Origin of the sequence: Marinobacter sp. Hex_13, assembly GCF_001566815.1 — a bacterium.
In the GTDB taxonomy this organism is placed as follows: Bacteria; Pseudomonadota; Gammaproteobacteria; order Pseudomonadales; family Oleiphilaceae; genus Marinobacter; species Marinobacter salarius.
The window spans coordinates 1-55,886 of record NZ_LSMM01000032.1; the positions used below are offsets into that span (position 1 = coordinate 1).

The window sequence follows — 55,886 nt, forward strand, 5'->3', positions numbered from 1 at the left end:
ACTTGGCAAAAACGGGAACGCCCACAAGGTGAACCCGATAGCGGAGCGAGAAACCATGGAAAGTCTGACTGCAAAACCGTTCAGAGGGTCTGGCCGTTTACTGGGCCTGGCTGTAGCGATCACTGTTTTATTGACCGGCTGCGAGGCGCAAAGCGATGAAGCTGCAAGCATGCCGCCTCCGCCGGAGGTGGATGTGGCGGAAGTGGTCGTGGAACCGGTCACTCTCTGGGAATCATTCACAGGCCGTGTGGCATCGCCGGAAACGGTGGACTTGCGGCCTCGCGTCAGTGGCTACATCGACAAGGTGGCCTTTGAGGAAGGCGAACTGGTGCAGGCCGGCGAGCTGTTGTTCCAGATAGATCCACGTCCGTACGAAGCCCAAAAGCAGGCGGCGAGTGCCGAACTGGCGCTGGCCAACAGCCAGCTTGATCTGGCCAGAAGTGAAGCCGGCCGGGCCAAGACGCTGCTGGAAAGCCGGGCAATATCCCGTGAGGAATACGATCAGCGCAATACCGCGTTGATGAGCGCCCGGGCCCGTGTACAGGCTGCCCAGGCCGCGCTGGATACCGCCGAGCTGAACCTGCAGTACACTCGTGTAACTGCACCCGTCAGTGGCCGGACTGGCAGGGCCCTGGTGACCCAGGGCAACCTGGCGAACGCCGACCAGAGCCTGCTCACCACGGTAGTTTCGGTAGACCCGGTGCACGTGTATTTCGAGGCCGATGAGCAATCGGCGTTCAGTAGCCAGCAGCTGCTTGCCAATGGTCAGCCCAGGGATGTGCGCATTTCACTGGGTGGCGAGGATGGCCGTCAGTACCAGGGCAAGCTGGATTTCGTCGACAATCACCTGAATCCGGGGACCGGCACCCTGCAGTACCGTGCCGTGCTCAACAACCCGGACGGCCTGATTAAACCCGGCCAGTTTGCCCGTGTGGAAATGCCCGTGGCCGAGCTGGACCAGGCACTGCTGGTCAACCGCAAGGCGGTGCTGACCGATCAGGACCGTCGTTTCGTCTACGTGGTGGATGAACAGGATCGGGTTGCGCCCCGGCAGGTCACTACTGGCCGTCAGGTGGATGATCTCCAGGTGATCCGTGAAGGTCTCAACCATGGCGATCTTGTGATCATCAATGGTGTGCAGAAGGTGTTTGGCGCTGGTATGCAAGTCAAGCCGCAGCTGGTTGCCATGAAAGAATCCGACCAGGGAGAAGGCACCGTTGCCGTCGCCCAGGAGCTGGCGCAATGAATATCTCCCGATTCTTTGTCGACCGGCCGATATTTGCGGCGGTGCTGTCCATCATCATCTTTGCCATCGGGTTGATTTCGATTCCGAACCTGCCGGTCAGCGAGTACCCGGAAGTGGTGCCTCCGTCGGTGGTCGTGCGCACCGTCTACCCTGGCGCCAACCCCAAGGAAATTGCCGAAACCGTGGCCACACCGCTGGAAGAAGCCATCAGTGGTGTCGAAGACATGATGTACTTCAAGTCTGTGGCGGGCTCGGACGGCGTTCTTCAGATGACCGTCACCTTCCGGCCAGGCACCGACGCTGAGGAGGCCACCGTGCGGGTGCAAAACCGTGTCAGCCAGGCCCAGGCCCGGCTGCCGGAGGAGGTTCGGCGCCAGGGTGTGACCACCCAGAAGCAGTCGCCCACGTTCCTGATGGTGGTGCACCTGACATCACCGAACGGCACCTACGATACGCTCTACCTGCGTAATTACGCGCGGTTGCATGTGCGCGACCGACTGGCCCGGATTCAGGGCGTTGGCGACGCGCAGATATTCGGTGGCGGTGATTACGCCATGCGCGCCTGGCTGGACCCGGACCGTATTGCGGCCCGTGGCCTGACGGCGAGCGATGTCGTCCGCGCCATGCGTGAGCAGAACGTACAGGTGTCTGCCGGCCAGATTGGCGCGGAACCGGTGCCGGACAGCGACTTCCTGACACTGATCAACGCCCGTGGCCGACTTGAAACCGTGGAAGAGTTTGGTGACATCGTGCTCAAGCGCGGTGACAACGGCGAGATTCTGCGCCTGGAAGACGTGGCCCGGTTGGAAATGGGGGCCGGTGACTACACCCTGCGCTCGCAACTGGATGGCAAGGATGCGGTGGCCCTGGGTGTTTTCCAGGCGCCGGGCGCCAACGCCCTGGAGATCCGCGACGAAGTGATCGCCACTATGGATGAACTGTCTGCCCGCTTCCCGCAAGGGGTGGAGTATGAGGCGGTTTACGATACTACGATCTTCGTCAGCGATTCCATCAAGGCGGTCATTGCCACCCTTCTGGAGGCGGTGTTGCTGGTGGTACTGGTGGTCACGCTGTTCCTGCAGACGTGGCGGGCGTCGATTATCCCGTTGCTGGCGGTACCAGTGTCGGTCATTGGCACCTTCGGCGCGCTGTACCTGTTGGGCTACTCCATCAATACCCTGACGCTGTTCGGCCTGGTGCTCGCGATCGGTATCGTGGTGGACGACGCCATCGTGGTGGTGGAGAACGTCGAGCGTAACATCGAGGAAGGCCTGAAACCGCTGGCGGCGGCTCATCAGGCCATGAAGGAGGTCTCTGGCCCTATCATTGCGATCGGTCTGGTGCTGTGCGCCGTGTTCATTCCCATGGCGTTCCTCTCCGGGGTTACCGGCCAGTTCTACCGGCAGTTTGCGGTGACCATTGCCATTTCCACGGTAATTTCCACCATCAATTCGCTGACCCTGTCGCCGGCGCTGGCGGCGATGCTGCTGAAACCTCACAGCGCCCCCAAGGATCGGCTGCAGCGTGTGATCGACGCGTTGTTTGGTTGGCTGTTCCGGCCCTTTAACCGCTTCTTCAACGCCAGCGCCGAGAAGTATCAGGGTGGCGTGTCCAGCTCCCTGCGCCGGCGCGGTGCGGTGTTTGTGGTATACGCGCTGTTGCTGACGGGTACCGGGCTGATGTTCAAGGCGGTGCCGCCGGGCTTCATCCCCATCCAGGACAAGCTCTATCTGATGGCGGGCGTGAAACTGCCGGAAGGGGCCTCCCTGGAGCGTACCGATCAATTGCTACAGAAAGTCACCGACATCGCCATGGAAACCGAAGGTGTGGCCAACGCCGTGGCATTTCCCGGCCTGAACGCACTGCAGTTCACCAACACCTCCAACACCGGTGTGGTGTTCTTTCCCCTGAAACCGTTTGACGAGCGCAGCCTCAGTGCCGGGGAGATCAACGCCCAGATCAACCAGAGAATCAGTGGGCTGAAAGAAGGCTTTGCCTTCTCCTTCATGCCACCGCCGATCCTGGGCTTGGGTAATGGCTCCGGCTATCAGTTGTTCATCGAGGACCGTGGGAATCTCGGTTACGGGGCCCTGCAGAACGCGGTGAACCAGTTCCAGGGGGCCATCAGCCAGACACCGGGCATGGGGTATCCCATCACCAGTTACCAGGCCAATGTGCCGCAACTGGATGCGGAAGTGGACCGGCTCAAGGCCAAGGCCCAGGGCGTGCCCCTGACTGAAGTGTTCGACACCCTGCAGACCTACCTGGGGTCCACCTATGTCAACGACTTCAACCGGTTTGGCCGTACCTGGCAGGTCATCGCCCAGGCAGACGCCCCCTACCGCGACAGCGTGGAGGACATTGCCCGCCTGCGCACCCGTAACGACCAGGGCGAGATGGTGCCGATCGGCTCGATGGTGAACATTCGCCAGAGCTTCGGACCGGACCCGGTATTGCGTTATAACGGCTACCCCGCAGCGGATATCGCCGGGGAGGCGGACCCAAGGGTGCTGTCATCGGCCCAGGCCATGGATACGCTGACAGCGCTGGCGGACCAGGTGCTGCCAGCCGGAATGGCGTTTGAATGGACCGACCTGAGCTATCAGCAGGCCACCCAGGGTAATGCCGCGCTGGTGGTGTTCCCGCTTGCCATCCTGCTGGTGTTCCTGGTTTTGGCAGCGCTTTATGAGAGCTGGACCCTGCCGTTGGCGGTGATCCTCATCGTGCCCATGTGCATGCTCTCGGCATTGATCGGCGTGTGGTTTAGCGACGGGGACAACAATATCTTTGTCCAGGTGGGTCTGGTGGTGTTGATTGGCCTGGCCTGCAAGAACGCCATCCTGATCGTGGAATTTGCCCGCGAACTGGAGCTTCAGGGGCGGAGCATTGTGGAGGCGGCGCTGGAAGCCTGCCGGTTGCGGCTGCGGCCCATCATCATGACCTCCATCACCTTTACCGCTGCGGTTGTGCCCCTGGTGCTGGCCACCGGCGCGGGCGCCGAGGTGCGTGAGGCTCTGGGCACGGCCGTATTTGCCGGCATGATCGGGGTCACCCTGTTTGGCCTGTTCCTGACTCCGGTGTTCTACGTGGCGCTGCGCAAGCTTTCTGGAAGCCACCCGCTGAAGAGCCATCATACATCCACACTGTCTTCCGATGACGGCGATAGCGAAGACGCATTGCCAGGAGGTAGCCATGCTTAAAGTCATCACCATGACGGGGGCTCTGGCCCTGTTAACAGGATGCGCCGTGGGCCCAGATTACCAGGCCCCGACGACGCCGGAACCGAATGCGTTTTCGGAAGGGCGAACCATGGTTGCCGGTGGAACCGATCAGCAGCGTTTCTGGCAGGGATTTGATGATCCTTTGCTGGCACGCCTGATTGATGATGCCCTGGCCGCCAACCTCAGTCTGGAAGGCGCCGTCGCTCGCTATGAGCGCGCGGCCGCCCTGCTGTATGGCGCCGAGCGGGATCAATGGCCCAGCGTCACGGCCAGCGCCTCTGGCGCCGAACAGTATCTTGCGGATATTGAGCAATCTCCCCCCGGTGCCGGGCCAGAACGGGTGCAGCGTTACCAGGCTGGCGTTGCCGCCAGTTGGGAGCTGGATCTGTTCGGGCGCCTTCGCCGTGCGACGGAGGCCCAAAGGGCGGAACTGGAGGCAGCCGGTGCCGATCTCGGTGCCGTTCAGGTAGCCATCGCGGGCCAGTTGGCCAGCAGCTATTTTGAGCTGCGAGGCCTTCAGCAGCAGTATCAGGTTGCCCTGCAGAGTGTGGCTTTGCAGCAGCAGTCACTGGACATCGTGGAAGCCCGGGTAAAGGCCGGGCGTGGTACCGAGTTTGATCAGGTCCGTGCCCGTGCCCAACTGGAACGGACCCGGGCCGAATTGCCCACCCTGCAGGCGGGGATACGAGGGGCCATGCACCGCATTTCCGTGCTGACGGGCCAGCCGCCGATGGCGCTTGTCGATACGCTGTCACCTCGTGGAGCGCTGCCGGAAACCCTGCCGACGATTCCCGTGGATAGCCCGGGGGAAGTTCTGCGCCGCCGCCCGGATATCGCCGCTGCTGAGCGACGCCTGGCGGCCTCCACCGCCCGCATTGGGGTGGCCACCGCTGACTTGTTCCCTCGCTTTACCCTGAGCGGGCTAATCGGTTCCGTTGCCGGCGACACCAGCGATCTGTTCACCGGTCCGGCGGAAACCCGACGCGTTGCCCTGGGCATTGACTGGACTTTCCTGGACCACGACCGGGTCAAATCCCGTATCGAGGCGGCAGGAGCCGATAGCCGTGCGGCATTGGCCAGCTACCAGCAAACGGTGCTGGAGGCCCTGGAAGAGGCAGAAACGCGGCTGGTGCGTTATCAGCGAGCGCAACAGCGGGAAGAGCGGCTGGAACAGGCGATGAATAATGCCGAGCACGCCGTGGAACTGGCCCGGGCTCGCTATGAAGAAGGGTTTATCGGCTATTTCGAGGTGCTGACGGCGGAACAGGAGTTCACCGCCACCCGGGATGCGGCCGTGCGTAGCCGCACAGCGGTCACCCTGGCGATGGTGGATGTCTACCGCTCGCTGGTAGGTGCGCCGGGGTAAGTCTCCCGGCGATCCTGATTACTTCATCTCGAAGCCCTTGCCGCGCAGGAAATCCCGCATGTGGGGGCGCAACTTGGATGTAAACAGTGGTTTCAGCTGTTGCGACCAGTTGGTGTCCTTGGTGCCCCCGGTGCGGGCCTGGTAATAGGTGTTCATGGTGGTGTCGAATTCCGCCACCAGTTCCGGATCGCGTTCGCTTTGGTAATAATCCTCTTTGAGGATGGACGCCAGTGGCAGTCTCGGTTTCACCTCGGGTGCCTGGTCCGGATACCCCAGGCACATACCGAACACCGGATATACATGCTCCGGCAGACGTAGTAGCTCGCTCACCTCCGCTGGGTTGTTACGTATGCCCCCGATATAACACAGGCCCAGCCCCGCCGATTCTGCTGCGGTGGCAACGTTCTGGGCCACCAGGGCAGTATCGATGCTGGCCACCAGCAACTGCTCGGTCATCCCGCGGACTACCTCGGCACCTGCGCGTTCCGCGGCATCCGTGGCCCGTTTCATGTCTGCGCAGAACACCAGAAAATCTGAACTTTCCGCCACATAGCGTTGGCCGCCACTCAACTCCGCAAGGGCCTCTCGGTTGTTCGGATCGACCACATGGATAATGGAGTAAGCCTGCACATGACTGGACGTAGCGGCGCTCTGGCCAGCCCGGATCAGTTCCTCGAACAGCTCGCGGGGAATCCTGCGGTTCTGGAACTTGCGGATTGAACGGTGTGATTTAAGAAGCTCAATGGTGGGATTCATAGCGCCCTTCAGCATGACAACGGAAAGCGCTTATCCTGCCATTGGCAGGCGATGATGGCAAAAAGGGCCCCGCAATCATCATTACGGGGCCCTTTTAGAGGTCGAGCGTTTTTTTAGCCAGCGACTAGCGGCGACGGCGAAAGCCCAGGCCGAGCAGACCTAGCCCCATCAGCGCCAGCGTGCCCGGTTCAGGGACCTGTGCGGTTACTCTTACGTCGTCGAGGAAGTTGCCGACGGTGCCATCCGGGCTCACGGAAGTGAACTTGATGGTGGTTTCCAGAGCGCTGGCAATGAAGCTTCCTGAGAAGATGCTCCAACCACTCGTTACATGATCATTCAGCAGCGAATCGGCACTGTTTCCATTGGAAATCAGGGACAACATGAAGCTTTCAGAGTTGTTCTGGCGAGCGCGGTAAGCAAAGCTCAGGTCATAACGCTGGCCAATGGTGGTATCAATGGTCTGGTAGATGCCAAATGGGCCATCCATGTCCGGGTGGGCATTCAGCTCGGCAAACTGGCTGCCGTCATAAGCGTTCACGCTGTTGAAGCCACTCTCCCAGATTTCAATGTTGCTGCCGGTCCAGCCAGCGACCTGGTCAGATGTAAAAAACTGCCAGGTGCCCGTAGTCACGTTGGGGTTTTCGAAGCTGCCATTCTCGATCAGGTTAGCGGTTGCCGGAGCGGCGAATGCGAGGCCTGCGGCAAGGATGCCCAGTGTGGCGATACGGTTGATAATGCTCATGTGGCCTTTCCTTAATGGTCATCAGTGTTGATCTGCACTGATAAAGGCAACATGTGGGCCACTGTCAAAAATTCTCCTTGAATTCAGATGCCACGATGATTTTTGAGCGCAACCTTGAAGGCAGTGTGTAAAGAATTCTGACAGGCCGGCAGCTGTTGCTGGCGATCAGAAGTGCTTCACAATAGCGCCCCCGAGGTCTCTGATAGCGCCATTACGTTCATCAAAAGACGCACCGGTTTGCGTTATATAGATCGCGATCACCAGAGGCGGGCGATGGGGTGGCCATAGCACGGCAGTGATTGAACGGGAGCCGTGGCCGCCGGCTCCAGAGCGGTCTCCGATTGTCCAGTCCGGTGGTATCGCTGCCCGGAGCAAGTTGTCACTGACACGGTTGCCTTTGAGCCAGGTAACCAGAGTATCCCGGGAACCTTTGGATAGCGCCTCACCAAGTACCAATTTGCGGAGGTTCGCGACCATCGCCTTGGGACTTGTGGTATCTCGCAGGTCGCCCGGCGTGGCCTCATTGAGTGAGGTTTCCGTCCGGTCCAGCCGCGTAACGGTATCGCCCAGATCGCGTGCATACGCGGTAACGCCGTCGGGGCCATCAATGGCCCCCAGTACCAGATTGGCGGCGGTGTTGTCGCTGGTGGCCATGGTCGCTTCACACAGCTCCCGCAAACTCATACCTGCCTCTTCCCCTACACGTGTCTCAGTGACCGGTGAATAGGTCACCAGATCGTCCTTGCTGAAGATCACTCGCCGATCCAGATCAACAGTGCCGTTATCCACCTTTGCCAGCAACGCCGCACAGGCCAGGGTTTTGAAGGTGCTTGTGATGGGGAAACGGTCATCGCCGTGATAGTCCCAGGATTCTCCAGTCCCGGAATCATAGAGGGCGATGCCCACGCGTGCGTCCAGGCGCTGTTCCACGGTTTTCACCGCCTCAAGCAACGGGTTGGCGTGGACCAGAGAAAGCGTGGAGGTCATCAACCAAAGGGCGAGCATTAACAGGGCGGAACGCATCTAATCTCCCACTGAGTAAGACAGAATTCGCGACAGGTGGCTGTAGGGCAGGCCAGTTTCCTTATGCCAGTCGTTGAAGGCCTGCTGTGCCTGCATCAAGGCCTTTTTGCTGCCGGGGCTGGCATCCAGCCGTTCCTCCCGATGCAACCCGGCGGCCACATCCGACGACAGGATAAACCCATCCCAGCCTACCCGACGCAGGAAATATTGGGCGGTGTTGCCGCCGAGGCGGGCACCGTGGCGTTTGAACCACATCAGCAAGCCGACCTGATCGTGCGAAGGCCACTGGCTCAGGAAGGCTCCAAAGCCACCGTGCTCACGGGCGCCATCCACAATCATCCGGGCGTTGTCCGGCACCGTGCGAATTTTCTGCATGTTGCGCACAATGCGTTCATCCTGTGCCAGATCCTCCAGCACTTCTGGCGGAACCTGCTGCCAGTACAGCGGCACGAACCCCTTGAAGGCATCTTCAAATCCCGGCCACTTGTTCTCGATCACTCGCCACACGAAACCGGCCTTGAAGACGCAGCGTGTGACCTCGGACAGGTAGCGGTCGTCACCCATGGCTTCAAGCTCACCGGGCGCCGCAACCCGGGGCAATATGGCGCGTAGCTCGACTTCGCCGCCTTTGCGGGCGGCTGCCTGATTGTAAATTCTGGAGAAGGACATCGTAATTTCCGGAATCCGGTTGTCGGGTTGAAGGCGTGTGGTCCACTATAAGGTAAATGGGTTCAATGAAGGAGCCAAGCCATGCCACTTATCGGATGGGTTTTTGTCATAGTCGCGCTGGCCCTGGTGGTCGGCAGCCTCTTCGTGCTGCGGGACAGCGCCAACAGTATGAAGATCTCTGACGAAAAGATGAAAAAGATCCAGGAACGCAAGGCCGAGGTAGAAGCTGAGGAAAGTGCGGAGGACCGGGAGCAGTGGTAATTTGCTGTCCCCGTTAGACATTTCACGAAAATTCACATTGTCGATGAAACGGTAGCGCAAGAGCCCCGTATCTCTGATGAATTTCTCATTTCACGGCAGTTTGGCCATTGGCGAAACCGGTCGTGAACAGTGTTCATCCAGAAAAACGGGTTTCAGAATGACGGGATATTACGATTACACCCTGGTGGCCGCCTCCTTTGTGGTTGCGGTACTGGCATCGTACAGCGCGCTCTACTTCGGCGCACAGCTTGCTACGCTCGAACAGGCAAAAGCCAGGCTATGGCTGGCGCTCGGGGCTCTGACGATGGGAACCGGGGTCTGGGTCATGCATTTCGTAGGCATGCAGGCCTATGTGATGCCGATGGAAATGAGCTACGACCTCACCATTACCCTGATTTCCTGGGTTGCCGCTGTGGGTGCTTCGGGACTGGCCCTGCATATCATCGGCAAGGACCGCGCGGGCCCGCTGCAGATCGTTATCGGCAGCCTGTTCATGGGCGGCGGTATTACGTCCATGCATTACGTCGGCATGGCGGCCATGGAGATGGAGCCGGGGATGCGCTACGACCCGGTTCTGTTCAGTGCTTCCGTTGTCATTGCGGTCGGGGCCTCGGGTGTGGCCATGTTCATTTGCCGCCGCTTGCAGTCAGTACAAGGCCTCAAAGGAACCGCCCTCCAGCTCGGCGCCGCCCTGGCCATGGGCGTGGCTATCTGTGGAATGCACTACACGGGCATGGCTGCCATGATCTATCCTGAAAACGCCATGCCCGCTGCAGACAATCTGCTATCGGGTGATTGGCTGGGTGCCCCGCTGGCCCTGTTCAGTGGCGTATTGATCCTGGTCGCTCTTTTTGCCTCCGCCAATGACGTCAAGCAGCGCCGGAACGCTGAAATCCAGGCGCTGGAGGAATCCCGGCGTGTCGAGCGCAAAGCACTGTACGATTCGACCACAGGACTGCCCAACCGGGCCAGCCTGGCGAATCATCTGGTCAAGGAACTGGCAAGGAGTGAAACCGACAAACACGAGTTCGCTGTGCTCTACCTGGAGGTTGCCAACCATCGGGAGATTCCCGACAACCAAGCTGAAGACGCAATAGCCGCCCTGGCCAGAACCGTGAGGACAGCCTTCGATGAAGGAACCTACCTGGCACGCCATTCAACCAGTGCGTTCGTGTTGCTCGTGACAAACCCCGCAGACGACAAACACAAAGACCTGTATCAGCGCCTTCGGAATCTTCCGACGGAAACAGAAAGTGGCGTTACACTTGAACTTCGAGCCGGGCAGAGCGTGTTCCCCAACTCCGGGCGTAATAGCCGGATGCTGATGAAAAAAGCGATGGAAACCTCAGAGCTTCGAAAGCTGGGGCTCGCCAGCATGAACGAAGAGGTAAAATCGGCGGATTACTTCGAGGCGCGTTCAGCATTGCCGGAAACATGATGCTGGCGGGTCAACGACGCCAGTTCATTTTGCAGCGGATCCAGCAACCGGGCCCTGACGGTAGGATGCACTCGCGATTCCGGGTAGCAAATGACCAATCGAATGTGGGATATGTGTTCGTCCTTCGGGAAAACAATATTCTCAACGTACTGGCCTGATTGGCTGGCTTTCATCAGGTTGCGCTCAGGCTTTTGATCGGACCCAAGCCGGTCGCCCTCTGAGAAAAAATTAAGGCACCTGAAGACGTTGGCCGGCGCCTTGCGGGGGTTGAATCCCCATTGGGCCGGCAACGTTCGGCCCAGGCCGCCTGCCGCAATGGTCACAACCAGGTCGACTGTGATGTCACGCCGGGCGAGTTCACGTGCCACCTTGATCGCCTCGAAACCGCCCTGACTATAGCCGACGATGGCTATTCTGCGGTTGGCGCCAGCTGCTTCGCTTAAATCGTCCGCGATGGCTTTCGTGGGATGCATATGGCTGTACATCGTTGTGTCGTGGTAACCGGACTCCTTCATCATGCGAAGCAGGTGTTTCCGCATAAGGTCATGGCCCATAAGGCCGTGAATCGCCGCCACCTTTGGTCCATTGAAACCAGGTTCAACTGCCGGGTAGTCCGGTGCCTGGGGAAAAGGAATTCGTATCATCGACTGCTTTTCTCTCTATTGGGCTATTGGGAGGAGCTTTGATCCACCAGCCGAATCGCAACACCGGCATGCTTCGCCCCGGCTTTAGTTTGGTGATGGGATTCGAAAAGACTCACCCATTGGCCTGCTTCCAGTACCAGCGTCCCCTGGCCCGCGAGGTTGCCATCACGGGTTGTGTATTCACTGGCATAGGTGAGCTGGAATGAACCAGAGGGCTTTTCCACCGGGCTGATCTCATATCCCATGGAGAGTGCCCGCGAAGCAACAAAGTTACTGTGTTCGGTTGTGACTGCTCCCACCCTTAGAACCCTTGACTCATCCAGAAACTCTGGCAGCACATCGCCTGGGGCGCCGTTAGGGGTGGTGGCACGACACTCACAGTAGCGGATTTCGAGAAGCAAAGGCTTGCTGCCGAGGTAGTCTGAAGCCGTGGGCTGGCCGGCTAACGTCAGGTCAGGGAGGGTGGAAAGTGCTAGCAAGCTGATATTGCGCAATGTCTTCCTTGGCATTTGGGGCTCCTAAAGATTGTTTACACCACTGGCTCTGACCAAACGGCATACTCATTGCCATTGGGGTCCGAGAAATGAAAACGGCGACCGCCCGGAAATGAAAAAATGTCCTGCACGATGGCACCGCCCGAGGACGTCACTTTTTCAAGGGTGGCTTCCAGGTCGGCACTGTAGAGGACTATCAGGGCACTTCCGTTGCTGGTGGTGGCGACCTTATCCGATTTGAAGAAGCCACCGTCCAGCCCGGCATTCTCAATAGCAACGTATTCCGGCCCGTAGTCTACAAACGACCAGCCAAACGCGCTGGCAAAGAACCGTTTCGTGACGTCAAGATCCCGTGAAGGGAGTTCAACATAGTTGATCTTTCCGGTTTCTCTCATGTCCCTAATCTCCCTCGACGACGGCTTCCCGTTCCCTCTCGTACTCATCGTACGATTTGTTGGAGCGCGCCATACACTCTTCGTACTGAGCCGGCGGAACCGTATTACATTCCTGTCGGTTGTTGTGCTGGATGTTGTCGTAAACGGCCTTGTTGCTGCATCCAGCTACCGAAAAAATGAAACACGCCATCAGAACTCTGTGCATGATTTTTACCGTCCCTAGAAGGTAGCTTTGGCGCAGCTACCATTTTCAGTTGGCGGAAGGCAGGTTGCCTCCCAGCATGTTCTCAACCACCGCCGCATTGTAGAAGGCTTCAACGGTCTGGATCTTATCGTTGCGCACGCGGAACCAGACGGCCAGCCGCACATCCCCAATCGGTTCAAAGTGGGTCTGGTAATCCAGAATCGCGAATACGTGCTCCCCGTCGGCACTGAGCTGCCGGAGGACGAGGTCTTTCTGGATGGCGGCCATACCGAACTGGTAGGACAACATGTCATCCGGACTGAGGAAATGCATGTTGGGCCCAACATATTCAAACCCGTCGGCAACCAGCCACGCTTTTGCCTCATCAAAGCGATGAGCACGGGTATCGGCGATGAACTGCTCCACGACGTCTTTTGGCTGCATGTACAGACTCCATTCCAAGACAGGACGATTTAAGTGCCTGGATCTGCGTAGATTGCATTGTTCTGCCACCCAGATCAAAGCATAGCGATTATTGTTATCGTCGTGGAGTCTTAAACCTTATTTAATCCCTGGCATCCCGATGTATCCAGGCAGCGATTTTATACGGTCGATCCAGGCCTGGATGGCTGGGTATCGCTCGAGTGTTACGCCACCTTCCCAGCCCGTTGCGACGTAAGGAAACACGGCACAGTCGGCAATGGTGGGCCGGCCCAGTGCCAGCCATGGATGTTCGCTGAGATGTTTCTCGATCAACGGAAGAACTTTAGCACTGACTTCCAGTGCGCGCGCCTTGTCCAGCGGGTACCCGAACTTGTCGATCAAACGGGCGGCGTTCGGGCCAGCGTGAATCTCGTTGGCGGCGGTCGACAGCCACTGCATGACTTCGCCCTGCTGTGCTGCGCCGTCTGGCCACCACTGGTTGCCGCCGTATTGGCGAGCCAGATACACCAGAATCGCCTGAGAGTCGCGCAGAACAACGCCATCATCGGCCAATACCGGCACCTGGCCCCAAGGGTTGAGTGCGATAAACGGTGATTGTTTGTGATCGCCACCCGGGAGATCCACCGGCTCCAGTTCGAGATTGATGCCCGCCAACGCAGCATACAGACGGACTTTGTAGCAGTTCCCGGACAATTCCAGATCGTATAGTTTCATGGCATGTGCTTCCTGAGCGTTAATGGTTGTTGCTGGTGGGTGTGCTGGCAGGCCCTGATTCAGGCAATAACTGATTGAACTCCAGTACGTTCCTGTCGGGATCACGAATAAACAGCGTGATCCGGCGTGGGCCGAGACGATGAATGCCTTCGGTAATGGCAATGCCTGCCTGATCAAGCCAGTCTTTCAATGCGTAAAGATCATCGACCACGAAGGCGGGATGGGTTACACCGGGTAGCTTGATGGGCTCATCCAGCAACACGTTCCGGCCGTGAGGCAAACGCGTAGCGTTGAAGATCAGGTTGATGCGCACGCCGTCTGGCGTTTCCATTTCATTGGCTTCGTACTTGTCGAAGCGGCGTACCTCCTGAAACCCGAGTTGTTCATAGAAGGCCACGGCCTGTTGGCGGTCGCTGACCCGGATACCGACGTGATCGTACTGACGAATCGGCTGGGGTTGTTTCATGACGGACTCCGAATGAATGACGTTGTGCCACCAGTAAACGCCTCAACGCGGATTCAATAAATGCCGTCCACCTGTTAGGATTATTCAGGTTTTTGCACAAATCCCTGCCACACGCTGCGACGGTGCCTGCCGATGGACAAACTCAAAGCCATGAGTACTTTTGTCGCCATTGTGGATCAGGGCAGCCTCTCCGCAGCCGCTGACAAACTGGACCGATCCCCGGCCGCTGTCGTGCGAACCCTCGCCAGTCTGGAGCAGCACCTTGGTGTTCGCTTGCTCAATCGCAGCACCCGCCGTATCGCGCTTACTGATGAGGGGCGCGAATACCTCGATCACTGCCGCCGTATTCTGGCGGACATCCAGACCGCAGAGTTCCAACTCGATAGCCGGCGCGCCGACCCCGCTGGCAAGCTGACGATCACTGCGCCTGTAACGTTTGGCCGTCTGCATATCGCACCATTACTGAACCAATGGCTGAAACAGAACCCCGCCATGAGCGCGGAACTGATCCTGCTCGACCGCATCGTCGATGTGATAGAGGAAGGTTTTGATCTGGCCCTGCGCATTGGTCACCTGGCTGACAGCTCACTGGTGGCGAGACAGGTCGGCAGTACGCCCTATGTACTCTGTGTGAGCCCTGAGCTCATCGAACAGCGCGGACAGCCCAGCCATCCCGAACAGTTATCAGACTGGCCGACCGTGGGGTTCACGCCCGCCGGCGAGGTGTGGCAATTTCAGGTAGAGGGAGAGCTGTGGGAGCAGCGCATTCATCCCGTAGTCAGTGCGAATCAGATTGACACCGAACTCGCCGCCGCCCGGGATGGCCTGGGCATATGCCGGGTGTTGGGCTACCAGGCGCAGGAGGATTTTGAGCGCGGCACCCTGGTACCGGTGTTGGCGGAATACAATGCCCCGGCGTTGCCGGTGCAGTTCGTGTTTCCGCACAGCCGTTTGCTGTCACCACGAGTGCGGAAATTTCTGGATGCGGTGGTGGGGCCGTTGCAAGAGCGGTTGAGTGGGACGTACTGATTCAAAGCGCCGTTGTTAAGCAGCATGTAGCGGCTTGATTCGATCCACTTCTTCCTTGACCGACTGAGCGGCCGTCCAAAGATCAACAGATCGCTGCGCATTTAGCCAGAATTCCGGCGAATTACCAAACAAACGGGCAAGCCTGAGCGCCATTTCAGGACTGACAGCACGACGTTCGCGCAGTAGTTCATTAACTGACTGACGAGAAACGCCCAGAGATTCAGCCAACCCGGCAACGGAAAGGCCATAGTCCGGAAGGAAATCCTCCCTCAGCATCTCGCCAGGATGAGTCGGCTTGCGATGCATGCCGGCAGTATTAAGAATAGCCATAGTCATCACCTCACTCAGTGGTAGTCACACACTTCGACTTCATACGCATCGCCATCTTCAAAACGAAAACAGATACGCCACTGATCATTGATTGAAATTGCGTGCTGCCCCTGCCTGTTTCCCGCCAGCGGGTGAAGGCGATTGCCAGGCGGCACTTTCAAATCCTCCAGCTGCACGGCCAGATCCACGTATTCAAGTTTTCTAGCGGCTCTCGGTGCAACATCCGCAGGAAACTTCTTTGACTTGCCCTTGGAGTAAAGTTCTTGGGCTCGCTTGTCAGAGAAGGATTTGATCATGAGAAGGAGTGTATTGTGTCACGTGACGCTTGTCAACGTGATATGGCGATGCTGCATAACGCTCCGCTAATGTGCGCCGCCTGCGGCGTCACCATTGAGCGGTTTATTAGCAGATTCTGCCTGCAAACGCTCCACCAGCCACACCTTGATGATCGATTGGCGGGTAACGCCAATGCGTGCAGCCTCACGATCCAACGACTCGACAACCCAAGCCGGGAAATCGACGTTGATTCGCTTTTGTTCCTGATTAACGCGGCGAGCAGAGGACAGGTCCAGGTCATCAATGATATCTTCCTGACCTTCCTCAAATTTTTTATCGAAGTCTTTAGCTTTCATAGAGCTCAACCTCCTTCTTGCGGGAACGTCTGACTGAAATCAGACGAATACGAGTATCCCTGTACGTGACGACAGCCGACCAGTGCTTTTCACCAATCTTTCCTATCAGCAAAAACCTCTGTTCATCCTCTGATTTTGCGCGGATCTCCAGCAGGTATGGATCTTTCCACAGCCCTTGGGCGGCCACGAAATCGATACCGTGCTTGCCCAAGTTGGCCTGGCTTTTGGCTTCGTCGAATTCAAACTCATCCATGAGTATAAATTATTCCTTTTTTACTCACTCCGCAAGGCCCGGGACAAGCATCTGCTGGGAATGATTGCCCGGAATCTGCGAGCTGGGATTATGGATAACCAGCTATATGGATCAACTACTTTGGTATCGCCACCGGCTATCAGCGCTGCTGCGACATGGATCACTGGATTCGCCGTCGCGTCCGGATGGCCTACTGGCGACAGTGGCGCAAGCCGCGCACTAAAGTCAGAAACCTGATGAAGTTAGGTGTTCACGTGCAGGCCGCTGTGGCGTGTGGCATCACCAGTAAAGGTCCTTGGCGCAGCTCCAAGACGCCGGGTATTCAACAGGCACTGTCCAATGACTACCTGAAAGCCGAGGGACTGGCATCACTGCGCGATGGATGGATCAAGCTTCACCATTCCCGGTGAAACGCCCTGTGCGGAGCCGCCGGTCCGACGCATCGGTGGAGGGTGTTGTGGGGGCTGGGGATTAGATACCCCTGGCTACCCGGTTAGATGATTTTGGTTTTCCCGCTGACTGCATGTATGTAAATTTCTCCCCGTGTCTGTGCCGCTTTGATCTTTTTATCGAGCATTTCTGAAAATGACTGGAATTCTTCCAGAACCATCATTAAATCTTCACCATCGACAAAAATGGTCTTTATGGCTTTGCCATGAACAAGAGAATTAACTACATTATCGCTGAATCCATTAACAGAGATGAAAACACCCCTGCCGTAAAACTTACCTTCGATTTTTCCAACAAATTGGTATACGGGTTCATTTGCCGATGCCTTATCCTGCCACTTCGCTTCGACGAGATAATGCTCCCCTTCAAACTTAATAGCTCCATCAATTTGCTCGCCATTAACTCGGTAAGGCTCTGTTACTTCCAATCTTGACAGCTTACCAAGTTCTTGAAGCAAATTCTCTAATTCATACCCTCGACGTGCCGGTGGCAAACTACCTTGGATAAGCGCGAGGTACTTTTCTTTAAGCTCGCTAATGGTTTGTTTCGGATTTTGTGAGGCGGCTTCTTTGGCTGCACGTGCTTTTCGTTCTTTTTGAATTTTATGGTCTCGAATTTCTTGCAGTTGCTTAAGGTGTGTAATCGAACGCTCCGCGTCAGCTCTATTGAGCTTTTTCAACTTATCGAAATAATATGGATCAAAGGAAGACCATCCGACCAAGGATTTTAGCATTGAGCGAAAAGGCCCGAGGCCGCCATCCGGTTTTTCTGCCAAGTGACCAAACATGCAATCGACAATCTTGTATCTCGCTAGTTCTTTATGATCACCCAGAACCCGAATATCTGAATTGGTACAGCCATTGTCGACGAAGAACTGAACGATATGATCCTTCGGCCAAAATATTTTGAGAATGCAATCTCGCATTCCACTTTTAATATCTGAAGGAAAGCTCATTGGTATCCTTTTCTACACCCTCGTTAGGTTTCATCATCCAACAATTCATTTAACACGTCATCAATTCCGGAGGACTGCTCCTTTGCACGATCAAACAAATTCGCTAGAGCAGTTGTCGTGTCGTAATAATCCCATATGAGGTGCCCAAATAAATCCACGATGCATATTCCAACTGATACACTCCAAGAGTAATCAAATTCATCGTGAAAATATTTTGAGCGCTTTTCGAATAATCCAATTTTTTTTCCTTTGTAGACTCCCTCTAGATACAAAGGAACCAAATCATCAGTGCCACTAGTCAAGTATGCGGGAGCCTGGTTCCTAACCCACTTCATTTCATCATTGACAGTAGCCCTTGTAAGCCTCTGGATCAGTTGTGTCGCTTTGCTGTCTATGCTCATTTTCAATCCCACTTTGTATCTTTTACCAGTTGCTCCAAGACGGTAATTACAGCCGACAACTCATTGTAGTAACTCCAAGCCTGATCTAACGTTGCGTCATTTACGGGCTCCATCCGAAATAGACGCCGTTCGCATAATTTTGTTATTGCGGCGTGAATACGCTTCCGTTCGCCCTCAGGAACCTTGCCCCCAGCATTTCTGAGTAGATTAACCGCGATGTGTATCTGATTCACGCCGAGCCGTCGTTCGCAAGGCCAATTTTTAAGCGCCTTGGAAAGAGTGCTACTTGCTTTGCCCAGATCTCTTACCAATTCGGGCAATCTCGCTCTTCGAAGATAAGACTTGCGAATACCTCTCACTTCGAAATAGACAAGCAAAGCAAGGCCCGCCCCAATTATCGAGCAAGCTGCTGCTATGTAGTTAAGCCAATTCGGCAAATTAAACCTCCATGAAACCTAATGCTTGCAGCATGCGCGCTCACGGAATGGAGCCGAAGGCGCAATGTAATGGGTGTCGTCGTGCCTGCACTTAGGCATCACGATCCTTATTCAAAGTGATTATGATTCTTCGAGAATCTTCAATGATGCTGTCGATAGTGACAGGGCCCGAGTTCTCTTCAATTCGTTTCTGGATCTGAGGCGGAGTGCTTAGATCAACTCGAACAGTAAGCTCGCCCTGTTCGTCGGTTGTCTTGTTCACATCCTCAATGACGTAATTGTCAAAGGTCCAGCCATCGAGAACTCTGTCGATATTTCTGTCTAAAACCTCTTTGCGCTGGGGACCACTTAGGTAGGCCACCAGCTCTTTGTGCATATTACTCTGCTGCCATGCTTCCTTGATCGACTCCCCGATGGTCTGCTGTAAAAGCCAAATCCCGAAGGCCGTGAGAGTGACGGTGAGTGTCAGACTCCCTCTCTCTAACCTCTCAAGATAATACGCTTCAATATGATTGAGCTGACCATCCAATCGGTCGCGAAGCGACTGCTTCTGCGAGGGCGTTGTCTCGCTAGATCTAATAAGGTAAGCAACCTCCTGGTATTGGATCTCGCGGAGGATAGTTGAAATTCTTTTGAGAAGAGATCTTATCGTTCTATCGGAGATAAGGTCTAAATGAGGGTGGTAAAAGACAAAATTAACGTTTTTCATGCTTTTTGGGGCCAGAGTTCAGGCTTCTACCTTTTGGTCAGTAGAATTTTTTCGCTGTCACCTCGGAGTATTGCTCAGGAATAGAGCATACCCTCTCGGACAGCGGCACTGAACCGCGCAGCCAACTCCATGTTATTGAATTATTTACCCAGGCGCAATCGGGGGCACTAGCCTAACATTTATATATGAGTCGCCACGACGGCATTCTCAGCGACCAATATCTCAATTCTAACGTTCCCCAAAATTAGGAAGAAAATACTGTCAGGTCAATAAGTTCCGGCTATTTTCCTAACCATCACCCCGGAAAAAGCGGTCATAGTGACCGCTATCTTCATCCAGAGACTTGCCGCCACAATTTGATTTCGAAGGAAAAATAGAAAGATTATTGAAGCCTGCAAAAATCATGGTTGCAGTGACCACTTTCTAGTGTTTTTTGATGTATTCATGTGAGATAGCCACGAAAAAAGCGCCGTGCTCATAGAGCAGGGCGCTTTCTTCAGTAAAGGCGGGCTTACGCTTTCGGCCCGGCCTCCACGATGGCGTCGGAAACATCAAACTTCTTGAAGTTTTCCACGAACTGGCCAATCAGCTCGGCGGCCTTGGCGTCGTAGTCTTCCTTGCTGGCCCAGGTGTTGCGGGGGTTCAGCAGGTTGTTGTCTACGCCCGGTACGTCAACCGGCACGTCCACGTTCAGGGTGGGCAGGTGCTCGGTTTCGGCATCGTCCAGGTCGCCATTCTGGATGGCAGCGATGATGCCACGGGTGGTGGGGATGCTGAAACGCTCGCCCACGCCGTAGGGGCCGCCGGTCCATCCAGTGTTCACCAGGAAGACCTTGCTGCCAAACTCATCCATGCGCTTCATCAGCAGCTCGGCGTAGACGCCGGCCGGGCGCGGGAAGAAAGGCGCGCCGAAGCAGGTGGAGAAAGTGGCTTTCAGCTTGGACGAAGAGCCCATTTCGGTGGAGCCCACCAGCGCGGTGTAGCCACTCAGGAAGTGGTAGGCCGCGGCTTCCTTGCTGAGGATGGACACGGGCGGCAGTACGCCGGTCATGTCGCAGGTCAGGAAGACGATGTGTGACGGCTCGCCGGCGCGGTTCTCAATAACGCGTTTCTCAACGTGCTCCAGCGGGTAGGCGCAACGGGAGTTTTCGGTGAGAGAGACGTCGGTGTAGTCCGGCTCGCGGGTTTCCGGGTCGATGGTGACGTTTTCAACGATGGCACCGAAGCGGATGGCGTCCCAGATAATGGGTTCGTTCTTCTGGCTCAGGTCGATGCACTTGGCGTAGCAGCCGCCTTCAATGTTGAAGACGGTGCCGGGGCCCCAGCCATGCTCGTCGTCGCCGATCAGGAAGCGATCAGGGTCGGCAGAGAGGGTGGTCTTGCCGGTGCCAGAGAGGCCAAAGAACAGGCAGGTTTCGCCGTCTTCGCCAACGTTGGCGGAGCAGTGCATGGGCAGCACGTCTTTTTCCGGCAGCAGGAAGTTCTGTACGGAGAACATCGCCTTTTTCATTTCGCCGGCGTAGTGCATGCCTGCCAGCAGTACCTTGCGCTTGGCAAAGTTGATGATCACGCAGCCGTTGCTGTTGGTGCCATCGCGCTCGGGCACGCACTCAAAATTGGCGGCGTTGAGGATCTGCCACTCCTGCTTGTCGGCCGGGTTGAAGCTGTCAGGGCGAATAAACAGATTCTGGCCGAAGAGGTTCTGCCAGGCGGTTTCGGTGGTCATGCGCACCGGCAGGTAGTGTTCCGGGTCGGAGCCAACGTGTACCTGGCTTACAAAGCTGTCTTTCTCGGCGATGTAGGCTTCAACGCGATCCCAGAGGGCATCAAACTTGTCCGCATCGAACGGGCGGTTGATGGGGCCCCAATGGATATCGTCAGAGGTACTGGGCTCTTCGACGATGTAGCGGTCTTTCGGGGACCGGCCTGTACGTTCACCGGTTTTGACCACCAGGGAACCATTTGCGGCCAGTTGGCCTTCGCGTCTTTCCAGTGCCAGCTCAACCAGTTGTGCTGCACTCAGATCATTATAAGTGTTACTCACTTCGACCTCGCCCTCGGGATGTGATCGTGATTACTCAGGCCGTCCCCCCTAAAAATTGACGGAAATCTGAGCAATCGGGTCAATTCAGGCGCGCTATTATGCCAGAGACGCCGGTAAAAAACGACTGCCCCGGAAACCGCTCTATGACTGGCTTCCGGGCCGTTCAGCCGGGTGTTCAGTGTAACGTATGGCCGGTGAAAAGGTGATCAATATCATTTCTATCGAAGCGATAGTGTTGATGACAGAACTGGCAGTCCATTTCGATGGAACCCTGCTCGTCGAGGATACTGTAGCACTCCTCCTTGCCGATGGATTCCAGGGCGCCCAGCGTTCGCTCCCGCGAGCAGCTGCAGCGGAAGGCGACGGGCTCGGCATCGAACAGGCGCACAGTTTCTTCGTTGAACAGGCGATGGAGCACGGTTTCGCTGTCCAGGGTCAGTAGTTCTTCGGCTTCGACGGTGCTGGCCAGGTGGTTAAGGCGATCCCACAGGTCGGAGTCCTGTTCGGTGTCGCCGGGCAGTTTCTGCAGCATCAGGCCGGCGCTACAGTTTTCATCGGCAAACAGGAAAAAGCTGGTGGGGATCTGCTCGGAGCGTTCGAAGTATTCTTCCAGGCAGCCGGCCAGGCTTTCCTCTTCCCGGGGCACCACGCCCTGGTAACGCTGGCCTTTGTCCGGGGAGATGGTGATGGCCATGCGGCCCTCGCCCAGCAGCGCATTCAGGGAGTCCTCGGTCACAGCGTGTTCGTCGTAACGGGCCAGGCCACGGATGAAACGATCATGGCTGCACTCTGCCATCAGTGTGCGCAGCGGGCCTTCGCCCTGGGCTTGCAGCGATAGGGTGCCTTCAAACTTGAGGGTGCTGCTCATCAGCACGCTGGCCACCAGGGATTCGCCCAGCATGCGCCGCACGGACGCGGGGTAGGGAGCCTGGCTGCCAATTTCACTGTAGCTGTCGTTCAGTTTCACCCAGGCTCCCCGGACCTGGCTGTCTTCAAAAATAAATCGCTGGAACTGGTCCCGGGATGCCATTGGTATTTCTCCTGAGCGTTAAAGTCGGAAACGGTAATCATTGGGGCGGGAAACAGGAATGCTAGAGCCCGTTCTGTTCCCGGAAGCGTTGTATATCCCGTCGGTCTTTCTTGGAAGGCCGTCTGGCCGGGGGTAGCTGCGCCGCCTGCATGGTTTTGCGCTGCCACGAGAGTTCTTCCCGGCGTTTCACGCTGTCGTCGGTTTCGTGATAGAGCTTCTGGGCTTCGGGGGCGCCCCGGCGCCGGTCACTGATGTCGTCCACCACCACAATGCATTCCTGCCAGCCCAGCCGCAGGGTCACTTTGGCGCCGGGCTCCACCAGTTTTCCGGGTTTGGTTCGCTGGCTGTTGTAGTGAACCTTGCCCCCTTCGATGGCTTGCTTGGCGAGGTTGCGGGTTTTGTAGAAGCGTGCTGCCCACAGCCATTTGTCGAGTCTTACGCGGGTGTCGTCAGTGGTGGTTGCCGTCATGTCTCCTCACCTGATGAGCGTATACGCATAGTATAGCTGGCTCACTGGCCGGATGGCAGGGGTTGGCGCTGACGCAGTGCCGGCAGGATTTCATCAAAATGATGAATCGAGGGGATGTCGGGGTGCCGGTCGCGGGCGGGCTGCCTGCTGTCTGGTGCCAGAATGGCAAGGCACTGGGCGATGCCAGCGGTGCGGGCGCTTTCCAGTACCGGGAAGCTGTCGTCCACCATCAATGTTGCGGCGGCCTGATAGGCTTCCAGCCCGGCGAGGTCCTGCCAGAAGGCGGGATCTTCCTTGGGTTTGCCCAGCTGGTGGCTCGAGATGATGTTGTCCACCCGGCTGTCCAGGCCGGTGCGCTGAAGCTTCAAACTGAGCGGGTCCGGATGGCAGTTGGTGACAATCACGGAGCGCAAACCGGTATCACGGACGGCATCGAGAAAATCCGTCACATGCGGGCGGTAGCCAATGCGTTCGCCCACTTCGGCCTTGAGCCCGGTGATGTCCATGTCCAGCCGGTCGCTCCAGTAGTCGGTGCAGTACCAGTTCAAAGAACCACGTTCGGCCATGATCATCGGAATGATAGTGTCACGGGCTTCTTCCGGGCTGAGATTGTTGTACTCGGCGTAACGCCTGGGCAGGTGCTCGAGCCAGAAATGGTTGTCGAAATGCAGGTCGAGCAGTGTTCCGTCCATATCCAGGAACACCGTCTCAAGGGAGTGCCAGTTCACCATAAACAAAAACAGCCTGAAGTTGGTTAAACGTCAGGCTGCCGAAGAATGCGCAAATTGGCAAGGCGGGTTTTTACGGATCAGTTACCGTTTTGTTCAATGGGCTGTTGTTTCCTGCCGGTGCGAGTACAACCGAGGCAGCGAACAAAGGTGGCTTTGGCCGGGCCAACAACCAGGACTTCGCCGGCTTCCGCTGCGTTACCGCCCAGTGCGGAGAACGGCAGGGATACCAGGTAAACCACGCTTCCCACGATGGTGGTGGCAAACAGGGCCGGGCGAACAAACAGCGCATCGCCTGTCATTGCCAGTGCTGTAGGCTCTTCGTCGATGGCTTGAGCGTGGCCGACGGAGGAAAAAGCCAGCAGGCAAACCGCTACGGCTGTAATAACGATGTGGGAAATCTTACCGGTCATTTCTTGTTTCTCCTGAGCTTACCTTAGCTTGTCGGCGTTCTGATCTGGCCGATGGTCGCCCTGCCTTGGATGGCTGACGATACATATACCGCACAGTGTAGCTTACGATTATGGATACTCTGTTAACTATGAATCATATTTGCGTATTTTCAAACGATTTTTCTGTTTCATTAGTTGTCTGGCCGCCGTTCAGCGCTGGCATTTTCCGCAGTAAACCGTCGAGCGCTGGTTCATCCGGATTTCCTTCAGCGGATGGCCGCACTCGCGGCAGGACTCGCCATTACGGCCATACACCAGCAGCGACTGGGCAAAATAGCCCGGTTTGCCATCGCTGTTCACAAAGTCCCGCAGGGTGGTTCCACCCATGAGAATGGCCGCACTGAGCGTTTCGCGGATGGCTTCCACCAGGCGGTTGTAGCGGTCCAGGCTGATGCGGCCGGCGGCGCGACGGGGGTGGATGCCGGCCTTGAACAAGGCTTCGTTTGCATAGATGTTGCCCACGCCCACCACCACATGGTTGTCCATGATGAAGGATTTTACCGGTGTCTTCTTGCCCCGCGAGAGTCGATAGAGCAGGCGCCCGTTGAATTCCGGTGCCAGGGGTTCCGGCCCCAGGCTGGCGATCAGTGGATGCTGGTCCGGTGTTTCGGACCAGAGCCAGCAACCAAAGCGGCGGGGGTCGTTGAAGCGCAGGCGAATGCCGTTGTCGAGTGTCAGTTCCACGTGGTCATGAAGTAGGGGCTCACTCTGATCGGTGATCACCCGCAGGCTGCCGGACATGCCCAGGTGCACGATCAATGTTCCGGCAACGGTGGCCGAGCTTACGCCAATCAGCAGGTATTTGGCCCGGCGGTCCACGGTGTGGATGACAGAGCCTTCGATCAGTTCCGCGAGGTTGCCCGGCACGGGCCAGCGCAGGCGCCCGTCGCGCACGGTTACCTGAGTGATGGTCCGGTTTTCACAATGGGGGGCGATGCCGCGTCGGGTGGTTTCTACTTCGGGCAATTCGGGCAAAGGGATATACTCCAGCGGCACGGGCGGTAACGGATAAGTGTAATCGGTAACAAATTCGCATCCAAATGCGGTTGTTCGGGCTAACAACTGTACGCTAAAGTGGCTCAATACGGTTTGTCGGGCAGTGCCGGACCCGGATTTCGAACGAGGAAAACTCTATGTGGTACAACGGTCTTCTGGACCTTTCGGTGATGCAGCTGATTCTGGTTGCGCTGGGGCTTACCCACATCACAATTATCAGCGTTACGCTTTACCTGCATCGTCATTCTGCCCACAACTCGCTGGATCTTCATCCGGTGCTGGCGCATTTTTTCCGCTTCTGGCTGTGGCTGACCACGGCCCAGAACACCAAGCAGTGGACGGCGATTCACCGTAAACATCACGCCAAGTGCGAAACCGAGGAAGACCCTCACAGCCCGGTGGTCCTGGGTGTCCGCAAGGTGCTGCTTGAAGGTGCCGAACTGTACGACGAGGCCGGTACGCCAGAAACTCTGGAGCGTTATGGCCAGCGCACCCCGGAAGACTGGGTAGAGAACAACGTGTATAGCCGCTATAAACTGCTGGGCATTCAACTGATGGCGGTGATTGATCTGCTGCTGTTCGGTGTTCACGGTATCTGGATCTGGGCGGTGCAGATGATGTGGATTCCGGTCTGGGCGGCCGGTGTGGTCAATGGCATCGGGCACTTTATGGGGTATCGCAATTTCGAATGCAGCGATAACGCCCGCAACATTTCGCCCTGGGGCATCCTGATTGGCGGCGAAGAGCTGCACAATAATCACCACACCTATCCCAATTCCTCCAAGCTGTCTCGCCGCTGGTATGAAGTGGATATTGGCTGGGGCTATATTCGTCTGTTCCAGTTCTTCCGGTTGGCGAATCCCAAGGGCTTCAAGCCGATCGCACATTATGTACCTGGTAAGCAGGAAGTGGATGTCGAGACGGTTCAGGCCATTACCAACAGCCGGTTCGATATTATGCGTCAGTATCGTAAGCGGGTGATGGAGCCGGTGTTGCGTCAGCAGAAGGCGGTGATGGATGAGGAGATTCGTCCGCGTTATCGCAGTCTGAAGCGGTTGCTGTCCCGTGAGGTGACGTTGATCAAGCCGAAGGAGAAGGAGCACCTGGAAATTGCTCTGGAGAGCAATGCGGTGCTGCGGCAGATTTATGAGAAGAGTAATGAGTTGCAGGAGTTGTGGCGTCGCCGTGGTTTGAAGCCGCAGGAGAAGTTGCATGCGCTGATGGAGTGGTGCCGGGAGGCGGAGGCCAGTGGCATTCGTTATCTGGAAGACTTTGCGGCGCATTTGCGGGCTTATTCTCTTCGGCCTTCTCCGTAATTCTCCTTGTAGCCTGAGGGTTCAGGTGTCTGGTCCCGAGGTGGGGTGCCTTTTCTTCTGGGAAAAGAACTCGCTTTGCTCAGACACCTTTTCCCGGCAGAAAAGGCACCCCACCCCGAGACCGTCTGACCACTTCGGGGTCGCTGTTGCGGTTTCTTCAGACAGGTTCTGATTCTTCTACTCTGAATAAACAGTAGGTCACCTGGCCTGCTGTTTTTTGTCGATGCAGGGTCCAGTTGGCTGGTGCTGTGGGTGTCTGCATCTCGCTTTCGTGTTCCACGTAGACCCAGCTTCCCGGTTTTACCCAACCATTGTCCGCGATCATCGGGAGCAGTTTTTCCAGCCAGCCCTGGCGGAACGGCGGGTCCATGAACAGGATGTCGACGGGTTTGGCCGGTGGCTGGGCCAGGTAGGTGTCGACGGTCTGGCAGGCCACTTCTCCGTTTTCTGATTTCAATAGGCGCAGGTTGCTTCTCAGAGCCTGGGCGAGTGCGGGCGTGTAATCGACGAAGACGGTTGTGCCAGCGCCTCGGGAGAGGGCTTCGAGGCCGAGGGCGCCGGAGCCGGCGAAGAGGTCGAGGCAGCGGCTGCCGGCGAGGTGGTGCGTTAACCAGTTGAAGAGGGTTTCGCGGGTGCGGGCGGGAGTTGGGCGCACGCCGCCGGCTTCGGGGAAGCGGAGTTTGCGGCTGCGCCAGTCGCCGCCGATGATGCGGAGTTCGCCGCCGTTGCTGGCTGGCCTGGGTTTCTGGGTGCGCGCCATGGGGATGAGGCCTCTCGAGCATGGTTTGGTACGCCTGCCGGTGCAGGTTGCGCCATGTTACGAAGGTTTATGGGGCGAGTCACCTGCGGCCATCACTTAGGCCGGTCAGTCTGCTAGAATACCGCCTTTCTTGTATCCCGCGAATCGACGATCAATGGTATGACTATGACGGCAGAGTGGATTGCTATCGGCCTTCTGGCCCTTCTTGTCCTTGTGTTTGTTCTGGATGTGGCGGCAAACCGTCAGCGTATACCCCGGCCAAAGCCGGTGCCCCAGAAGAAGCCGGAGGCTCCGGAAGGTGCTGCCCCGAAATCCGGGTCGGAGGAGAAGGCGGAGCCTAAGTCCGAGCCCGATAGCGCGCCGGTCGCGGAAGCACCTGAAAAGCTTGCTGATAAGGAAACGCCCGCTGAAACCCCGACAACGCCGGAGCCTGAGCCTGAGCCAGAGCCGGAAGCACCTCAGGTCAGTGTTTTCGAGCGTATCCGCAATGGGTTGGGTAAAACCCGTGCCAATCTGACCGGTGGTTTTGCGGATCTGTTTTCCATCGGCAAAAAGGTAGACGAGGACCTGCTCGAGGAAATCGAGACCACCTTGCTGATGGCGGATGTGGGTGTGACCGCCACGTCGGAAATCATTGAGTCGCTCACCGACAAACTGGAGCGCAACCAGCTCAAGGACGGCGAAGCCCTGCGCAAGGCCCTGAGGGATGAGCTCCATGGCCTGCTGGCGGATGTGACAAAGCCCCTGGAAATTGATGCGGGCAAAAAGCCCTACGTCATCCTGATGGTGGGTGTGAACGGTGTTGGTAAAACCACTACGATCGGTAAGCTCACCAAGCTTTTTCAGCGGGACGGCAAGTCGGTGATGCTGGCGGCGGGGGATACCTTCCGTGCCGCGGCGGTTGAGCAGTTGCAGGTGTGGGGCGAGCGTAATGACGTTCCCGTCGTGGCCCAGCATACCGGCGCCGACAGCGCATCCGTCATCTTTGATGCTGTTCAGTCTGCGCAGTCCCGTGGTGTGGATGTGGTGATTGCGGACACCGCCGGCCGCCTTCAGAACAAAGACAACCTGATGAGCGAGCTGGAGAAGGTTGTGCGGGTCATGAAGAAGCTGGATGAGTCCGCACCCCACGAAGTCATGCTGGTTCTGGACGCCGGCACCGGCCAGAATGCTTTGAGTCAGGCCCAAGTGTTCCAGCAGGCGGTGGGGGTCAGCGGCATTACCCTGACCAAGCTGGACGGCACGGCCAAGGGTGGTATTGTGTTTGCCATCGCCCGGCAGTTGCAGCTACCCATCCGTTACATTGGTGTGGGGGAGCAGGTAGACGACCTGCGCAGCTTCGATGCCCGCACCTTTGTGGATGCGCTGTTTGATGAAAGCCCGGATAAGTAACCTTCAATGATCGAGTTCCGCCAGGTCACCAAACGTTATGACAGCGACCATACCGCGTTGCGTCAGGTCAATTTCGGCCTGGAGCGTGGTGAGTTGGCGTTTCTTACGGGGCATTCCGGTGCTGGCAAAAGTACGCTGCTAAAGCTGATTATGGTGATGGAGCGCCCCAGCGCCGGCGAGGTGATTGTGGGCGGGCAGGTGCTCAATACCCTGCCGCGCCGTCAGGTGCCGTACATCCGCCGACACATCGGTGTGGTGTTCCAGAATCACCAGTTATTGTTTGATCGCACCGTGTTCGACAACGTCGCCATGCCTTTGGAGGTGATGGGCACCCCGGCCCGGGATATCGGTCGCCGCGTGCGGGCCGCTCTGGACAAGGTGGGGTTGTTGAGCAAGGAAAAGATGAACCCGATGCAGCTATCCGGGGGTGAGCAGCAGCGGGTGGGCATTGCCCGTGCCGTGGTGAACAAGCCCCCGGTACTGTTGGCGGATGAGCCCACCGGTAACCTGGACCCGGAATTGTCTGCCGATATCATGCGGCTGTTTGCGGAATTCAGTCAGGTCGGGGTCACAGTGTTGATTGCTACCCACGACATTGCACTGATTAACGATCTTGGTCGCCGTACGTTGACTCTCGATCATGGTCGGCTGGTGACAGGCGTTGGCGCAAAAGGGGGGCTTCATGGCTAACGATCCCCGACGGCAGCCTGCCCGGGGCGCCAGAAGTGCCCGTTCTCCCTGGCGCCAGCAGGCCGAAAGTTACCTGAATCATCATCGTAAGGTGGCCCGGGACAGCGCGCAGCGTCTTTGGCACTCACCAGTGGCGAGCATGATGACCTGGACGGTGATGGGCGTGGCGCTGGCGCTGCCAGTGGCGCTTATGCTGTTGCTGGCCAGTCTGGAAGGCGTCAGTGCCGGCTGGGAAAGCTCGGCGAGGGTGACGGCCTATCTGAGTGACACCGTTTCTATTGAAGATGCCCGGTCATTGAAAGCCGAGGTGGCTGATGACAGCCGGGTGGCGGAAGTCGAGCTGATCGACCGTGAGACTGCGCTGGAAGAGTTCCGCGCTTCTTCCGGCCTTGAAGACGCCCTCGATTACCTGGACGGAAACCCGCTTCCCCATACTCTGCTGGTCACACCCAGTGAAGGTTCCCGCACCGCTGACGGCGTGGAAATGCTGCTGAAGGTTATTGAAGGGCTGGACGGTGTTGACCGGGTACAGGTGGATCTCGGCTGGTTGCAGCGTCTGAACGCCATGACCGACCTGTTGGGCCGTGCCGTCTGGGCGCTGGCGCTGTTGTTGGCGGCCGCCGTGGTGCTGGTGATTGGCAATACCGTTCGCCTTGCGATTGAAAATCGCCGCGACGAAATTCTGGTGGCAAAGTTGGTGGGTGGCACCGACGCTTTCGTGCGCCGGCCGTTCCTCTATACGGGGGCCTGGTTTGGCCTGGGCGGTGGCATTGTGGCCTTTATCCTGCTCCAGGTGTCGCTCTGGTGGCTCAGTGGCCCAGTGGAGCGGCTAGCCGGGTTGTACCGCAGTGAGTTTTCCCTGAGCGGGCTGAGCGTCGATGGCGCGCTGGCGTTGATAATTGCAGCCATGCTGTTAGGCTGGTTAGGCGCCTGGGTTGCCGTCAAGCGCCATCTGGATGACATTGAGCCGGGGGAAATTGCCGGCGGATGATCTCCGATCTCGGAAATACCGTATTGAAGCCAATGCAGGTTTCGGCGTAGCTTGAAGATAGAATTCGAAGGCAGCCAGATTTCCAGTTTGTTGATTTGAAACGGTTTAGATGGAAATTTGGGTTATTTGCAGAGTGCTTGGCGGGCTGAATTAGAGTTGCTATATTTATCGGTCGTCATGTTCGGAGGATAAGACATGGGTACGAGTTTACAGATCATCGACAGACTGGTTCCGGGTGCCAACCTTGAGTCCTATATCCAGGCGGCCAGCCGCATTCCGGTACTGTCTGTTGAGGAAGAGCGCAAGCTCGCCGAGCGACTGCATTACGATGGTGATGTGGAAGCCGCGCGTGAGTTGGTTCTTTCGCATCTGCGCTTCGTGATCCACATTGCCCGCAGCTATGCGGGTTATGGGCTGTCCCAGGCAGATTTGATCCAGGAAGGTAACGTAGGCCTGATGAAGGCGGTCAAGCGTTTCAATCCGGAATACGGTGTTCGCCTGGTGTCCTTTGCAGTGCACTGGATCAAGGCCGAGATTCACGAGTTTATCCTGCGCAACTGGCGCATCGTGAAAGTGGCGACCACCAAGGCGCAGCGTAAGTTGTTCTTTAACCTGCGCAGCCAGAAGAAGCGTCTGGCGTGGTTGAGCCATGATGAGGTTAATGCCGTGGCCAGTGATCTTGGGGTTGAGCCCAAGGTTGTGCGGGAGATGGAAGGCCGTCTGGCTTCCCACGATACGGCGTTCGATGGCCCCCAGGATGATGACGACGACAATGCTTATCAGGCGCCGGCGTATTATCTGGAAGACAAGCGCAGCAATCCGGCCACGCAGTTGGAGCAATCAGACTGGACGGACGATTCCAATGGTCGTCTGATGGCGGCGCTGGGGCAGTTGGATGAGCGTAGCCAGGATATCCTTCGTGAGCGCTGGTTGTCGGATAGCAAGTCGACACTGCATGAGCTGGCTGACCGATATGGTGTTTCCGCTGAGCGTATTCGTCAGTTGGAGAAAAACGCCATGAAGAAGATTCGTCTGCATATGACAACGGAAGAAGAGGCGGCTTAACCCTTAGTTGACTTGGGGTTTGTCAGAACGCCACCACCCTTTGCGGGGTTGGTGGCGTTTTTGTTTGTATAATCCTTAAAACAAACACAAACCTTGGGGTGGAAGTGAGTGGGCAGGCCCTTCCAAAACACGCCTCAAGACGTCCTTGTGCGGCTCGAGCTCCGCCATCCATGGCTCCGCACGGTTTTGGAAGGGCCTGCCCACTCACTTCTCCCGGCATTGGGAATAGGGATCCAGGAATTATGACCGAAAACCATCCTCATATAGCGTTTCTTGGCGTTGGCTTGATGGGCGCGCCCATGGTTCGGAATCTTCTGAACGCGGGTTATCCAGTAACTTTGTGGAACCGAACCGCTAGTAAATGTGAGCCTTTTGTCAATGAGGTCACCATTGCCGACTCGCCAGAAGACGCTGTCCATCGTGCCGATATCGTCATCACCATGCTGGAGAACGGCGATGTAGTGGAAGACGTGATGGTGGCGCAAGGGGGTATCGCGGCGCTCAAGGCCGGGGCGGTCTATATTGATATGAGTTCGGTTCAGCCGTCGCTGGCGCGACGCCATGCGGCTTTGGCTAAGGAGCAGGGGGCCGGGTATTTGGATGCGCCTGTGTCCGGCGGCACTGTCGGCGCCGAGCAGGCAACGCTGAGTATTATGGCCGGTGGTTCTGGCGCAGACGTTGAGCGGGTGCGGCCGGTTTTTGAGGTGCTGGGGAAATGCACGCCCATTGGTCCGGTAGGGGCGGGGCAACTGGCGAAGCTGGCGAATCAGGCGATCGTGGGGATTACCATTGGCGCGGTGTCAGAGGCGTTGTTGCTGGCAGCGAAGGGTGGGGCTGATCCTGCCGCTGTTCGGGAGGCGCTGATGGGCGGTTTTGCGGGCAGTCGGATTCTGGAGTTGCACGGTCAGCGGATGATTGACCGGGACTTTTCGCCCGGTGCACCGGCGCGAATTCAGTTGAAGGACCTGCGGATGATTCTGGATGAGGCCCGTTCCGAGGGTCTGACCCTGCCGCTATCGCAGCAGGTGCATAATGAGTATCAAAGCCTGATCGCCAACGGGCACAGCGATGTGGATCACAGTGGTTTGTTGCTGGAACTGGAGCATCTCAACGGGGCATTGTTGGGTTCTTCGTCGGCCATCAAGCGCAAGTAGCAGGCTCGCTATGAATGTCTCCATGCTGTTTGCCGAGGTGAAATGCAGGAGCACGGCGCGGGTGAGATTAACTTTCGGAATGTTTTCGCAGCGTTGGACCGCCTGGGCTATGGTGGTTGGATGAACGTGGAATATTGCCTTGCGGGCTATACGGTGTCGAGACTAGGCTGGTTCGGGGTATGTCGTGACCGTCGCCATTGGCGACACCCTCTTACAAGATCGTAACTGGTCGGCAACGGATGTTCTTCGTACCCTAGCTGTTAATGTAATCCGCTATCGGGAGGAAAACCGGTGAAAGCACTGGTAATTGAAGACGATCAGGACGTGGCAAACTACCTTGTTAAAGGGCTGAAAGAGTCTGATTTTGTCGTGGACCACGCGGCGGATGGCAAGGAAGGCATGATGATGGCCGCCAGCGAAGACTACGACATCATGATTGTGGACCGCATGTTGCCAGGTATGGACGGCCTGTCGATCATCAAAACGGTGCGTGCCACTGGCAACCAGGTTCCAGTGTTGATCCTCAGCGCCCTGGGCGATGTGGATGACCGGGTGGAAGGCCTGCGTGGTGGTGGCGATGACTATCTGACCAAACCGTTCTCTTTCACCGAGCTGCTGGCCCGTATCGAATCCCTGGTGCGCCGTAATCGCCAGTCTGCGGAAACCGAGACCGTGCTGCGGGTGGCCGATCTGGAAATGGACCTGCTTGCCAGAACCGTTAAGCGGGCCGGGCACAATATTGATGTTCAGCCCCGGGAGTTCCGTCTGCTGGAATATCTCATGCGAAATGCCGGGCAGGTGGTCACTCGTACCATGTTGCTCGAAAAAGTATGGGATTATCATTTCGACCCCCAGACCAACGTCATCGACGTACACATCAGCCGTCTGAGGGCGAAGATCGACAAGGAATTCGAGACCCCCTTGCTGCAGACCATACGGGGTGCAGGGTACATGTTGCGTGAAACTGCTTAGCCAGCTCAGAACCTCATCGTTCCAGTTAGCCCTGCTGTACATGGTGGTGTTCGCCACCTCGGTTTTTTTGCTGCTGGCGTTTATCTACTGGCGCACGGCAGGGTTCATGACTGCCCAGACCGATGAGACCATCGAGGCCGAGATTGCCGGCCTCGCGGAGCAATACCGTGGCAGCGGTATCAATGGCCTTATTTCCATCATCCGCGAGCGTGTTGCCCGCGACCCCAACGCCAAATCCATCTATCTGTTGACGACGGACGACTTCGTCAAGCTCGCCGGTAACATCGAAAACTGGCCCAAGGGTTCTCGCTCTGACAGCGGCTGGATCAATTTCACCCTGAATCCGTCAGTGGGCTGGAATGGTCCGGAGCGACTCGCACGGGCTCGCATTTTCGAAGTGCAGGGTGGCCTGCGCCTGTTGGTGGGCCGTGATGTGGACGAGCTCACTAACCTGAAACGGGTGATCGAAACCGCCATTAACTGGGGGATGGGTATTACCCTGGCGCTGGCGCTGTTAGGCGGGTTCCTGATGAGCCGGAGCACCACGCGGCGCATTGAAGTCATCAACAACACTTCCCGGCGCATCATGAATGGGCATCTGTCCCTGCGTATACCAACCCGAGGTACCGACGACGACTTCGACCAGCTGGCAGAAAACCTGAACCAGATGCTGGATCGCATTGTTTACCTGATGGAAGGTATCCGGCATGTGTCCGACAGCATCGCCCACGATTTAAGAACCCCGCTGACCCGGCTGCGCAATCAGCTTGAAAACACCCTTATGTCGGTAGACAACGACGAGGCCCGGGAGCAGGCCGGCAAGGCCGTGGCAGAGGCGGACCAGTTGTTGGCCACCTTCAATGCCCTGCTTCGGATCGCGCGTTTGGAAACCCGTGGCAATACAGCGGACATGCAGCAGGTACCCCTGGGAGAGCTGGTTAGCGATGCGTGTGAGCTGTATGAAGCGTTGGCGGAAGACAAAGAGCAGCAGTTCGAGCAGTCCCTGGAAGATCATGTGGTGATCGAGGGCGATCGGGACCTGCTGTTCCAGATGGTCAGTAACCTGATTGATAACGCTATCAAGTACACCCCGGAACAAGGCGAGATCCGGGTAAACGTACGCAAGGATGGCAACGACGCGATTTTCGAGGTTGGGGACAGTGGCATCGGTATCCCCGATGACGAAAAAGACCAGGTGTTCCAGCGCTTCTACCGGGTTGGCAAAAGCCGGTCATTGCCCGGCAACGGCCTTGGGCTCAGCCTTGTCAGCGCGGTCGCGGAGATCCACCAGGGTGTTATCTCATTGAGCGATCATCACCCAGGGGAAGACTATCCGGGGCTGATGGTCACCATTCGGTTGCCCGCTTACTCGCCGAACCGGAAACGTCTGAAAGACACCCAGACCATTTCCGCTTCGGAAGCCGGAGAACAAAGTTCCCCGGGGGAGCTCAGGGGCGTTTGATCAGTTGCTGGATGCGCCGCGGAACTGATTCACGCGGCTGATCACTGGCTTCAGCAGCGTGTCTACCTGTGAGCGACGACGATCGAATTTGGCCTGGATGCTGTCCCACTCACCTTCCAGATGTTTCTGTTCCAGCATGATAAACGCCGCCAGGTTATGACGGTTCAGCTTGCCGGTGATGCCGTATTGGTCAAGCCGATAGCCGATACTGTCGAGACCATTGAGGGCCGTGTTGAGAAGCTTTTTGGTGTTCATTCTGGTATCCCGTGCTTGGACGTTAAATCGGAAATTCAGTTAATTGAACGCTAACGCCTGCGTCTAGAGTGCGCAACCTAATCTGGCCCTGACCAAAACGTAATTCGGCCGCCACCACTGTGTAACCTGTTCTGTGGAAAATGGAAGGTGTAGCTAAGGAAGCCAGCGGAAACTCCGCTTGCTTCTCCCTCCAGCACAGCGCTAGCCTTACCCCGTTTTTACGGGGTTTTTTTATGTCTACACGGTGGTTTTTCTATGGCCAGAACCCGCTACATAACCGCGGAGGGCGAGCAGGCTCTTCGTGAGGAATTGCGTTTTCTCTGGAAGGAGAAGCGTCCGGAAGTGACGCAGGCGGTGCGGGAAGCAGCCGCTCAGGGCGATCGCTCAGAGAACGCCGAGTACATCTATGGCAAGAAACAGTTGCGGGAAATTGATCGACGCGTGCGCTTCCTGACCAAGCGGCTTGATGAGCTGACGGTGGTGGATCGTCTGCCTGATGACCGGGGCAAAGTGTTTTTTGGCGCCTGGGTGACCATCGAAAACGAAGGCGGCGACGAAAGCACTTACCGGCTGGTTGGGCCGGATGAGTTCGATCTGTCTCGCGGTTACCTGAGCATCGACTCTCCCATGGCGCGTGCGCTTTTGGGCAAACGCATTGACGACGAGGTGGGGGTGCGAACACCGGATGGCTGGAATCACGTTGTGATCACCAACATTCATTATGAACCGCTAACGCCCGACAAGTGAGGAGTGTCACAAAACTGGCGACTGACCGGGTTTTTTGTCGTTTTTGGCGATAGACTGATCAAAAATTGTCAGCCTGAGATGTATTTGTTCAAATAATGGTCAGGCTCGGCATGACATAAAAAGGCAGTCGTTATGGGCGGATTCGATACAAAAAGGACTATGATCGGCGCGACCGTGCTGGTGGTGGCGTTGTCACCTCTGGTGTGGGCCCAAACCGGCGAAGAAACCGTCGAGGGTGGCGCCTTCAACTATGAAGAGCGTTCAACGCTGGAAACCATTCCGTTCAACTCCATGGAAGAAGAGTCTCTGGCCAATACCGTGATCGAAGGTGGCCTGGAAGCGCCGGCGGCTGGCGTGCCCGTGCAGCCGCGAACGGACGAGGATTTCTACCTGGATCCCCTTGCCCTTCAGCCCCGTGATCCACGCACGGATCTCGGGCGAAGCGAAATTCCGGTGGAATTCCGCTTCAGCAACCCCAAGTCCATTCCCGGGCAAACCCACGGCGACAACTACATTATCCGCCCACCGACCAATCGGAACTACGGCGCGTTCAATACCACAACGACGGAACGATAATTCGTCTGCCGCGAGGGTTCAGGCGGCAACAATGCCCTCGGGCTCAGTTCTGCCCAACACATCTTCGTAGAAGAACGCCAGCGCCTGTTTGGCCTGATTGAGGCGTGCCCGTGACACTTCCAGGCGTTCGCTCAGGTAAGCCAGGAATAATTGCCGGTCGCCGGGTTGCAGCGTTTCCGGATTTTTCAGGTCGTGGAAAAGCACGAACCGGGAAATCCAGTGGAGATAGGTTTGCTCTGCGCGGTGGTTAAGCTGATGTTTGCGGATGGCGCCAGTCACTCGACTGACAAGCCCGGGCTGCGACTGTTCCAGCGCCTCGGTGATATCCATGATGCGTCTTCCGTGTGAATTGTTGTTCTTATGATGCGCGCATCTTATGACAATCGTTTGACCGCCGCAAAACTTTTGCGAGGGAAATTGAGTGGGAGCAGAACCGTCGGTGCGGCGGCTGCTCCCGATCAAGCTGGACTACGGGTTACTTCAGGGATTCCAGCTTATCGATGTACTTCTGCATGGCTTCCTCGGAGGAGGTGCCCTTGACCTTTTCCCAGGCGTCGTACTTGGCGCGGCCGACAAAATCCATCATGCCCGGGCGTTTGCCACTGACATCACCTTCGGTGGCCTGCTTGTAGAGGGCATAGAACTCCAGCTTGAGTTCGTTGGAGGGTTTGAAGTCGCCCTCGGCGTTCTGGATGTAGTTGACGGCTTCGTCAAAGCGGGTTTTCAGGTCACTCATATGGCGGTTCCTTTTCTGGTGTTGAATCCGATATTCACGATGCGGAAGAGTATAGCCAGAGACAGTGTGACCGTCATTGGCCGATCGTTCCAATCCTTCGACGAATGGGGTATTGTCCGCATCCTTCTTTTAAGATAAACGGAGATGCCCCATGGCCGCCGCCAACAAACTGGCAAGCATTGTTGCCAAGATCAATCAGTTGCCGGAATTTGCCCGGCCCAAGGCTTTGTCGCTGTTTTTCGGCAAGGCGGTTCCGTTCACTGGTACCACCGGCATTCGCATTGAAGCCCTCGATCAGGAACGTTGCGTGATCTCCCTGAAGAACAAGCGCAGGGTCCAGAATCACATCAAGGGCGTACATGCCGTGGCTTCCCTGTTGTTGGCGGAATCCGCTACGGGCTTTCTCGTCGGTCTGAACGTGCCGGATGACAAGGTGCCCGTGATCAAAACCGCGCATGCCGAATACACCCGCCGTGCCAAAGGCGATATGAAGGTGGAGGCGTACCTTACCGCTGAGCAGCGTGAGCGTATGCTGACCGAAGAGAAGGGCGAAACCTCGGTGCCGGTGACCATCCACGACAGCGAAGGCCAGCAGCCGATCGAGATTGAAATGATCTGGGCCTGGACGCCAAAGCGTCGCTAGTTGCGATAGGTCATTGTTGTGAAAGGCCCCGGTATGTCGAATGGTTGGCAATTCTTTGCCCGGGGTCGAAATATTGCCAGAAGCTGGCCAATTTTTGCTTGAGTACCCGATTTATCCTGTGTAGAGTTCTGCCTGTAGCGTGCCAGGATGGTGCGCACAATGGACTGTAACACCGCAACTGAGTTTGCACATGGACCACAGGGAGCAAGCGCATGTCTTCAAAAGACGGTTCCGTCGCGCCGAAAGAGCGCATCAATATCAAGTATGTCCCCGCCACCGGTGATCAGCAGGCTGAAACAGAACTGCCGCTGAAGATGTTTGTCGTTGGTGACTTCAAGGGGCAAGCCGAAGAAACTCCGATCGAAGACCGTAAGGCGATTTCCGTCGACAAGAACAACTTCCGTTCTGTGATGTCGGAAGCCGGTCTCACCCTCTCCACCACGGTCACCAACAAGCTGGACGAAGAAGCCGAAGAATTGCCGGTTAACCTCGAGTTCCAGACGCTGGACGACTTTTCCCCGGATAGCATTTCCCGTCAGGTACCTGAGCTGAAGAAGCTGATTGAGCTTCGTGAAGCCCTGGTTGCCCTCAAGGGCCCGCTGGGTAACGTGCCATCGTTCCGATCCAAGCTGCAGGAACTGCTGGACAACGATGACGCCCGCGACAAACTCCTCCAGGAGCTTGAGCTGGCCACGGACGAAAGCGGCGAATAATCCGAACTCTTGATTCGAATTCTGCCATTGCTGGCAGGTTTCACTTTTCTATTAAAACGTACTGAAGGGATGTGGTATGTCTGATACTGCTGAGCAGCAATCTGCTGCCTCCGAAGCTGCTGCGGAAGGCTCACTGCTGGACCAGGTAATGGCCAACAGTCGCATGGCTCCCGCCGATGAAGGATACGATGTGGCGCGCCGCGGCGTGGCAACGTTTATCTCCAACCTGCTGAAAAGCGACGAGAAAGGTCAGCCGGTCAACAAGGCACTGGTCGACCAGATGGTGGTCGAGCTGGATCGTAAGATCAGCGCACAGATGGACGAAATCCTGCACGCGCCCAAACTGCAGGAACTGGAGTCTTCCTGGCGCGGCCTGAAGCTGATGGTGGATCGCACCGATTTCCGCGAGAACATCAAGGTGGATATCCTTCACGCCACCAAGACTGAACTGCTGGAAGACTTCGAGTTCGCGCCCGATGTCACCCAGACCGGTTTCTACAAGCACATCTACTCCACCGAGTACGGCCAGTTTGGCGGCGAGCCCGTGGGTGCAGTTGTCGGCAACTATGCCTTCACACCCTCCACGCCGGACATGAAGCTGCTGCAGTACGTGTCTTCCGTAGGCGCCATGGCCCATGCGCCGTTCCTGTCCTCCGTTGCGCCAACGTTCTTCGGTGTCGACAGCTATCAGGAACTGCCGGCCATCAAGGAACTGAAAGCCGTCTTCGAAGGCCCGAAATACGCCAAGTGGCGCTCCCTGCGTGAGTCGGAAGACGCCCGCTACCTGGGCCTGACATCACCGCGCTTCCTGCTGCGTGTGCCTTATGATCCCACGGAAAACCCGGTACGCAGCTTCAACTACAAGGAAGACGTGTCCGGCGACCACGAGCATTACCTGTGGGGCAACACGGCCTACCTGCTGGCCACGCGCCTGACCGAAAGCTTCGCCAAGTACCGTTGGTGCCCGAACATCATCGGCCCGCAAAGCGGTGGTTCGGTGGAAGATCTTCCGGTTCACACGTTCGAATCCTTCGGCCAGCTGGAAGCCAAGATTCCGACCGAGGTGCTGATCACCGACCGTCGCGAATACGAAATGGCTGACGAAGGCTTCATCGCCCTGACCATGCGTAAGGGCAGTGACAACGCAGCGTTCTTCTCTGCCAACTCGGTACAGAAACCCAAGCAGTTCCCGAACACCAAGGAAGGCAAAGAAGCGGAAACCAACTACAAGCTGGGTACGCAACTGCCTTACATGATGATCGTGAACCGCCTGGCGCACTACATCAAGGTGCTGCAGCGTGAGCAGATTGGTTCCTGGAAAGAGCGTCAGGATCTTGAGCGTGAGCTGAACACCTGGATTCGCCAGTACGTGGCCGACCAGGAAAACCCGCCGGCGGATGTTCGCAGCCGTCGACCACTGCGCGCCGCCAAGGTGACCGTTTCCGATGTGGAAGGCGATCCGGGCTGGTACTCGGTATCCCTGGCAGTTCGTCCGCACTTCAAGTACATGGGTGCGAACTTCGAACTGTCACTCGTCGGCCGTTTGGACAAGGACTAATCCGTGTTCAGGAACACCGGTGCTGACGGTGTTCAGGCTTCGGGCGGCAGTCTGTTCGAGCGTTTGGAACAGGCTGCCGAACCTGCGGGGCAAAGCATGGGGGAAGTAACCCATGTGGTGGATTCCATCAAGCGCCACCTGGTTCGCCTGCTGAATGCCCATCCGGGCAACAGTGAGAGCGTACCGGATCTGGGGCTTGTGGATTTCAACGACGCCACGCTCGGTACCCATGATCTGAGCATTCGTATTCGAAGCGCTATACGGCAGTGTATTGAGAAGTTTGAACCCAGGGTGAGCCGGGTGGATGTGATGGCAATGCCCCAGGGGCCGGATCCATTGCAGTTACGGTTTCAGGTGACGGTCTACCTGAAGGTGGGTTCGGAAGACGATAAAACGACCATTGATTTGTTATTGGATGACAAGCGCTATTACCGGGTGATTTAACGCCACGAAATAGCTTGAAGACACGGATGAGAGTGGGGGTGCAGTCAGGCTTCCAAAAGTGTGCGGAGCCATGGATGGCGGAGCCCAAGCGCCCATGGATGGGCTTGCAGCGTCTTTTGGAAGCCTGACTGCACCCCTGCTCGGAGTCAGAGGCGATGGCGATACCTTTCCTTCTGGGAAAAAGAACTCGCTTTGCTCGGACACCTTTTTCCCGGCAGGAAAGGTATCCCCATCCCCTCGGCCGAACTTTGGTGTAGTAGTCGTTATGAAGTTGAATCGATTTTACAGGGACGAACTGAGTTTTCTCAGGCTACAGGGCAGAGAGTTTGCGGATGCGCATCCTCAGCTGACCCGGTTTCTTTCTGAGCAGAGTACTGACCCGGATGTCGAACGACTGCTGGAAGGCTTCGCCTTTTTGACCGGGAAGCTCCGGGAGAAGGTCGAGGACGAGTTTCCTGAGCTGACGCATTCGCTGCTGAACATGCTGTGGCCGAACTATCTGCGGCCAGTGCCCAGTTGCACCATCATGCGGTTTGATCCGCAGTTGCACGCCATCAGTGAGCGTCAGCGGGTGGATCGGCATACCGAGATCAAGAGCCGCCCGCTGGGAGACGCCACGCGTCAGACCCAGTGCCGGTTCCGTACCTGTCGGGCGGTGGACGTGTTTCCAGTCAGCGTGGCGGATGCTCACGCAGAGCACTCACGGGAAGTGTCTTCCGTCACCGTCGACCTGGCGTTGCACACCGACCAGCCGCTGTCGTCCCTGGGGCTGGACAACCTGCGTTTTTACCTGGGCGGCGAGAGCCATATTTCCGAGACGCTGTACCTGTGGCTGAACCATTACCTGCAGCGTATGGAACTGGTGGTGGGCGATTCGGTGTTTTCCGTTCCGGCCAGCCAGTTGAAGCCCGTCGGGTTCGCTAACGACGAGGCGCTGTTGCCGTACCCGAAGAACGCCTATCCGGGCTACCGGATTCTGCAGGAATTCCTGAGTTTTCCGGAAGCTTTCCGGTTTGTGGATATTCAGGGCCTGAAAGCACGGCTGCCAGCGGTGCAGGCGGATGAGATCAGTCTGCGGTTTCACTTCAGCCGTATCCTGCCGCCGGATGCAAAGATTCGTGCGGAGAATTTCCAGCTTTACTGCACGCCGGCCATCAACCTGTTTACCCACGAAGCCGACCCGGTGGACCTGAACGGCCGCCAGACGGAGTACCGGATTGCGCCGTCCAGCCGGTCGCCGGAGCACTACGAAGTATTCAGTATTGAGCAGGTGGAGGGCTGGCTGGAAGGCCGGTCCGGACGCGGAGAGCCGCGTTTGTATACCGCGTTTGAGAGTTTTCAACATGAGGTGGAGCGGGATCGTGGCCGCACCGCCCTGTACTACCGGGTGAAAGCCCGGGAGAGCGTTCGTGGGGATGGCTTTGACCACTACATATCCTTCGTGCGCGGTGACGAGTCCGAGTGCCTGAACCGGCAGGAAGCGGTATCGCTGACTCTGACCTGCACCAACCGTCAGTTACCGCATCAGCTGGCGGTGGGGGAGATCTGCATGGCGACAGAAACCACGCCGGCATTCGCCTCATTCAGCAACATTACCCGGCCCACGCACACCCTGCGGCCGACACTGGATGGCAGCCTGTTGTGGACACTGATCTCCAACCTGTCGCTGAACTACCTGTCGCTGCTGGATGTGGACGCCTTGCGCACGGTACTGCGGGTTTATGATTTTCGCGCCCTGGTGGATCGCCAGGCGGAGCGGGTATCCCAGAAGCGCCTGGCCGGCATCCTGGACATCGAAACCACGCCGGTGGATCGGATGGTGCGGGGGTTGCCGGTGCGGGGTATTCGCTCGGTGATGCGGCTGGATCAGCAGTCGTTCGCCTCGGAAGGCGATTTGTACCTGTTTGGTACGGTACTCAGCCAGTTTTTCGCACTTTACGCCAGTATTAACGCCTTTCACCAATTGGAAGTGGTGAATACAGACAATCAGGAACGGTACACATGGACGTTACAACAAGGGCAGCAGCCTCTGATGTAGCCGAGCTGCAACCCGTTCTGGGCAATGCACGGCGCTACAGCTTTTTCCAACTGGTGGATTTGATCCATCGTCACCACGGTGATGATCTGGAACGATCCCAGGACGAGCAGCCACAGCGGGAGCGCATCCGCTTCTCCGCGTCGGCCGGCCTGGGTTTTCCCGGCAGTGATGTGGTGTCGGCGGCGTCGCCGGAGCACGAGCACGCGCCCTATCAACTGGAAGTCAGTTTCCTGGGCTTGCACGGTTCCCAGTCGCCCCTGCCAGGCTATTACCTGGAGGACCTGGCCTGGGAGGCGGGGCAGAACCTGGGCATTCGTCGCCACTTCCTGGATTTCTTCAATCACCGGCTGGTGACGCTGTTTCATCGGGCGTGGCGCAAGTATCGCTATTACGTGCGGTTTCAGCCGGAGGCCTCTGACGGCTTCTCCGAGCATATTTTCTCCCTGGTGGGTCTCGGTGACCCGCAGGTCAGGGCGGCAACACCGGTTAACTGGTCGAAGATGCTGGCCTATGCCGGGATGATGGCGGGCCGTAGCCGTTCTCCGGAAGTGGTCAGCGGCATCATCGGTCATTGCTTTGATCTGGACGATGTCGGCATTGAGCAGTGGGTATTGCGTCGGGTGGAGATCCCGAAGGATCAGCAAACTCGGCTGGGGCAGGCCAACGCCGCCCTCGGTGAGGACACGCTGGTAGGCTCGGGCATTCGCGATCGCAGCGGCAAATTCATCCTGCGCATCCGCAACCTCGACCGACAGCGATTTGCGGATTTTCTGCCCAACGGCGACGACCACGACCGGCTGGTGAAGCTGGTGGAGTTTGTCACCCGGGAACAGCTGGCTTACGACCTGGAACTGCAGATGCGCCCGAGGGATGTAAAGCCAATGCAGTTGGGCGCGGATGTGCGGCTGGGCTGGAACTCGTTTGTCACCCCGGAAAAAGCCCGGAAGCTGCCAGCGGTGCGGTTGCAGATTCGCCGCTGAATTCTATGGATTGCTTAGCAGGTTAATAAAGGAAACCGGATATGGAACATCAACCAACCCATAACCTGAAACTGGTGGTCAGTAATCCCACCCAGGTTGCCAGCGGCCTGGCCCGGGAACACGTGTTCGGGATCAGCGGCGGCTCAATCGGCAGTGCCGGCAGTGATACCTGGCAGCTGTCTTCACACCGCACCGGTGCTGTTGGCGGCCATGCAGAAGTTCGGTTTATGGACGGCGTGTTCTGCCTCATTGACCGCAGCGGCCGCACCTATATCAACAGCGGCACCCAGCCAGTCGGCCGGGGCCGCCGGGCACGCCTGAAGAGTGGTGACACCATCACCATTGGTCGCTATCAGCTCAAGGCAGAGGTACTTAGCGGCCGGCGCCAGGACGGTACCCTGCCGGAAGAGGTTGAGGACGCCACTCTGGTCAATGTCGACGAGGGCGAGCTGATGCGCGCCGAGGAGCGTGAACTGGAAACCGTTGGCGACGAGCCGCTGCACGGTTTGCAGCCGGCGCCGGGTGAAACCTTCAGCGACGATCCCCTGCAGGCCTGGTCAGCCCCCCATGGCGAAAGCCAGCACGCTGATGTGGCCGAAAGCCGTGACCGGGAGTCCCTGCTGGCGGACAAGCCAGAGTGGTACGCCAGCGAGGGTGCCGTAACCGACGAGTATCGCGAGAACCGTGACGTAGCCATGGGCTTGCCCATGCGAAAAGGAGAGGGTGACAGGATGTCAGAGACCACCAAGCCGGCCCGCCGCCGGGAGACCAGTGATCAGAGCCGCCAACACATCAGCGGTGCGCCGCTGTTGCGCGGCATGGATACCGATCTGGGCTTCGCCGACAGCGACGAAATGCGCCTGTTCCTGGAAGAGGCTGGCCAGACCCTGAAAGCCACCGTGGAAGGCCTGCTGGCCCTGCATCAGGGTGAGGACAGCCGCCATCAGGCTCTGCGCACCCGCTTGCAGCCCATTGAGGACAATCCGTTGCGCCTGGGCGAAGACTACAACGAGACCGTGCAGACCCTGTTCGCCAGCCAGCGCAGCCCGGTTCATCTGTCCGCACCGGCGGCGGTCAGTGAGAGCCTGCAAAGCCTTCACCATCATCAGCTCGCTACCCAGACCGCCATTCGCGAGGGGCTGGATGCCATTCTCCACGCTTTCTCACCCGAGGCATTGCTGCGCCGGTTCCATGGTTACCGCCGGGGCCTGAAAACCGACGAAGATGAAAGCAACTGGGCATGGGAGATGTACCAACACTATTACCGGGAACTGAGTTCCAGTCGTCAGCAGGGTTTTGAGCGCCTTTTTCAGGAGGTGTTTGAACAGGCTTACGATCAACAACTGCGTCAATTACAGAGGGAGAACCTGTCGTGAAGTACTGCAAATGGAGTTTGCTGGTCGCCATTCTCGTTTTGGTGGGGTGTAGCACCCCCTACAACGCTGTTACCAAGACCGCCAAGGTGATGTGGGATCCGGACATACCTGTGGGTTACCCGGATGAGCTGCCAAGCCGCGTGGACCTGACCATGTTGGCGGAGCCGGACGTGAACCCCAACGAATCCCTGGCGCCGACACCCATCGCCTTCCAGATCATCCAGATGCGGGACAGCTCGCGCCTGATGGCGGCAGATTTCGACCAGTTGCTGGGCGAACTGGAGCCGTCCCTGGGTCGCAACTACGTCGACCACAGCGATTACACCCTGGTGCCGGGGCAGTTCAAGTTCATTGAGCCGTTCGAAATCGCCGAGGATACGCGCTTTATCGGTGTGATCGCCTTCTACGCCTATCCCAACCTGTCTCAGTGGAAGAAGGTGGTGAAGGTGGATCCCATCGGCGGTCGGTACCACCTGTTGGTCAATCTGCGCGAGCGTGAAGTTCAACTCAGAAGGTCGGATGAGTCCTGATGTCTGCAACGAATCGAGTCGTCTGGAGTGATGGGCTGTTCATCAAACCCCAGCACTTCCAGCAGCAACAACGTTACCTGGAACACCAGATCAACGAACGAGCCCTGGCCATTTCTGATTACCTGTACGGTTTCAGTGATCTGGAGCTGAACGCGGAATACCTGAGCTTTGGCCGGGTAGGCCTGGTACGGGCCAGCGGCCTGTTTCCGGACGGCACCCGTTTCTGCCTGCCCCAGGACGACGTGATGCCGGAACCCCTGGAGATCACCGATGCCTCCGTGGCCAATCAGGTTGTTTACCTGGCCCTGCCGCTGGGCAGCGAGAGCCTGGCGGAAGTGGAGTGGCCGGAAGCCGCCATCGCTGGCCGTTTCCGGGCCCAGAGCGAGGAAGTCCGGGACCTGCATTCCATTGACGGAGACTCCCACACCATCGACGTGGCCCGGGTGGCCCCGAAACTGATGTTGGAACGGGACGATCGCAGTGCCTACGCGGCCCTGGCCATTGGCCGGATCCTGGAAAAGCGCCCGGACGGCAGCCTGGTGATGGACCCGAACTTCATCCCCACCATGCTCAGTGTACGGGCAGCGCCCCGGCTTCAGCGTTTCGTCGGGGAAATGGCCGGGCTGATGCGTGAGCGGGCCAAGAACATTGCCGAGCGCGTGGGTGCCCCGGGGCAGGGTGGCGTCGCGGATGTGGCGGATTTCATGCTGTTGCAGATGCTTAATCGCGCTCATCCCCGTTTCCTGCATCTGGCGCGTTTGCGTCAGTTGCATCCGGAGCGGCTCTACGAGGCGTTGCTGGAGTTGTGCGGCGAACTGGTGACCTTTACCGATGAAAACCGCCTGCCCCAGGAATACACCGCGTACGATCACGACCTGCCGGAGGATTCCTTCACCCCGCTGATGCAGGTACTGAGGCAATCACTGAGCACGGTGCTGGAGCCGCGCGCGCTGGCTATCCAGCTGCAGCAACGCCAGTACGGCCTCACGGTGGCGCCGGTCCAGGATGCACAGTTGATCGGCCAGGCCGAGTTCATCCTGGCAGTGAAGGCGGACATGCCGCTGGACGATCTGCGCAAGCAGTTCACCCAGCAGTGCAAGGTGGCGTCGGTGGAGAAAATCCGCGATCTCATCAGCCTGCAATTGCCGGGGATTCCGCTGTCGGCCTTGCCGGTGGCGCCCCGTCAGTTGCCGTATCACGCCGGGTTCGTGTACTTCCGGTTGGACGACCAGAGCCAGGCCTGGCAGATGCTCGACAACGCCAGCGGCTTTGCGTTCCACGTGGCCGGCAGTTTCCCGGGAATGGAAATGCAGTTCTGGGCAATCAGGAGCTAAATCATGGCAGATGCACCGGTGATGGATTCACCCAATGGCAACACGGAAGCAGGTGGCAGTGCGTTTGATGACCTGATGTTCGCGGACAGTAACCGCGATGGTCGCGTGGGCGATCAGGGCTTCGGTAATGACCAGTTCCAGCTGCGGGGCCTGGAGGATAACCGGCTGATTGATGCCGCGACGCCCCTGCTGGGGCTGGTAATCCGGGTGCGTCGGCTGGCGGATTTCCACGGTGTGGAAAACCTGTACCAGCAGGTGGTCGACGAAGTGGCCGCCATTGATCGGGAACTGGTGGAGCAGGGCTACGAGCGGCCGACGGTGGTGGCCTATCGCTACGTACTCTGCGCCTTTATTGACGAAGCCGTGCTGGGCACCGACTGGGGTGCCCACAGCGTGTGGTCCCAGCATTCGTTGCTGTCCCGTTTCCACAACGAAACCTGGGGTGGCGAGAAGGTGTTCGCCATCACCGCCCGCATGGAGCAGGAACCGGAACGTTACCGCGACATGCTGGAGTTCATCTATCTGTGCCTGTGCCTGGGATTCGAGGGCCGCTACAAGGTAATGACCAACGGCCGGGACGAATACGAACAGATTATTCGTGGGCTGTATGAACAGATTCGCGGGTTGCGTCGCGACGAGGAACCGCAGCCCCTGACCCGCGCACTGGACAACGTAACCCCGGCTCGCAACCGGCTACGGACAGGCCTGCCCCTCTGGGGCATTGGCGGACTGTTTGTGGCGGCCATGGCCGGGGTATACACGCTTTACAACATAGCGCTGAACGAACGCATCAGGGATGTGCTCAGCGTACTGGAACAACTCCCGAAATAAGGAGATCACTGTGATTCGGGTAGAACTGCCGGCGCTGATTGGGCGCCTCAACGAGATTTGTCGCCAGGGAATGGAAAGCTCGGCGGCCCTGTGCATCAGCCGCCAGGGTGCGGAAATCACTCCGGCCCACCTGCTGTTCAAACTGCTGGAAACTCCGTTTACGGACGTGCGCCAGATTCTGGAAAGCACCGGTATTGATCACCACACGCTGCAACCGGTGGTGGGGGACAGCCTGAACGGCGAGCCTCAGTCCGCCGAGCCGTACCCGTCGTTCTCGCCGCTGCTGATCGAACTGCTGCAGGACGCCTGGCTGATTGCCTCCACTGAACTGGGCCACACCGACCTGCGCTCCGGTGCCATCATGCTGGCACTGCTGATGAACGCAGACCGCTACCTGATGCCCCAGGTCAGTCAGCGTCTGAAAGACATCAACCGCGAACAGCTGCGCCGCCAGTTCGATTCCATGACCCGCGGCTCGGTCGAACAGCCTCGCGCTGAGGATGGCCCCAGTGCCGCCAATCAGGCGCAGGTGGACATGGACCCGCTCAAGCGCTACGCCACCGACTTCACCAAACTGGCCCGGGAAAAGAAACTGGACCCAGTGGTGTGCCGCGACACCGAAATCGATCAGATGATCGACATCCTCTGCCGTCGTCGCAAGAACAACCCCATTGTTGTCGGCGATGCCGGCGTGGGCAAAAGCGCCGTTGTTGAAGGCCTGGCCCTGCGTATCGTCAATGGCGATGTGCCGGAGCGCCTGACGGGCGTGGAACTGTGGACTCTGGACATGGGGGCACTGCAGGCCGGTGCGTCGGTGAAGGGCGAGTTCGAAAAACGCCTGAAAGGCGTGATTGAAGCGGTGAAAAGCTCCGCGACCCCCATCATTCTGTTTATCGACGAAGCCCACACCCTGATCGGCGCTGGCAACAGTGAAGGTGGCTCCGACGCCGCCAACCTGCTCAAACCGGCCCTGGCCCGTGGCGAGCTGCGGACCATCGCCGCCACCACCTGGCGCGAGTACAAGAAATACTTTGAGAAAGACCCAGCCCTGAGCCGCCGCTTCCAGCCCGTCGCGCTGGATGAGCCAACCCCGGCTCAAGCGGTCCACATCCTCCGTGGCTTGCGCACTGTCTACGAAAAGGCCCATCAGGTCCTGATCGCCGACAGCGCCCTGAAAGCCGCTGCCGACATGTCTGCCCGCTACCTCGCTGGCCGTCAGCTCCCGGACAAGGCCATCGACGTGCTCGACACCGCCTGTGCACGGGTCAGCCTCAACCTCAGCACGCCTCCGCGCCGCCTCAGCCACGTGCGCAGTGAACTGCACCAGTTGGGCATGGAACAGGAATTGATGACCCGCGAACAGACACTCGGGCAGGCCATCGACCACCAGCGTGAAAACGAACTGGTGGAGCGCCTGGAAACCCTGCGTGAGGAAGCGGAAGAACTGGAACAGCGCTGGAATGACCAGCGGGAACTGGTGGCGCGTCTCGTCGACATTCGCGAGCAACTGCTGAGCGAGGACACTGCCGAGACTGACGCGGATGTATCAGCGGAAGACGCCACGCCGGAAACCAGCGAAGAGCGCCCTGACCTGAAAAGCGAAGCCGCCGCCATCGAACAGGAACTGGAAGAGCTGCAGGCCGACGAGCCACTGGTACACGCCCGTGTCGATGCCCGCCAGGTGGCTGAAGTCATCGCCGACTGGACCGGTATTCCGGTCAACCGCATGACCGCCGACGAGCTGGAAAAGATCACCCGCCTGCCGGAGTATCTGCAATCGCACATCAAAGGCCAGGACACCGCCATTGGTGCACTGCACCAGCACCTGCTCACCGCCCGCGCCGACCTGCGTCGCCCGGGTCGCCCAATGGGCGCCTTCCTGCTGGCCGGCCCCAGTGGTGTGGGTAAAACCGAAACCGTGGTGCAACTGGCCGAACTGCTCTACGGCGGCCGCCAGTTCCTCACCACCATCAACATGTCCGAATACCAGGAAAAACACACCGTCTCCCGCCTGATCGGTTCACCCCCGGGCTACGTGGGCTTCGGCGAAGGCGGCATCCTCACCGAAGCCATCCGCCAGAAACCCTATTCGGTCGTGCTGCTCGACGAAGTCGAAAAAGCCCACCCGGAAGTCCTTAACCTGTTCTACCAGGCCTTCGACAAAGGCGAACTGGCCGACGGCGAAGGCCGCCTGATCGACTGCAAGAACGTGGTGTTCTTCCTCACCTCGAACCTGGGCTACCAGACCATCGTCAAACACGCGGACGAGCCGGAGAAGATCGAGGAAGCGCTGTACCCGGAACTGGCCGACTTCTTCAAACCGGCACTGCTGGCACGTATGGAAGTCGTGCCCTACCTGCCGCTGGGCGAGGACACCCTCAACCGCATCGTGGCCGACAAACTCGGCCGCCTGGCCACCCAGATCGGCGACCGTTACCACACTGAAGTGGAACTGGAAGACGGCCTGGTAGAAGCCATCCGCAGCCGTGCGACACGCAGTGAAAACGGCGCGAGGATGCTGGAGTCGATTATCGAGGGTGAACTGTTGCCGCCAGTATCACTGGCACTGCTGGAAAAGCTGGCAGCGAGAGAGCCGGTCGCCAAAGTGACCCTTGGCGTTGAAGATAACAAGTTCACCGGAACCGTTGCCTAAGGCAACGCGAAAGTAGCGGGTGCTGGGGCTCGGCTTTCCAAAACCCTGCGGAGCCATGGATGGCGGAGCGGAGCGTACAAGGATGTATTCACAGCGTGTTTTGGAAAGCCGAGCCACAGGGCCTGCGGTCGGCGAACTCAACATCTCAGGGAATAGAAACATGGGACGGATGCAGACGGAGTTGCACACCGGCATAGACCTGGCGGTTGAACTGCTCCGGCAGGACAACCTGCCAACCCTGCTAAAAGTCGCCTCACGGCAACTCGAAAACACCTTCGGCCTCACCCGCTGCTGGTCGCTCGAACTCGACCTCAGCGGCCGCACGCTCCACTGCGCGGCACTGGGCGAGCAGGGCGAGTTCGACTGCGGTGACTTCAGCCACCCCTTTGCCCACCTGCTGCAACAGGGCAAACCCAGGGAATTGTCACGGGCCGCGAGCTACCGCCTGGATCATCCGGGCTTCCAGGCCCTGGTCGACGCCAGCAACCGGCCCCGCTCATTCTGGCTGGAACCCATCAAAGGCGAAGACGGCCGCACTCTTGGCATCCTCGTGCTGTGTAATGAAGAACCCGAATGGGACGGCATCACCGCCCAGCCACTGTACCGCGGTTTGTTAACCCTGCTGTCTCACCAATGGGTCAGCCAGCTCAAGACCAGCGACCAGGTCTGGCAGCGGCGCATGCTCAAGCGCTCCCTCGACCACCTCCACGACGCAGAAGCCGTACGCCAGCGCTGTGAAGAGTTGGCGACCACTCTGGTTGGCAACTCCAAAGGCATGACCGACCTTCGCGCCCAGATTGTCCGGGCCGCCGGTAGTCAGCTGTCGGTTCTGGTGCAGGGTGAAACCGGCTGCGGCAAGGATCTCGTAGCCCAGGGCATTCACCGGTTTTCGGATCGGGCCGAAGGGCCCTTGGTGGTGGTCAATTGCGCCGCCATCCCGGACTCGTTGCTGGAAAGTGAACTTTTTGGCCATACCAAGGGTGCGTTTTCCGGTGCCGACCGAGCCAAGGAAGGTCTGCTGGCGCAAGCGGATGGCGGCACCCTGTTCCTGGATGAGATCGGCGACATGCCCATGGCTCTGCAGTCCAAACTGCTGCGGGTGCTGGAAAGCCGACGCTTCCGCCCACTCGGAGCTCAGCAGGAACAACACTCTGATTTTCGACTGGTCGCGGCCACCCATCAGCCACTGAGTGACTGCATCGAAGAGGGCCGGTTCCGCCGCGACCTGTTCTACCGGCTCAGCCAGTTCCCGTTGCGGGTCAAGCCATTGCGGGAGCGCCCGGAAGATCTGGAGCCCCTGTGCCGGCATTTCATCCGTGAGTACACGGCCCGCGAGGGCGCCGGCCCACTGGGTATCAGCAGCCATGCCTTGGGCATGCTGGCGGCATATAACTTTCCCGGCAATGCCCGGGAACTGAGGAACATTGTTGAGTTTGCCTGCCTGCAAACACCGGTGGGTGACGATATCCAGCCGGAAGTACTGCGCCTGGATGACCTGTTTCCGAGCCAGGAAACCTGTGTGGCCAGTGACTTTCAGGGGACTGCCGTACCGGGCATGCCCCTGGCGGATGAAGTGGACGACCTTCGGGCCGCGGCCCAGGCGTTCGAGGCTGCCATCATTCGTGAACGCCTGCGCCAGTACGGTGGCAACCGTGCCCAGGCAGCGGAAAGCCTGGGGCTGCCCAAGCGCACCCTGGCCCATAAATGTCTGAAGTATCAGGTGACAGAAGCGTGAACCCAAGTATTCGAAGTAACAGCCTCCTTGCCATTGTGCTCTGCGCCCTTGGTACGACGATGTCTCTGGCTGCCAATGCGCAGGGCAATCCCCAGGTGGCCGAGGCCATGGCGTGTACCGAAGAGAGCCAGCGCCTGGAACGGTTGGCGTGTTTTGACGAGGTGTTTGGTACCCCGTTTTCAGTGGCGGTTGAAGACGCCATCGTTGGCAACCAGCCCGAGCGCTGGCGCCAGGCCTTTGCTCAGGAACAGCGCCGCCGCCCGGGTGACGGCCCGCTGTATCGCAATACTTCGGAGCTGGCAGGACATCTGCTGACGCTCAGTGCCCTTGGGGTCAAACCGCCGAGGCCGCTGCTGGCGGTGCAGTGTCACAACAACATCACCGAACTGACGTTGATGATGCCGGAGGCAGTGAAAGAGGAACGGGTCACCGTCGATTTTGGCCAGGGCCTTCAGATCTGGCGCGCCCGGGACGACGGTTTCGTGATCAGTGGTGGTCGGGGGCTACCCGCTATCCGAACCGTGCGAAACATGGCGGCCGCGTCCGGAGTGACTGTGGCGTCGTCCAGTGGCGTCGTCGACGGGTTGATGTTCGACCTGACCGGGTTTCGGGAAACCCTTGAGCCACTGCGGGAAGCGTGTGGCTGGTAGTGATCTTTATCAAGAATGTGTAGTGCCATTTGCAAAGACAGGGATTGGACATGCAGGCAGTAGAGCAGCATCCATACGTTGAACAGGTGTTGAATAGGCTTTCCGGTGAGAGCGCCACGGGTGAAAACCTGATGGACGACCCCACCATGGAATACCTTGAGAACGAAATCATGAAAGTGGGCTCGCTGGCCCACACCGGTGTTGAATGGGGCAAGGTGGAGAGTGAATCGCTTCGCTTGCTGTCAGACACCAGTAAAGATCTCAAGGTGCTGGGATTTCTTCTGCTGTGCCTGCAGCGTGGCGGCAACGGTGAACGGTTTGCGCTGTCGCTGTACCTGTTGCACCGGGTACTGGACAGTTGGTGGCACGATGCCTGGCCTTATCCGGGCGACAAGGGCAAACGCGCCCGCAAGATGCTGATGACCCAGATTCTGCAACGGGCCCTCAAGGAAGTGTCGGCACTGAGCTTCGACGGCGGCGTGGGCGATGGCCGGGAATTCTGCCTGACCACGCTCGCCAAGCTGCTGGAACAGGCGAGTGCACTGGAGCTGCCGGATGACGGCCTGGTGGACTTGCGTCGGGCCGTGGAAAAACTGCCATCGCCATCTGATACGCCCAGGCCGTCGGAAGCCACCGAGAATACCGAAACCACGGGTACGTCATCGGCCGGCGCCTCTTCGTCGCAAGCCAGCAGCACCTCTTCCGCGTCTCTGGGCAGCCTGACCCTGGACCCCGCCAATGAGCGGGCCACCCGCCAGAGCCTGCTTAAAGTGGCGGATATGCTGACCGAAACCACGCCCGCCGATGCATTGGGCTATCAGCTCCGCCGTTACGCCATCTGGCAGACCATTACTTCGGTTCCACCAGCACGCGACGGCATCAAGAGCGATCTGGCGGCGGTCAGCGCCGACAGGGTGGCTGACTATCGCGAGAGCCTGTCCAAAACCCCGGACCTGGCGCTTTGGCAACGTATCGAACAAAGCCTGTCGGTCAGTCCGTTCTGGCTGGAGGGCCACTGGTTAAGCGCACAAGTGGCGTCTGCGTTGGGGCACGAGACCTGTGCCGAAGCTATCCGCACGGCGGTCAAAGCCTTCGTTGAGCGGTTGCCAGAGTTGGCGGACATGACCTTTAACGACGGCACGCCTTTTCTGCCCAAAGCGGTAGCCGACTGGATGCTCAGCGGCCCGGCGAAAGGTGGCGCCGCAGGCGGCGCGAGTGCCTGGGAACAGGCTTACGAGGATGCCCGGTCAGTGTTGGATCAGAAGGGTCTGGCGCCGGCCATGAAGCTGCTGGAAGAAGGCCTGGATTCCGCGCGCGAGCCCCGTGACCGGTTTTACTGGCGGCTGATGAGCAGCCAGTTGATGAAAGACAGCGGTATGAAAAGCCTGGCGAAACAACAGGTGCAGGATCTGCGTGAGCAGACCCGCGGGATGAATCTTGAAGACTGGGAGCCCGGCCTGGTGGCCAGGCTGGACAGACTCGCATAACAACTGACGGATCAAATTGACAGGAATGGACACCATGTGGAGACAAGCCCTACTCATTGGACGACGGATACTGCCCTTTGTGCGCAGTGCGGCGCCGATTACCCTGGCGCTGGGTGTGGTGGTACTGCTGGCCGCAACCTGGTGGTTGGGCCCGCGCCTGGAACTCGGCGGTGAATACCCGTTGGCGGCCTGGCAGATGCGTGCCCTGGTGACGCTGGTGGTGGTACTGCTGGTGGCCATGGTCTGGGGCATGATGCTGGCGCGCAAGCTGCGTAAAGTGAACGTCGCCAAGGCGGAAGAGCAGAAGGAAGAGGAAGATCCCATCCTGCCGCTGGAACGGCGTCAGCAGCGCCTGCTTGATCGCCGCCTGACGGAACTCAAGAGCAACCTGCCGGGCCGAAAGGGTGTCTATCGTTTGCCCTGGTACCTGGTGATGGGCCTGGAAGACGCTGGTAAAACCAGCCTCATCCAGCGCTCAGGGCAGACATACACCCTCACCAACGTCACCCGCAATCCTCGCACCGAGCGTAACCCTTTCGGTTTTGAATGGTGGGTGGGCGACAACGGTGTACTGATTGACCCGGACGGCGAACTGCTGAGCCAGAATGACGGTGAAGGCGCCAGTAGCGAAATTCAGCAGCGGCTGTGGACCCACTTCATCACCTGGCTGGAAAAGAACCGCCCCCAGCGCCCCTTGAATGGCATTGTGCTGGCGGTTGATCTTGCCCGTCTGAGCACTGGCAATGAACAGCAGCGCCAGGCCCAGGCCATCCTGCTCCGTACCCGGCTGCGGGAACTGATGGAGCAGTTGGGCTCCCAGTTGCCGGTGTACATCAGCTTTACCAAAATGGACCTGCTCTACGGGTTTGCGCCATTTGCCCGCACACTCTCCAAAGCCGAGCGTGAACAGCCCCTGGGCTTTACCTTCCAGTTGGACGGCCAACTGGATGCCGACGACTGGCTGGGCGAGTTTGACCAAAGCTTCAGCAAACTCGCGGAGCAACTCGGTGAGCGGCTTCCGGATGTGCTGTCTGCCACAAGGGATGCTGAAGAGCGTGCCGCTGCTTATTCCTTTACCCGCCAGTTGGCCGGCCTGAAGCCAGTGCTTGAGCAGTTCCTGGCAGACCTGCTTTCTGCGGATGCCTTTTCAACGCCGGCCCTGGTGCGAGGCACCTACTTCACCTCCGTGGTTCAGGAAGGCGTGCCGGAAGATGCGTTTGTCTCAGCCGCTGCCGCGAATTATGGGCTTGCCAGCCCGATACAGCCGGCTCAGCGTGGTGGGCAGTCCTCAAGCCTGTTCACCGAAAAGCTGTTTCCCAACATTATCTATCGCGAAGCGGGCCTGGCTGGTGACAACCAGAAAGTGGTTGGTAGTCGGCGTCGCCGCATTGCTGTCGCGGCCGTCGTGGCCGTTGCCGCCGGCCTGGGTATGACCGCCGGATGGCAGCACTACTTTATCGAAAATGCACAGGCCGCTACCGCGGTGGAGGAGCGGGTACGCAGTTTTATCGATAACTGGCGCCCCATCGGCTACGAACCTGACACCACTGGCCGCAATTTGCTGGAGCCTCTGGACCAGCTGCGGGAAGCCACCCTGGCGTTTGGTGATTACCGGGCGGAACCGGCTGTCGTGGCGGATATGGGCCTGTATAAAGGCCACAAGGTTGGTCCGGAAGTGGAAGAATCCTACCTGGACATGCTGGCCTACCAGTTCATGCCCGCGCTGATGCTGGGCGTGATGGAAGAGATGAGCGATGCCCCGGACACCAGCTCTGAGCGCCTCGACCACTTGCGTGTATTGCGGATGCTCTACGATGCCA

Annotated in this window: 60 protein-coding genes (1 of these 60 running past the window's edge); 32 read left to right on the plus strand and 28 right to left on the minus strand. The window is 58.1% G+C overall.

Going from position 1 to position 55,886, the window contains the following annotated elements; genetic code table 11:
- The 3 genes from AXW11_RS08050 to AXW11_RS08060 all read left to right on the plus strand — a co-directional run.
- On the plus strand, window positions 1-1,246 hold a 1,246-nt coding region (locus tag AXW11_RS08050), incomplete at its 5' end, for an efflux RND transporter periplasmic adaptor subunit (protein WP_353743717.1).
- Window positions 1,243-4,446, plus strand: coding sequence for an efflux RND transporter permease subunit (locus AXW11_RS08055; protein ID WP_075194705.1), 3,204 nt, complete (start codon window positions 1,243-1,245; stop codon window positions 4,444-4,446). The genes AXW11_RS08050 and AXW11_RS08055, both read left to right, overlap by 4 nt.
- The gene (locus tag AXW11_RS08060) at window positions 4,439-5,833 is read left to right on the plus strand and encodes an efflux transporter outer membrane subunit (protein ID WP_075194706.1); all 1,395 of its coding nucleotides are present in this window, start codon (window positions 4,439-4,441) and stop codon (window positions 5,831-5,833) included. The genes AXW11_RS08055 and AXW11_RS08060 overlap by 8 nt, the downstream gene beginning before the upstream one ends.
- Before the next feature lie 18 nt (window positions 5,834-5,851).
- Here AXW11_RS08060 and nfsA read toward each other — a convergent pair whose 3' ends face one another.
- From nfsA to AXW11_RS08080, 4 genes are all read right to left on the minus strand, one after another.
- Entirely contained in the window at window positions 5,852-6,589 is a 738-nt protein-coding gene (nfsA, locus tag AXW11_RS08065; protein WP_041336492.1) for an oxygen-insensitive NADPH nitroreductase, read from the minus strand.
- Between the two features lie 124 nt (window positions 6,590-6,713).
- The gene (locus tag AXW11_RS08070; protein WP_083637149.1) at window positions 6,714-7,331 is read right to left on the minus strand and encodes a PEP-CTERM sorting domain-containing protein; all 618 of its coding nucleotides are present in this window, start codon (window positions 7,329-7,331) and stop codon (window positions 6,714-6,716) included.
- A 165-nt stretch (window positions 7,332-7,496) separates the two neighbouring features.
- Window positions 7,497-8,354: a class A beta-lactamase gene (gene bla, locus AXW11_RS08075; RefSeq protein WP_075194707.1), complete on the minus strand. Its 858-nt coding sequence runs from the start codon at window positions 8,352-8,354 to the stop codon at window positions 7,497-7,499.
- The gene (locus tag AXW11_RS08080) at window positions 8,355-9,023 is read right to left on the minus strand and encodes a DNA-3-methyladenine glycosylase I (protein ID WP_041333014.1); all 669 of its coding nucleotides are present in this window, start codon (window positions 9,021-9,023) and stop codon (window positions 8,355-8,357) included.
- An 81-nt stretch (window positions 9,024-9,104) separates the two neighbouring features.
- Here AXW11_RS08080 and AXW11_RS08085 point away from each other — a divergent pair, with 81 nt between their 5' ends.
- Entirely contained in the window at window positions 9,105-9,284 is a 180-nt protein-coding gene (locus AXW11_RS08085) for a DUF2897 family protein (protein ID WP_036211340.1), read from the plus strand.
- Between the two features lie 157 nt (window positions 9,285-9,441).
- The gene (locus AXW11_RS08090) at window positions 9,442-10,722 is read left to right on the plus strand and encodes an MHYT domain-containing protein (RefSeq protein WP_158498352.1); all 1,281 of its coding nucleotides are present in this window, start codon (window positions 9,442-9,444) and stop codon (window positions 10,720-10,722) included.
- Here AXW11_RS08090 and AXW11_RS08095 read toward each other — a convergent pair.
- The 7 genes from AXW11_RS08095 to AXW11_RS08125 form a co-directional block, all read right to left on the minus strand.
- The gene (locus AXW11_RS08095; protein ID WP_052479407.1) at window positions 10,686-11,366 is read right to left on the minus strand and encodes a lipase family protein; all 681 of its coding nucleotides are present in this window, start codon (window positions 11,364-11,366) and stop codon (window positions 10,686-10,688) included. The genes AXW11_RS08090 and AXW11_RS08095 overlap by 37 nt on opposite strands.
- Before the next feature lie 23 nt (window positions 11,367-11,389).
- Window positions 11,390-11,875 (minus strand): hypothetical protein, encoded by a 486-nt coding sequence (locus tag AXW11_RS08100; RefSeq protein ID WP_127401941.1) that lies wholly within the window; start codon window positions 11,873-11,875, stop codon window positions 11,390-11,392.
- 20 nt (window positions 11,876-11,895) lie between these two features.
- The gene (locus AXW11_RS08105) at window positions 11,896-12,255 is read right to left on the minus strand and encodes a VOC family protein (protein WP_075194708.1); all 360 of its coding nucleotides are present in this window, start codon (window positions 12,253-12,255) and stop codon (window positions 11,896-11,898) included.
- A 4-nt stretch (window positions 12,256-12,259) separates the two neighbouring features.
- Window positions 12,260-12,460, minus strand: a complete 201-nt coding sequence (locus AXW11_RS08110; protein WP_036211335.1) for a hypothetical protein — start codon at window positions 12,458-12,460, stop codon at window positions 12,260-12,262.
- Between the two features lie 45 nt (window positions 12,461-12,505).
- A complete protein-coding gene (locus tag AXW11_RS08115; RefSeq protein ID WP_041333026.1) occupies window positions 12,506-12,883 on the minus strand; it encodes a nuclear transport factor 2-like protein in 378 nt (125 codons plus the stop codon).
- Window positions 12,884-13,000: 117 nt separating this feature from the next.
- Window positions 13,001-13,597, minus strand: a complete 597-nt coding sequence (locus AXW11_RS08120) for a glutathione S-transferase family protein (RefSeq protein ID WP_091643144.1) — start codon at window positions 13,595-13,597, stop codon at window positions 13,001-13,003.
- 19 nt (window positions 13,598-13,616) lie between these two features.
- The gene (locus tag AXW11_RS08125; protein WP_091643147.1) at window positions 13,617-14,063 is read right to left on the minus strand and encodes a VOC family protein; all 447 of its coding nucleotides are present in this window, start codon (window positions 14,061-14,063) and stop codon (window positions 13,617-13,619) included.
- A gap of 132 nt (window positions 14,064-14,195) precedes the next feature.
- Here AXW11_RS08125 and AXW11_RS08130 point away from each other — a divergent pair, with 132 nt between their 5' ends.
- Window positions 14,196-15,092, plus strand: coding sequence for a LysR family transcriptional regulator (locus tag AXW11_RS08130; RefSeq protein WP_091643149.1), 897 nt, complete (start codon window positions 14,196-14,198; stop codon window positions 15,090-15,092).
- A gap of 15 nt (window positions 15,093-15,107) precedes the next feature.
- Here AXW11_RS08130 and AXW11_RS08135 read toward each other — a convergent pair whose 3' ends face one another.
- From AXW11_RS08135 to AXW11_RS08150, 4 genes are all read right to left on the minus strand, one after another.
- Window positions 15,108-15,422 (minus strand): HigA family addiction module antitoxin, encoded by a 315-nt coding sequence (locus AXW11_RS08135; RefSeq protein WP_091643152.1) that lies wholly within the window; start codon window positions 15,420-15,422, stop codon window positions 15,108-15,110.
- 14 nt (window positions 15,423-15,436) lie between these two features.
- The gene (locus AXW11_RS08140; RefSeq protein ID WP_091643155.1) at window positions 15,437-15,718 is read right to left on the minus strand and encodes a type II toxin-antitoxin system RelE/ParE family toxin; all 282 of its coding nucleotides are present in this window, start codon (window positions 15,716-15,718) and stop codon (window positions 15,437-15,439) included.
- Window positions 15,719-15,784: 66 nt separating this feature from the next.
- Entirely contained in the window at window positions 15,785-16,054 is a 270-nt protein-coding gene (gene brnA / locus AXW11_RS08145; protein WP_091643158.1) for a type II toxin-antitoxin system BrnA family antitoxin, read from the minus strand.
- Window positions 16,044-16,307, minus strand: a complete 264-nt coding sequence (locus AXW11_RS08150) for a BrnT family toxin (protein ID WP_091643161.1) — start codon at window positions 16,305-16,307, stop codon at window positions 16,044-16,046. Before AXW11_RS08150 ends, brnA begins: the two co-directional genes overlap by 11 nt.
- A gap of 110 nt (window positions 16,308-16,417) precedes the next feature.
- Between AXW11_RS08150 and AXW11_RS08155 the strand changes: the two genes are divergently transcribed.
- Window positions 16,418-16,717 (plus strand): group II intron maturase-specific domain-containing protein, encoded by a 300-nt coding sequence (locus tag AXW11_RS08155; protein WP_258955211.1) that lies wholly within the window; start codon window positions 16,418-16,420, stop codon window positions 16,715-16,717.
- An 83-nt stretch (window positions 16,718-16,800) separates the two neighbouring features.
- Here AXW11_RS08155 and AXW11_RS08160 read toward each other — a convergent pair whose 3' ends face one another.
- The 9 genes from AXW11_RS08160 to mutM all read right to left on the minus strand — a co-directional run bounded on the left by AXW11_RS08160 (window position 16,801) and on the right by mutM (window position 24,957).
- The gene (locus AXW11_RS08160; protein ID WP_091643164.1) at window positions 16,801-17,712 is read right to left on the minus strand and encodes a restriction endonuclease; all 912 of its coding nucleotides are present in this window, start codon (window positions 17,710-17,712) and stop codon (window positions 16,801-16,803) included.
- Between the two features lie 23 nt (window positions 17,713-17,735).
- A complete protein-coding gene (locus AXW11_RS08165) occupies window positions 17,736-18,113 on the minus strand; it encodes a hypothetical protein (RefSeq protein ID WP_091643167.1) in 378 nt (125 codons plus the stop codon).
- A 528-nt stretch (window positions 18,114-18,641) separates the two neighbouring features.
- The gene (locus AXW11_RS08170) at window positions 18,642-19,259 is read right to left on the minus strand and encodes a hypothetical protein (protein WP_091643177.1); all 618 of its coding nucleotides are present in this window, start codon (window positions 19,257-19,259) and stop codon (window positions 18,642-18,644) included.
- Window positions 19,260-19,770: 511 nt separating this feature from the next.
- Window positions 19,771-21,303, minus strand: a complete 1,533-nt coding sequence (locus AXW11_RS08175) for a phosphoenolpyruvate carboxykinase (protein WP_075195801.1) — start codon at window positions 21,301-21,303, stop codon at window positions 19,771-19,773.
- Window positions 21,304-21,478: 175 nt separating this feature from the next.
- Entirely contained in the window at window positions 21,479-22,333 is an 855-nt protein-coding gene (hslO, locus tag AXW11_RS08180; protein ID WP_075195800.1) for an Hsp33 family molecular chaperone HslO, read from the minus strand.
- Between the two features lie 61 nt (window positions 22,334-22,394).
- Window positions 22,395-22,802 carry a ribosome-associated heat shock protein Hsp15 gene (gene hslR, locus AXW11_RS08185; RefSeq protein ID WP_036211307.1) on the minus strand — a complete coding sequence of 136 codons (408 nt, stop codon included), beginning with the start codon at window positions 22,800-22,802 and terminating at the stop codon, window positions 22,395-22,397.
- Window positions 22,803-22,843: 41 nt separating this feature from the next.
- Window positions 22,844-23,533: a GMP/IMP nucleotidase gene (gene yrfG / locus AXW11_RS08190; protein ID WP_036211304.1), complete on the minus strand. Its 690-nt coding sequence runs from the start codon at window positions 23,531-23,533 to the stop codon at window positions 22,844-22,846.
- Between the two features lie 77 nt (window positions 23,534-23,610).
- Window positions 23,611-23,943, minus strand: coding sequence for a hypothetical protein (locus tag AXW11_RS08195; protein ID WP_091643179.1), 333 nt, complete (start codon window positions 23,941-23,943; stop codon window positions 23,611-23,613).
- A 189-nt stretch (window positions 23,944-24,132) separates the two neighbouring features.
- A complete protein-coding gene (gene mutM / locus AXW11_RS08200) occupies window positions 24,133-24,957 on the minus strand; it encodes a bifunctional DNA-formamidopyrimidine glycosylase/DNA-(apurinic or apyrimidinic site) lyase (protein ID WP_036211298.1) in 825 nt (274 codons plus the stop codon).
- 158 nt (window positions 24,958-25,115) lie between these two features.
- Here mutM and AXW11_RS08205 point away from each other — a divergent pair, with 158 nt between their 5' ends.
- Window positions 25,116-26,294, plus strand: coding sequence for a DesA family fatty acid desaturase (locus tag AXW11_RS08205; protein ID WP_036211295.1), 1,179 nt, complete (start codon window positions 25,116-25,118; stop codon window positions 26,292-26,294).
- 157 nt (window positions 26,295-26,451) lie between these two features.
- Here AXW11_RS08205 and rsmD read toward each other — a convergent pair whose 3' ends face one another.
- On the minus strand, window positions 26,452-27,054 hold the full coding sequence (rsmD, locus tag AXW11_RS08210; RefSeq protein WP_091643181.1) for a 16S rRNA (guanine(966)-N(2))-methyltransferase RsmD: 603 nt from the start codon (window positions 27,052-27,054) through the stop codon (window positions 26,452-26,454).
- A 165-nt stretch (window positions 27,055-27,219) separates the two neighbouring features.
- Between rsmD and ftsY the strand changes: the two genes are divergently transcribed.
- The 7 genes from ftsY to AXW11_RS08245 all read left to right on the plus strand — a co-directional run bounded on the left by ftsY (window position 27,220) and on the right by AXW11_RS08245 (window position 34,780).
- Window positions 27,220-28,446 carry a signal recognition particle-docking protein FtsY gene (gene ftsY, locus AXW11_RS08215; protein WP_091643184.1) on the plus strand — a complete coding sequence of 409 codons (1,227 nt, stop codon included), beginning with the start codon at window positions 27,220-27,222 and terminating at the stop codon, window positions 28,444-28,446.
- 6 nt (window positions 28,447-28,452) lie between these two features.
- A complete protein-coding gene (gene ftsE, locus AXW11_RS08220) occupies window positions 28,453-29,136 on the plus strand; it encodes a cell division ATP-binding protein FtsE (RefSeq protein WP_007155690.1) in 684 nt (227 codons plus the stop codon).
- Entirely contained in the window at window positions 29,129-30,127 is a 999-nt protein-coding gene (gene ftsX / locus AXW11_RS08225; RefSeq protein WP_091643187.1) for a permease-like cell division protein FtsX, read from the plus strand. Before ftsE ends, ftsX begins: the two co-directional genes overlap by 8 nt.
- A gap of 195 nt (window positions 30,128-30,322) precedes the next feature.
- On the plus strand, window positions 30,323-31,192 hold the full coding sequence (gene rpoH / locus AXW11_RS08230; protein ID WP_041333049.1) for an RNA polymerase sigma factor RpoH: 870 nt from the start codon (window positions 30,323-30,325) through the stop codon (window positions 31,190-31,192).
- A gap of 242 nt (window positions 31,193-31,434) precedes the next feature.
- Complete coding sequence (locus AXW11_RS08235) at window positions 31,435-32,346, plus strand: NAD(P)-dependent oxidoreductase (RefSeq protein WP_091643190.1); 912 nt, start codon at window positions 31,435-31,437, stop codon at window positions 32,344-32,346.
- 291 nt (window positions 32,347-32,637) lie between these two features.
- Window positions 32,638-33,318 carry a winged helix-turn-helix domain-containing protein gene (locus tag AXW11_RS08240; RefSeq protein WP_007155393.1) on the plus strand — a complete coding sequence of 227 codons (681 nt, stop codon included), beginning with the start codon at window positions 32,638-32,640 and terminating at the stop codon, window positions 33,316-33,318.
- Window positions 33,305-34,780 (plus strand): sensor histidine kinase, encoded by a 1,476-nt coding sequence (locus tag AXW11_RS08245; RefSeq protein WP_036211274.1) that lies wholly within the window; start codon window positions 33,305-33,307, stop codon window positions 34,778-34,780. Before AXW11_RS08240 ends, AXW11_RS08245 begins: the two co-directional genes overlap by 14 nt.
- Here the strand turns inward: AXW11_RS08245 and AXW11_RS08250 are convergent, their stop codons facing one another.
- Window positions 34,781-35,035, minus strand: a complete 255-nt coding sequence (locus AXW11_RS08250) for a hypothetical protein (protein ID WP_075195795.1) — start codon at window positions 35,033-35,035, stop codon at window positions 34,781-34,783. It abuts the gene before it with no gap.
- Window positions 35,036-35,290: 255 nt separating this feature from the next.
- Here AXW11_RS08250 and greB point away from each other — a divergent pair, with 255 nt between their 5' ends.
- Together greB and AXW11_RS08260 are read left to right on the plus strand one after the other, a co-directional pair.
- The gene (gene greB / locus AXW11_RS08255; RefSeq protein ID WP_036211269.1) at window positions 35,291-35,782 is read left to right on the plus strand and encodes a transcription elongation factor GreB; all 492 of its coding nucleotides are present in this window, start codon (window positions 35,291-35,293) and stop codon (window positions 35,780-35,782) included.
- Between the two features lie 159 nt (window positions 35,783-35,941).
- On the plus strand, window positions 35,942-36,358 hold the full coding sequence (locus AXW11_RS08260; RefSeq protein ID WP_075195794.1) for a hypothetical protein: 417 nt from the start codon (window positions 35,942-35,944) through the stop codon (window positions 36,356-36,358).
- Window positions 36,359-36,376: 18 nt separating this feature from the next.
- Here the strand turns inward: AXW11_RS08260 and AXW11_RS08265 are convergent, their stop codons facing one another.
- Both AXW11_RS08265 and AXW11_RS08270 read right to left on the minus strand, forming a co-directional pair.
- Window positions 36,377-36,688, minus strand: coding sequence for a site-specific integrase (locus AXW11_RS08265; RefSeq protein ID WP_036211263.1), 312 nt, complete (start codon window positions 36,686-36,688; stop codon window positions 36,377-36,379).
- 145 nt (window positions 36,689-36,833) lie between these two features.
- Window positions 36,834-37,094, minus strand: a complete 261-nt coding sequence (locus AXW11_RS08270; RefSeq protein ID WP_036211260.1) for an acyl-CoA-binding protein — start codon at window positions 37,092-37,094, stop codon at window positions 36,834-36,836.
- Between the two features lie 151 nt (window positions 37,095-37,245).
- On the opposite strand from AXW11_RS08270, the gene AXW11_RS08275 reads away from it, so the two are divergent.
- The 15 genes from AXW11_RS08275 to tssM form a co-directional block, all read left to right on the plus strand.
- Window positions 37,246-37,737, plus strand: coding sequence for a DUF4442 domain-containing protein (locus tag AXW11_RS08275; RefSeq protein WP_041333055.1), 492 nt, complete (start codon window positions 37,246-37,248; stop codon window positions 37,735-37,737).
- A gap of 212 nt (window positions 37,738-37,949) precedes the next feature.
- Entirely contained in the window at window positions 37,950-38,450 is a 501-nt protein-coding gene (gene tssB, locus AXW11_RS08280; RefSeq protein WP_036211254.1) for a type VI secretion system contractile sheath small subunit, read from the plus strand.
- A 76-nt stretch (window positions 38,451-38,526) separates the two neighbouring features.
- Window positions 38,527-40,008 carry a type VI secretion system contractile sheath large subunit gene (gene tssC, locus AXW11_RS08285; RefSeq protein WP_036211251.1) on the plus strand — a complete coding sequence of 494 codons (1,482 nt, stop codon included), beginning with the start codon at window positions 38,527-38,529 and terminating at the stop codon, window positions 40,006-40,008.
- A gap of 3 nt (window positions 40,009-40,011) precedes the next feature.
- On the plus strand, window positions 40,012-40,452 hold the full coding sequence (gene tssE, locus AXW11_RS08290; RefSeq protein WP_036211248.1) for a type VI secretion system baseplate subunit TssE: 441 nt from the start codon (window positions 40,012-40,014) through the stop codon (window positions 40,450-40,452).
- Window positions 40,453-40,717: 265 nt separating this feature from the next.
- Window positions 40,718-42,490: a type VI secretion system baseplate subunit TssF gene (tssF, locus tag AXW11_RS08295; RefSeq protein ID WP_091643193.1), complete on the plus strand. Its 1,773-nt coding sequence runs from the start codon at window positions 40,718-40,720 to the stop codon at window positions 42,488-42,490.
- A complete protein-coding gene (gene tssG / locus AXW11_RS08300; protein ID WP_036211243.1) occupies window positions 42,454-43,470 on the plus strand; it encodes a type VI secretion system baseplate subunit TssG in 1,017 nt (338 codons plus the stop codon). Before tssF ends, tssG begins: the two co-directional genes overlap by 37 nt.
- Before the next feature lie 41 nt (window positions 43,471-43,511).
- Window positions 43,512-44,846 carry a type VI secretion system-associated FHA domain protein TagH gene (gene tagH, locus AXW11_RS08305; protein WP_091643196.1) on the plus strand — a complete coding sequence of 445 codons (1,335 nt, stop codon included), beginning with the start codon at window positions 43,512-43,514 and terminating at the stop codon, window positions 44,844-44,846.
- Window positions 44,843-45,376 (plus strand): type VI secretion system lipoprotein TssJ, encoded by a 534-nt coding sequence (gene tssJ, locus AXW11_RS08310; protein ID WP_091643198.1) that lies wholly within the window; start codon window positions 44,843-44,845, stop codon window positions 45,374-45,376. Before tagH ends, tssJ begins: the two co-directional genes overlap by 4 nt.
- Window positions 45,376-46,710 carry a type VI secretion system baseplate subunit TssK gene (gene tssK, locus AXW11_RS08315; RefSeq protein ID WP_075195790.1) on the plus strand — a complete coding sequence of 445 codons (1,335 nt, stop codon included), beginning with the start codon at window positions 45,376-45,378 and terminating at the stop codon, window positions 46,708-46,710. Before tssJ ends, tssK begins: the two co-directional genes overlap by 1 nt.
- A 3-nt stretch (window positions 46,711-46,713) precedes the next feature.
- Window positions 46,714-47,541, plus strand: a complete 828-nt coding sequence (icmH, locus tag AXW11_RS08320; protein ID WP_036211235.1) for a type IVB secretion system protein IcmH/DotU — start codon at window positions 46,714-46,716, stop codon at window positions 47,539-47,541.
- 10 nt (window positions 47,542-47,551) lie between these two features.
- A complete protein-coding gene (gene tssH / locus AXW11_RS08325) occupies window positions 47,552-50,194 on the plus strand; it encodes a type VI secretion system ATPase TssH (RefSeq protein WP_177190636.1) in 2,643 nt (880 codons plus the stop codon).
- Between the two features lie 169 nt (window positions 50,195-50,363).
- Window positions 50,364-51,929: a sigma-54-dependent Fis family transcriptional regulator gene (locus AXW11_RS08330; protein ID WP_091643215.1), complete on the plus strand. Its 1,566-nt coding sequence runs from the start codon at window positions 50,364-50,366 to the stop codon at window positions 51,927-51,929.
- Window positions 51,926-52,579 carry a type VI secretion system-associated protein VasI gene (gene vasI / locus AXW11_RS08335; protein WP_091643204.1) on the plus strand — a complete coding sequence of 218 codons (654 nt, stop codon included), beginning with the start codon at window positions 51,926-51,928 and terminating at the stop codon, window positions 52,577-52,579. The genes AXW11_RS08330 and vasI overlap by 4 nt, the downstream gene beginning before the upstream one ends.
- Before the next feature lie 50 nt (window positions 52,580-52,629).
- Window positions 52,630-54,066, plus strand: coding sequence for a type VI secretion system protein TssA (tssA, locus tag AXW11_RS08340; protein ID WP_091643207.1), 1,437 nt, complete (start codon window positions 52,630-52,632; stop codon window positions 54,064-54,066).
- Between the two features lie 34 nt (window positions 54,067-54,100).
- Window positions 54,101-55,886: the 5' portion of a type VI secretion system membrane subunit TssM gene (gene tssM, locus AXW11_RS08345; protein WP_091643209.1), read on the plus strand. Its footprint extends 1,799 nt past the window's final position; only the first 1,786 of its 3,585 coding nucleotides appear in the window; the start codon lies at window positions 54,101-54,103; the stop codon falls past the right edge of the window.

Bases quoted from the DNA above. Each gene is read 5' to 3' on its own strand.
- tssA (WP_091643207.1), top strand. From the start codon at position 52,630: ATGCAGGCAGTAGAGCAGCATCCATACGTTGAACAGGTGTTGAATAGG.
- yrfG (WP_036211304.1), bottom strand. From the start codon at position 23,533: ATGGTGAACTGGCACTCCCTTGAGACGGTGTTCCTGGATATGGACGGA.
- AXW11_RS08060 (WP_075194706.1), top strand. From the start codon at position 4,439: ATGCTTAAAGTCATCACCATGACGGGGGCTCTGGCCCTGTTAACAGGA.
- AXW11_RS08135 (WP_091643152.1), bottom strand. From the start codon at position 15,422: ATGGCTATTCTTAATACTGCCGGCATGCATCGCAAGCCGACTCATCCT.
- AXW11_RS08105 (WP_075194708.1), bottom strand. From the start codon at position 12,255: ATGAGAGAAACCGGAAAGATCAACTATGTTGAACTCCCTTCACGGGAT.
- AXW11_RS08160 (WP_091643164.1), bottom strand. From the start codon at position 17,712: ATGAGCTTTCCTTCAGATATTAAAAGTGGAATGCGAGATTGCATTCTC.
- AXW11_RS08195 (WP_091643179.1), bottom strand. From the start codon at position 23,943: ATGACCGGTAAGATTTCCCACATCGTTATTACAGCCGTAGCGGTTTGC.
- AXW11_RS08090 (WP_158498352.1), top strand. From the start codon at position 9,442: ATGACGGGATATTACGATTACACCCTGGTGGCCGCCTCCTTTGTGGTT.
- hslO (WP_075195800.1), bottom strand. From the start codon at position 22,333: ATGGCATCCCGGGACCAGTTCCAGCGATTTATTTTTGAAGACAGCCAG.
- AXW11_RS08070 (WP_083637149.1), bottom strand. From the start codon at position 7,331: ATGAGCATTATCAACCGTATCGCCACACTGGGCATCCTTGCCGCAGGC.
- icmH (WP_036211235.1), top strand. From the start codon at position 46,714: ATGGCAGATGCACCGGTGATGGATTCACCCAATGGCAACACGGAAGCA.
- greB (WP_036211269.1), top strand. From the start codon at position 35,291: ATGGCCAGAACCCGCTACATAACCGCGGAGGGCGAGCAGGCTCTTCGT.
- AXW11_RS08140 (WP_091643155.1), bottom strand. From the start codon at position 15,718: ATGATCAAATCCTTCTCTGACAAGCGAGCCCAAGAACTTTACTCCAAG.
- AXW11_RS08250 (WP_075195795.1), bottom strand. From the start codon at position 35,035: ATGAACACCAAAAAGCTTCTCAACACGGCCCTCAATGGTCTCGACAGT.
- AXW11_RS08170 (WP_091643177.1), bottom strand. From the start codon at position 19,259: ATGAAAAACGTTAATTTTGTCTTTTACCACCCTCATTTAGACCTTATC.
- brnA (WP_091643158.1), bottom strand. From the start codon at position 16,054: ATGAAAGCTAAAGACTTCGATAAAAAATTTGAGGAAGGTCAGGAAGAT.
- tssB (WP_036211254.1), top strand. From the start codon at position 37,950: ATGTCTTCAAAAGACGGTTCCGTCGCGCCGAAAGAGCGCATCAATATC.
- AXW11_RS08270 (WP_036211260.1), bottom strand. From the start codon at position 37,094: ATGAGTGACCTGAAAACCCGCTTTGACGAAGCCGTCAACTACATCCAG.
- nfsA (WP_041336492.1), bottom strand. From the start codon at position 6,589: ATGAATCCCACCATTGAGCTTCTTAAATCACACCGTTCAATCCGCAAG.
- AXW11_RS08120 (WP_091643144.1), bottom strand. From the start codon at position 13,597: ATGAAACTATACGATCTGGAATTGTCCGGGAACTGCTACAAAGTCCGT.
- tagH (WP_091643196.1), top strand. From the start codon at position 43,512: ATGGAACATCAACCAACCCATAACCTGAAACTGGTGGTCAGTAATCCC.
- AXW11_RS08165 (WP_091643167.1), bottom strand. From the start codon at position 18,113: ATGAGCATAGACAGCAAAGCGACACAACTGATCCAGAGGCTTACAAGG.
- ftsE (WP_007155690.1), top strand. From the start codon at position 28,453: ATGATCGAGTTCCGCCAGGTCACCAAACGTTATGACAGCGACCATACC.
- AXW11_RS08115 (WP_041333026.1), bottom strand. From the start codon at position 12,883: ATGCAGCCAAAAGACGTCGTGGAGCAGTTCATCGCCGATACCCGTGCT.
- AXW11_RS08265 (WP_036211263.1), bottom strand. From the start codon at position 36,688: ATGGATATCACCGAGGCGCTGGAACAGTCGCAGCCCGGGCTTGTCAGT.
- tssG (WP_036211243.1), top strand. From the start codon at position 42,454: ATGGACGTTACAACAAGGGCAGCAGCCTCTGATGTAGCCGAGCTGCAA.
- AXW11_RS08080 (WP_041333014.1), bottom strand. From the start codon at position 9,023: ATGTCCTTCTCCAGAATTTACAATCAGGCAGCCGCCCGCAAAGGCGGC.
- AXW11_RS08260 (WP_075195794.1), top strand. From the start codon at position 35,942: ATGATCGGCGCGACCGTGCTGGTGGTGGCGTTGTCACCTCTGGTGTGG.
- ftsY (WP_091643184.1), top strand. From the start codon at position 27,220: ATGACGGCAGAGTGGATTGCTATCGGCCTTCTGGCCCTTCTTGTCCTT.
- tssK (WP_075195790.1), top strand. From the start codon at position 45,376: ATGTCTGCAACGAATCGAGTCGTCTGGAGTGATGGGCTGTTCATCAAA.
- AXW11_RS08235 (WP_091643190.1), top strand. From the start codon at position 31,435: ATGACCGAAAACCATCCTCATATAGCGTTTCTTGGCGTTGGCTTGATG.
- bla (WP_075194707.1), bottom strand. From the start codon at position 8,354: ATGCGTTCCGCCCTGTTAATGCTCGCCCTTTGGTTGATGACCTCCACG.
- AXW11_RS08330 (WP_091643215.1), top strand. From the start codon at position 50,364: ATGCAGACGGAGTTGCACACCGGCATAGACCTGGCGGTTGAACTGCTC.
- AXW11_RS08095 (WP_052479407.1), bottom strand. From the start codon at position 11,366: ATGATACGAATTCCTTTTCCCCAGGCACCGGACTACCCGGCAGTTGAA.
- AXW11_RS08205 (WP_036211295.1), top strand. From the start codon at position 25,116: ATGTGGTACAACGGTCTTCTGGACCTTTCGGTGATGCAGCTGATTCTG.
- AXW11_RS08085 (WP_036211340.1), top strand. From the start codon at position 9,105: ATGCCACTTATCGGATGGGTTTTTGTCATAGTCGCGCTGGCCCTGGTG.
- AXW11_RS08100 (WP_127401941.1), bottom strand. From the start codon at position 11,875: ATGCCAAGGAAGACATTGCGCAATATCAGCTTGCTAGCACTTTCCACC.
- AXW11_RS08275 (WP_041333055.1), top strand. From the start codon at position 37,246: ATGGCCGCCGCCAACAAACTGGCAAGCATTGTTGCCAAGATCAATCAG.
- AXW11_RS08110 (WP_036211335.1), bottom strand. From the start codon at position 12,460: ATGCACAGAGTTCTGATGGCGTGTTTCATTTTTTCGGTAGCTGGATGC.
- tssC (WP_036211251.1), top strand. From the start codon at position 38,527: ATGTCTGATACTGCTGAGCAGCAATCTGCTGCCTCCGAAGCTGCTGCG.
- rsmD (WP_091643181.1), bottom strand. From the start codon at position 27,054: ATGGCGCGCACCCAGAAACCCAGGCCAGCCAGCAACGGCGGCGAACTC.
- hslR (WP_036211307.1), bottom strand. From the start codon at position 22,802: ATGACGGCAACCACCACTGACGACACCCGCGTAAGACTCGACAAATGG.
- rpoH (WP_041333049.1), top strand. From the start codon at position 30,323: ATGGGTACGAGTTTACAGATCATCGACAGACTGGTTCCGGGTGCCAAC.
- AXW11_RS08130 (WP_091643149.1), top strand. From the start codon at position 14,196: ATGGACAAACTCAAAGCCATGAGTACTTTTGTCGCCATTGTGGATCAG.
- AXW11_RS08055 (WP_075194705.1), top strand. From the start codon at position 1,243: ATGAATATCTCCCGATTCTTTGTCGACCGGCCGATATTTGCGGCGGTG.
- AXW11_RS08125 (WP_091643147.1), bottom strand. From the start codon at position 14,063: ATGAAACAACCCCAGCCGATTCGTCAGTACGATCACGTCGGTATCCGG.
- AXW11_RS08150 (WP_091643161.1), bottom strand. From the start codon at position 16,307: ATGGATGAGTTTGAATTCGACGAAGCCAAAAGCCAGGCCAACTTGGGC.
- tssF (WP_091643193.1), top strand. From the start codon at position 40,718: ATGAAGTTGAATCGATTTTACAGGGACGAACTGAGTTTTCTCAGGCTA.
- ftsX (WP_091643187.1), top strand. From the start codon at position 29,129: ATGGCTAACGATCCCCGACGGCAGCCTGCCCGGGGCGCCAGAAGTGCC.